This is a genomic window from Streptomyces sp. NPDC104309 (genome assembly GCF_055584025.1).
The window spans coordinates 1-53529 of the sequence record NZ_JBVJMV010000034.1 but is presented as its reverse complement, the minus strand read 5'-3'; the positions used below and the strand labels follow the sequence as shown (position 1 = coordinate 53529).

67 protein-coding genes (1 of these 67 only partly in view) are annotated in these 53529 nt (G+C 68.2%); 18 read left to right on the top strand and 49 right to left on the bottom strand.

Annotated features, from left to right (window positions below):
• The 4 genes from ACZ68L_RS34475 to ACZ68L_RS34460 form a co-directional block, all read right to left on the bottom strand.
• On the bottom strand, nucleotides 1-1883 hold the 5' portion of the coding sequence (locus ACZ68L_RS34475) for a Tn3 family transposase (RefSeq protein WP_469585198.1). Its footprint begins 1252 nt before the window's first position; 1883 of the gene's 3135 nt are visible here — the first part of the coding sequence; its start codon is at nucleotides 1881-1883; its stop codon lies beyond the left edge, outside the window.
• A gap of 96 nt (nucleotides 1884-1979) precedes the next feature.
• Complete coding sequence (locus ACZ68L_RS34470) at nucleotides 1980-2162, bottom strand: hypothetical protein (RefSeq protein WP_469585196.1); 183 nt, start codon at nucleotides 2160-2162, stop codon at nucleotides 1980-1982.
• 83 nt (nucleotides 2163-2245) lie between these two features.
• Complete coding sequence (locus ACZ68L_RS34465) at nucleotides 2246-2506, bottom strand: hypothetical protein (RefSeq protein WP_469585194.1); 261 nt, start codon at nucleotides 2504-2506, stop codon at nucleotides 2246-2248.
• A gap of 53 nt (nucleotides 2507-2559) precedes the next feature.
• Entirely contained in the window at nucleotides 2560-2787 is a 228-nt protein-coding gene (locus tag ACZ68L_RS34460) for a hypothetical protein (RefSeq protein WP_469585192.1), read from the bottom strand.
• A 217-nt stretch (nucleotides 2788-3004) separates the two neighbouring features.
• Between ACZ68L_RS34460 and ACZ68L_RS34455 the strand changes: the two genes are divergently transcribed.
• Both ACZ68L_RS34455 and ACZ68L_RS34450 read left to right on the top strand, forming a co-directional pair.
• Nucleotides 3005-3304 carry a hypothetical protein gene (locus tag ACZ68L_RS34455; RefSeq protein WP_469585190.1) on the top strand — a complete coding sequence of 100 codons (300 nt, stop codon included), beginning with the start codon at nucleotides 3005-3007 and terminating at the stop codon, nucleotides 3302-3304.
• 18 nt (nucleotides 3305-3322) lie between these two features.
• Nucleotides 3323-3781: a hypothetical protein gene (locus ACZ68L_RS34450; protein WP_469585187.1), complete on the top strand. Its 459-nt coding sequence runs from the start codon at nucleotides 3323-3325 to the stop codon at nucleotides 3779-3781.
• A gap of 59 nt (nucleotides 3782-3840) precedes the next feature.
• Here ACZ68L_RS34450 and ACZ68L_RS34445 read toward each other — a convergent pair whose 3' ends face one another.
• From ACZ68L_RS34445 to ACZ68L_RS34310, 28 genes are all read right to left on the bottom strand, one after another.
• Entirely contained in the window at nucleotides 3841-4065 is a 225-nt protein-coding gene (locus ACZ68L_RS34445; protein WP_469585185.1) for a DUF6207 family protein, read from the bottom strand.
• Nucleotides 4066-4220: 155 nt separating this feature from the next.
• On the bottom strand, nucleotides 4221-6392 hold the full coding sequence (locus ACZ68L_RS34440; protein WP_469585183.1) for a glycerophosphodiester phosphodiesterase: 2172 nt from the start codon (nucleotides 6390-6392) through the stop codon (nucleotides 4221-4223).
• Nucleotides 6393-7053: 661 nt separating this feature from the next.
• Entirely contained in the window at nucleotides 7054-7371 is a 318-nt protein-coding gene (locus ACZ68L_RS34435) for a hypothetical protein (protein ID WP_469585180.1), read from the bottom strand.
• A 28-nt stretch (nucleotides 7372-7399) separates the two neighbouring features.
• A complete protein-coding gene (locus tag ACZ68L_RS34430; protein ID WP_469585177.1) occupies nucleotides 7400-7621 on the bottom strand; it encodes a holin in 222 nt (73 codons plus the stop codon).
• 28 nt (nucleotides 7622-7649) lie between these two features.
• Nucleotides 7650-8525 carry a peptidoglycan-binding protein gene (locus tag ACZ68L_RS34425; protein ID WP_469585319.1) on the bottom strand — a complete coding sequence of 292 codons (876 nt, stop codon included), beginning with the start codon at nucleotides 8523-8525 and terminating at the stop codon, nucleotides 7650-7652.
• A gap of 228 nt (nucleotides 8526-8753) precedes the next feature.
• A complete protein-coding gene (locus ACZ68L_RS34420) occupies nucleotides 8754-8930 on the bottom strand; it encodes a hypothetical protein (protein WP_469585174.1) in 177 nt (58 codons plus the stop codon).
• Nucleotides 8931-8932: 2 nt separating this feature from the next.
• Nucleotides 8933-11017: a hypothetical protein gene (locus ACZ68L_RS34415; protein ID WP_469585171.1), complete on the bottom strand. Its 2085-nt coding sequence runs from the start codon at nucleotides 11015-11017 to the stop codon at nucleotides 8933-8935.
• Entirely contained in the window at nucleotides 11014-12120 is a 1107-nt protein-coding gene (locus ACZ68L_RS34410; protein ID WP_469585168.1) for a hypothetical protein, read from the bottom strand. The genes ACZ68L_RS34415 and ACZ68L_RS34410 overlap by 4 nt, the downstream gene beginning before the upstream one ends.
• Nucleotides 12117-13052 (bottom strand): hypothetical protein, encoded by a 936-nt coding sequence (locus tag ACZ68L_RS34405; RefSeq protein WP_469585165.1) that lies wholly within the window; start codon nucleotides 13050-13052, stop codon nucleotides 12117-12119. Before ACZ68L_RS34405 ends, ACZ68L_RS34410 begins: the two co-directional genes overlap by 4 nt.
• Nucleotides 13053-13064: 12 nt before the next feature.
• Nucleotides 13065-13964, bottom strand: coding sequence for a phage tail family protein (locus tag ACZ68L_RS34400; RefSeq protein ID WP_469585161.1), 900 nt, complete (start codon nucleotides 13962-13964; stop codon nucleotides 13065-13067).
• Nucleotides 13951-19347 (bottom strand): phage tail tape measure protein, encoded by a 5397-nt coding sequence (locus tag ACZ68L_RS34395; protein WP_469585159.1) that lies wholly within the window; start codon nucleotides 19345-19347, stop codon nucleotides 13951-13953. The genes ACZ68L_RS34400 and ACZ68L_RS34395 overlap by 14 nt, the downstream gene beginning before the upstream one ends.
• A 28-nt stretch (nucleotides 19348-19375) precedes the next feature.
• Entirely contained in the window at nucleotides 19376-19819 is a 444-nt protein-coding gene (locus ACZ68L_RS34390) for a hypothetical protein (RefSeq protein WP_469585156.1), read from the bottom strand.
• Nucleotides 19774-20340, bottom strand: a complete 567-nt coding sequence (locus ACZ68L_RS34385) for a hypothetical protein (protein ID WP_469585154.1) — start codon at nucleotides 20338-20340, stop codon at nucleotides 19774-19776. The genes ACZ68L_RS34390 and ACZ68L_RS34385 overlap by 46 nt, the downstream gene beginning before the upstream one ends.
• 103 nt (nucleotides 20341-20443) lie before the next feature.
• Nucleotides 20444-20914 carry a phage tail tube protein gene (locus ACZ68L_RS34380; RefSeq protein WP_469585153.1) on the bottom strand — a complete coding sequence of 157 codons (471 nt, stop codon included), beginning with the start codon at nucleotides 20912-20914 and terminating at the stop codon, nucleotides 20444-20446.
• A 104-nt stretch (nucleotides 20915-21018) separates the two neighbouring features.
• Entirely contained in the window at nucleotides 21019-21465 is a 447-nt protein-coding gene (locus tag ACZ68L_RS34375) for a hypothetical protein (protein ID WP_469585150.1), read from the bottom strand.
• Nucleotides 21462-21851, bottom strand: a complete 390-nt coding sequence (locus tag ACZ68L_RS34370; RefSeq protein WP_469585148.1) for an HK97 gp10 family phage protein — start codon at nucleotides 21849-21851, stop codon at nucleotides 21462-21464. Before ACZ68L_RS34370 ends, ACZ68L_RS34375 begins: the two co-directional genes overlap by 4 nt.
• Nucleotides 21848-22294, bottom strand: a complete 447-nt coding sequence (locus ACZ68L_RS34365) for a DUF6093 family protein (protein ID WP_469585145.1) — start codon at nucleotides 22292-22294, stop codon at nucleotides 21848-21850. Before ACZ68L_RS34365 ends, ACZ68L_RS34370 begins: the two co-directional genes overlap by 4 nt.
• Entirely contained in the window at nucleotides 22294-22656 is a 363-nt protein-coding gene (locus ACZ68L_RS34360; RefSeq protein WP_469585143.1) for a hypothetical protein, read from the bottom strand. Before ACZ68L_RS34360 ends, ACZ68L_RS34365 begins: the two co-directional genes overlap by 1 nt.
• A gap of 11 nt (nucleotides 22657-22667) precedes the next feature.
• Nucleotides 22668-23216: a hypothetical protein gene (locus ACZ68L_RS34355; protein WP_469585141.1), complete on the bottom strand. Its 549-nt coding sequence runs from the start codon at nucleotides 23214-23216 to the stop codon at nucleotides 22668-22670.
• Entirely contained in the window at nucleotides 23213-24067 is an 855-nt protein-coding gene (locus ACZ68L_RS34350) for a hypothetical protein (protein WP_469585138.1), read from the bottom strand. The genes ACZ68L_RS34355 and ACZ68L_RS34350 overlap by 4 nt, the downstream gene beginning before the upstream one ends.
• Nucleotides 24064-24393 (bottom strand): hypothetical protein, encoded by a 330-nt coding sequence (locus tag ACZ68L_RS34345; RefSeq protein WP_469585135.1) that lies wholly within the window; start codon nucleotides 24391-24393, stop codon nucleotides 24064-24066. Before ACZ68L_RS34345 ends, ACZ68L_RS34350 begins: the two co-directional genes overlap by 4 nt.
• 126 nt (nucleotides 24394-24519) lie before the next feature.
• The gene (locus ACZ68L_RS34340) at nucleotides 24520-24783 is read right to left on the bottom strand and encodes a hypothetical protein (RefSeq protein ID WP_469585132.1); all 264 of its coding nucleotides are present in this window, start codon (nucleotides 24781-24783) and stop codon (nucleotides 24520-24522) included.
• Complete coding sequence (locus tag ACZ68L_RS34335) at nucleotides 24783-25832, bottom strand: major capsid protein (RefSeq protein WP_469585129.1); 1050 nt, start codon at nucleotides 25830-25832, stop codon at nucleotides 24783-24785. Before ACZ68L_RS34335 ends, ACZ68L_RS34340 begins: the two co-directional genes overlap by 1 nt.
• Before the next feature lie 14 nt (nucleotides 25833-25846).
• Complete coding sequence (locus ACZ68L_RS34330) at nucleotides 25847-26242, bottom strand: head decoration protein (protein ID WP_469585126.1); 396 nt, start codon at nucleotides 26240-26242, stop codon at nucleotides 25847-25849.
• 124 nt (nucleotides 26243-26366) lie between these two features.
• Nucleotides 26367-27107, bottom strand: a complete 741-nt coding sequence (locus tag ACZ68L_RS34325; RefSeq protein WP_469585123.1) for a hypothetical protein — start codon at nucleotides 27105-27107, stop codon at nucleotides 26367-26369.
• Between the two features lie 65 nt (nucleotides 27108-27172).
• A complete protein-coding gene (locus ACZ68L_RS34320) occupies nucleotides 27173-29044 on the bottom strand; it encodes a hypothetical protein (protein WP_469585120.1) in 1872 nt (623 codons plus the stop codon).
• A gap of 72 nt (nucleotides 29045-29116) precedes the next feature.
• Complete coding sequence (locus ACZ68L_RS34315; protein WP_469585117.1) at nucleotides 29117-30649, bottom strand: terminase large subunit domain-containing protein; 1533 nt, start codon at nucleotides 30647-30649, stop codon at nucleotides 29117-29119.
• Nucleotides 30646-31197, bottom strand: a complete 552-nt coding sequence (locus ACZ68L_RS34310; protein ID WP_469585113.1) for a hypothetical protein — start codon at nucleotides 31195-31197, stop codon at nucleotides 30646-30648. Before ACZ68L_RS34310 ends, ACZ68L_RS34315 begins: the two co-directional genes overlap by 4 nt.
• A gap of 112 nt (nucleotides 31198-31309) precedes the next feature.
• Here ACZ68L_RS34310 and ACZ68L_RS34305 point away from each other — a divergent pair, with 112 nt between their 5' ends.
• Entirely contained in the window at nucleotides 31310-31735 is a 426-nt protein-coding gene (locus ACZ68L_RS34305) for a hypothetical protein (protein ID WP_469585110.1), read from the top strand.
• Nucleotides 31736-31999: 264 nt separating this feature from the next.
• Here ACZ68L_RS34305 and ACZ68L_RS34300 read toward each other — a convergent pair whose 3' ends face one another.
• The 16 genes from ACZ68L_RS34300 to ACZ68L_RS34225 form a co-directional block, all read right to left on the bottom strand.
• The gene (locus ACZ68L_RS34300) at nucleotides 32000-32446 is read right to left on the bottom strand and encodes a RapZ C-terminal domain-containing protein (protein ID WP_469585107.1); all 447 of its coding nucleotides are present in this window, start codon (nucleotides 32444-32446) and stop codon (nucleotides 32000-32002) included.
• Nucleotides 32447-32793: 347 nt separating this feature from the next.
• Entirely contained in the window at nucleotides 32794-33279 is a 486-nt protein-coding gene (locus ACZ68L_RS34295) for a hypothetical protein (protein ID WP_469585104.1), read from the bottom strand.
• 193 nt (nucleotides 33280-33472) lie between these two features.
• Nucleotides 33473-35650 (bottom strand): hypothetical protein, encoded by a 2178-nt coding sequence (locus ACZ68L_RS34290; RefSeq protein WP_469585102.1) that lies wholly within the window; start codon nucleotides 35648-35650, stop codon nucleotides 33473-33475.
• Nucleotides 35651-35669: 19 nt separating this feature from the next.
• Nucleotides 35670-37625, bottom strand: a complete 1956-nt coding sequence (locus tag ACZ68L_RS34285; protein WP_469585099.1) for a hypothetical protein — start codon at nucleotides 37623-37625, stop codon at nucleotides 35670-35672.
• A gap of 233 nt (nucleotides 37626-37858) precedes the next feature.
• On the bottom strand, nucleotides 37859-38113 hold the full coding sequence (locus tag ACZ68L_RS34280) for a hypothetical protein (protein ID WP_469585097.1): 255 nt from the start codon (nucleotides 38111-38113) through the stop codon (nucleotides 37859-37861).
• Between the two features lie 40 nt (nucleotides 38114-38153).
• Nucleotides 38154-39182 (bottom strand): hypothetical protein, encoded by a 1029-nt coding sequence (locus ACZ68L_RS34275; RefSeq protein ID WP_469585094.1) that lies wholly within the window; start codon nucleotides 39180-39182, stop codon nucleotides 38154-38156.
• Nucleotides 39179-39493 (bottom strand): hypothetical protein, encoded by a 315-nt coding sequence (locus ACZ68L_RS34270; protein ID WP_469585092.1) that lies wholly within the window; start codon nucleotides 39491-39493, stop codon nucleotides 39179-39181. Before ACZ68L_RS34270 ends, ACZ68L_RS34275 begins: the two co-directional genes overlap by 4 nt.
• Nucleotides 39490-39621 carry a hypothetical protein gene (locus ACZ68L_RS34265; RefSeq protein WP_469585089.1) on the bottom strand — a complete coding sequence of 44 codons (132 nt, stop codon included), beginning with the start codon at nucleotides 39619-39621 and terminating at the stop codon, nucleotides 39490-39492. Before ACZ68L_RS34265 ends, ACZ68L_RS34270 begins: the two co-directional genes overlap by 4 nt.
• Nucleotides 39621-39908 (bottom strand): hypothetical protein, encoded by a 288-nt coding sequence (locus ACZ68L_RS34260; RefSeq protein WP_469585086.1) that lies wholly within the window; start codon nucleotides 39906-39908, stop codon nucleotides 39621-39623. Before ACZ68L_RS34260 ends, ACZ68L_RS34265 begins: the two co-directional genes overlap by 1 nt.
• A gap of 41 nt (nucleotides 39909-39949) precedes the next feature.
• Nucleotides 39950-40309 (bottom strand): hypothetical protein, encoded by a 360-nt coding sequence (locus ACZ68L_RS34255; RefSeq protein WP_469585083.1) that lies wholly within the window; start codon nucleotides 40307-40309, stop codon nucleotides 39950-39952.
• Nucleotides 40310-40405: 96 nt separating this feature from the next.
• Nucleotides 40406-40588, bottom strand: a complete 183-nt coding sequence (locus ACZ68L_RS34250) for a hypothetical protein (RefSeq protein ID WP_469585081.1) — start codon at nucleotides 40586-40588, stop codon at nucleotides 40406-40408.
• A gap of 86 nt (nucleotides 40589-40674) precedes the next feature.
• Nucleotides 40675-40914 (bottom strand): hypothetical protein, encoded by a 240-nt coding sequence (locus ACZ68L_RS34245; protein WP_469585079.1) that lies wholly within the window; start codon nucleotides 40912-40914, stop codon nucleotides 40675-40677.
• 17 nt (nucleotides 40915-40931) lie between these two features.
• Complete coding sequence (locus ACZ68L_RS34240) at nucleotides 40932-41315, bottom strand: hypothetical protein (RefSeq protein WP_469585076.1); 384 nt, start codon at nucleotides 41313-41315, stop codon at nucleotides 40932-40934.
• Nucleotides 41312-41449, bottom strand: coding sequence for a hypothetical protein (locus tag ACZ68L_RS34235; protein WP_469585073.1), 138 nt, complete (start codon nucleotides 41447-41449; stop codon nucleotides 41312-41314). Before ACZ68L_RS34235 ends, ACZ68L_RS34240 begins: the two co-directional genes overlap by 4 nt.
• Entirely contained in the window at nucleotides 41449-41862 is a 414-nt protein-coding gene (locus ACZ68L_RS34230) for a hypothetical protein (RefSeq protein ID WP_469585071.1), read from the bottom strand. Before ACZ68L_RS34230 ends, ACZ68L_RS34235 begins: the two co-directional genes overlap by 1 nt.
• Nucleotides 41862-42113 (bottom strand): hypothetical protein, encoded by a 252-nt coding sequence (locus ACZ68L_RS34225; RefSeq protein WP_469585068.1) that lies wholly within the window; start codon nucleotides 42111-42113, stop codon nucleotides 41862-41864. Before ACZ68L_RS34225 ends, ACZ68L_RS34230 begins: the two co-directional genes overlap by 1 nt.
• 253 nt (nucleotides 42114-42366) lie before the next feature.
• Between ACZ68L_RS34225 and ACZ68L_RS34220 the strand changes: the two genes are divergently transcribed.
• From ACZ68L_RS34220 to ACZ68L_RS34155, 14 genes are all read left to right on the top strand, one after another.
• Nucleotides 42367-43113, top strand: a complete 747-nt coding sequence (locus ACZ68L_RS34220) for a GntR family transcriptional regulator (RefSeq protein WP_469585065.1) — start codon at nucleotides 42367-42369, stop codon at nucleotides 43111-43113.
• Nucleotides 43114-43300: 187 nt separating this feature from the next.
• Complete coding sequence (locus tag ACZ68L_RS34215) at nucleotides 43301-43600, top strand: hypothetical protein (RefSeq protein ID WP_469585062.1); 300 nt, start codon at nucleotides 43301-43303, stop codon at nucleotides 43598-43600.
• A 222-nt stretch (nucleotides 43601-43822) separates the two neighbouring features.
• Nucleotides 43823-45085, top strand: coding sequence for a hypothetical protein (locus ACZ68L_RS34210; protein WP_469585059.1), 1263 nt, complete (start codon nucleotides 43823-43825; stop codon nucleotides 45083-45085).
• Complete coding sequence (locus tag ACZ68L_RS34205; RefSeq protein ID WP_469585056.1) at nucleotides 45082-46038, top strand: DnaB-like helicase C-terminal domain-containing protein; 957 nt, start codon at nucleotides 45082-45084, stop codon at nucleotides 46036-46038. The genes ACZ68L_RS34210 and ACZ68L_RS34205 overlap by 4 nt, the downstream gene beginning before the upstream one ends.
• Nucleotides 46035-46391, top strand: coding sequence for a ribonuclease E inhibitor RraB (locus ACZ68L_RS34200; protein WP_469585052.1), 357 nt, complete (start codon nucleotides 46035-46037; stop codon nucleotides 46389-46391). Before ACZ68L_RS34205 ends, ACZ68L_RS34200 begins: the two co-directional genes overlap by 4 nt.
• 143 nt (nucleotides 46392-46534) lie before the next feature.
• Nucleotides 46535-46810 (top strand): hypothetical protein, encoded by a 276-nt coding sequence (locus tag ACZ68L_RS34195; RefSeq protein ID WP_469585048.1) that lies wholly within the window; start codon nucleotides 46535-46537, stop codon nucleotides 46808-46810.
• Nucleotides 46811-46863: 53 nt separating this feature from the next.
• Nucleotides 46864-47148, top strand: a complete 285-nt coding sequence (locus tag ACZ68L_RS34190) for a hypothetical protein (protein ID WP_469585045.1) — start codon at nucleotides 46864-46866, stop codon at nucleotides 47146-47148.
• A 313-nt stretch (nucleotides 47149-47461) separates the two neighbouring features.
• Entirely contained in the window at nucleotides 47462-47704 is a 243-nt protein-coding gene (locus tag ACZ68L_RS34185; protein WP_469585042.1) for a hypothetical protein, read from the top strand.
• Entirely contained in the window at nucleotides 47701-47865 is a 165-nt protein-coding gene (locus ACZ68L_RS34180; protein WP_469585039.1) for a hypothetical protein, read from the top strand. The genes ACZ68L_RS34185 and ACZ68L_RS34180 overlap by 4 nt, the downstream gene beginning before the upstream one ends.
• On the top strand, nucleotides 47862-48440 hold the full coding sequence (locus ACZ68L_RS34175; protein WP_469585036.1) for a hypothetical protein: 579 nt from the start codon (nucleotides 47862-47864) through the stop codon (nucleotides 48438-48440). Before ACZ68L_RS34180 ends, ACZ68L_RS34175 begins: the two co-directional genes overlap by 4 nt.
• On the top strand, nucleotides 48437-48742 hold the full coding sequence (locus ACZ68L_RS34170) for a hypothetical protein (protein ID WP_469585033.1): 306 nt from the start codon (nucleotides 48437-48439) through the stop codon (nucleotides 48740-48742). Before ACZ68L_RS34175 ends, ACZ68L_RS34170 begins: the two co-directional genes overlap by 4 nt.
• Nucleotides 48739-49227, top strand: coding sequence for a DUF4326 domain-containing protein (locus ACZ68L_RS34165; RefSeq protein ID WP_469585027.1), 489 nt, complete (start codon nucleotides 48739-48741; stop codon nucleotides 49225-49227). The genes ACZ68L_RS34170 and ACZ68L_RS34165 overlap by 4 nt, the downstream gene beginning before the upstream one ends.
• 334 nt (nucleotides 49228-49561) lie before the next feature.
• A complete protein-coding gene (locus ACZ68L_RS34160; protein WP_469585317.1) occupies nucleotides 49562-49813 on the top strand; it encodes a DUF6083 domain-containing protein in 252 nt (83 codons plus the stop codon).
• A 163-nt stretch (nucleotides 49814-49976) separates the two neighbouring features.
• Nucleotides 49977-50249: a DUF6225 family protein gene (locus ACZ68L_RS34155; RefSeq protein WP_469585024.1), complete on the top strand. Its 273-nt coding sequence runs from the start codon at nucleotides 49977-49979 to the stop codon at nucleotides 50247-50249.
• A gap of 36 nt (nucleotides 50250-50285) precedes the next feature.
• Here the strand turns inward: ACZ68L_RS34155 and ACZ68L_RS34150 are convergent, their stop codons facing one another.
• Complete coding sequence (locus ACZ68L_RS34150) at nucleotides 50286-51212, bottom strand: hypothetical protein (RefSeq protein WP_469585022.1); 927 nt, start codon at nucleotides 51210-51212, stop codon at nucleotides 50286-50288.
• 603 nt (nucleotides 51213-51815) lie between these two features.
• Here ACZ68L_RS34150 and ACZ68L_RS34145 point away from each other — a divergent pair.
• Nucleotides 51816-52988 (top strand): hypothetical protein, encoded by a 1173-nt coding sequence (locus tag ACZ68L_RS34145; protein ID WP_469585020.1) that lies wholly within the window; start codon nucleotides 51816-51818, stop codon nucleotides 52986-52988.
• Nucleotides 52989-53529: the final 541 nt, after the last annotated feature.

Below are 53529 nucleotides of genomic sequence, written 5' to 3'. Positions count from 1 at the left end.
AACCCGGTCCAGGCGTTCACCTCGAACAGCAGGTCCGGCAAGTCGATCTTCGGGAGCATCTTCTCGACCCGCTTGCGCAGCCACGTCAGGGACTTGGGCTCGCCGAGCGCGCCGAGCTTGTCGACATGCAGCTTCACCCGCCCGTCGTCCTGCACCTCGACGGAGACCTTCGCCGCCGGCCCCGCCTCCTCAAGACGCTCGGCGAGCTGCTTCCACCCGGCGTCCAGGCCCCGCACCAGCTCCGCCAGGTGCTCCTCGACGGGCATGTCCAGGCTCAGGGCCGCCAGGACGTCCTCACACACCGCGTCCCACTCGGGGCCCTCCAGCAGGCGGGCCCGCGGGTTGGACCAGCGGTGCGAGGGCGAGGCGAACACGTCGCGGTTGTTCAGGGCGCGATGCAGCTGCTCCAGCACGCACACCACGTACGCGTCCCGGTCCACCGCACCCTGCGGCAGGTCGGGGCTGGCGTAGACCGCCTTGCGCCACGCGGGCGGAACGAGCTTGTCGTCCACCTCGCGCGGCAGCAGCGGCTTGACGCCCGTCTTCCGCCGGGCCAGGGACGGGAGGCTGCGGACCCCGGCCAGGACCCGCTTTCCGGCACTCGCAGCGTCCAGCGCCCTCGACTCACCCAGCAACGACAGGAACGGGCGCACCGTGGCGTACCGGGTCGCGAGCGCGGCCCGCATCGCGACCTCGGCCGAGCCCTCGTCCTCGGGCACCAGCGCGACCACCGTGGCCGCCGCGGTCATCACGGCGGCGCGCGAGGCGACTTCCTCCAACGCCGCCCACAGCGCGGCCACGTCCACATCCGTGCCGTGCTCCTCGACCAGCTCCAGCTCCTCGAACAGCACCTTCGCCGCCCGCGCGAGGGTGCGTGACGCCTTCTCCAGCTGCGGCAGCGTCGACAGGCGTTCCTTCTCCGTCTTCCGCTTCGCCGTGCTCAGCAGCCGGGTGGCCATGAGGACCTGGAACAGATCCAGCGCCTCGTCGATCGCCTTCGCCTCCAGGTGCCGCATCACCGCGGTGAGCATCGCCGTACGCTTCGGCTCCGCCGCCCGCTCCAGCAGCGCCGCCTTCGATCCCAGCGCGTACCGGGCCAAAGCGGCCATCCGATTCGGCGGGATCTGCGACAGCTTCAACCTGCCGAGCTGGAACGCGCCGATCTCGTCCACCCGCTCCAGAGCGCGGGCGAACGCCGTGCCCGTCGTCCGCGTCGGCGGCCGGCGCAGCCGCTCCAGCTCCGAGAACCGCGAGCCCTCCGGCGTCGTCAGCGTCGCCACCAAGTCCCCGGGCAACGCCGCATCCGCACGGCGAGCAGCCCCCGCGACGGTGGCGTGCAGCCGCTGGTCCGCGACCTTGCGGACCTCCGACACCTGCCGGGCCAGCACGCTCACCCCGGGCAGCAGCACGCGGTTACGGCGCAACCAGCCCACCGCGTGGTCGAACAGCGCCTTCGGCCCCTCGGCGTGCGTCCACGCCCGCCCGTGCAGGAACGTACGGAACCGCCGCGACCACTGCGGGTCCTCGTACTCGTGGTACTCGTAGGCGTCCCGGATCTCCCACGCGTGCTCGTACGCCGTCTTTGGCCGCTCGGTGTACCGCTTCACCACCGACGCGTCCTCGATGCCGAGCTGCGCGGCCAGATGCTCGACCACCGGCCAGGGGGCGTCGAGCGGATCGTCCGGGAGAAACCGGCCGATGTAGCGCACCGTGCACATCTGGAGTGCGAAGCCGAGTTGGTGGTGCGTCGAGCGCCGCAGCGCGATCAGATCCCGGTCGACGTCGTCCAGGAAGAAGAACCGCTCCAGCTCAGGGCGCGTCGGCTCCTCGGCGAACTCGCCGTACGCCTCGGCCTGCTCATCAGTCAGAAATTCCACCGGCACGAAGCGGACCGTAGCCAGCCCCGGCACCCGCCCGGCGATCTTTCCGTGAACCCCAGCGGTGCCCCCAGCCGGTGTGCTAGCCGACCATGATCGTTCTCAGCGCCAACGGCTGTACCGATGTTCCCCGAGGCCGAAGTCCATGCACTCCTCCTCGGTGGCGAACCAGATCTGCATCGCCCCGATCGACGAAGGCAGCTGCAAGCACGGCTGCCACGCCCAGCGCGGGTCTGACTCTTTGTCCCAGCAAGCGAACCAACCGGTCTTCACTTCGGATGCCATGCCTCGACCGTAGATGCCGCCGGGCCCGTCGTTCCCCTGGCTCTTGCGCGCACCCTGGGCCAACCCCCGGGAAACTAACCTGATCAGGCGGATTCGGCGGCATGCTCCCGACACGGCCGCATCAGTTCCCGCCACTCTCCACGCAGACCGATGGTGGCCACCGTGATGTAGCCGCAGTCCTTGCACGTCTTCCACGCCGGCAGACTTTGGTCGCACGCCGTGCAGATAGAGGCGACCAGGCGGCCGTCGACGTCGTGAACGGGTGCCACGTCCTCGGTGATGTGACGGCAGCGGTGCGGGTCGGGTTCGGGCACCGGCGGGGCGCTGCGGCGCAGGAATCTCATACGAGAAAGGTACCGTGCGCGCGCTGCGGCACGGCATGTGAGCTTATCCCCCATCAGAGGAAGCGGAGCCCGGCAGGTTCCATGCTCGGGTCGCCGTCCGCGTTGTCCAACCAGCTGTCCAGATCCTCCTGGCAGAGCATCGTCGTGCCGCCGTGGTGGTGCGTGACCTGGGCGACCGGAACGTTCGGACAATCCTGCTGGCGCTGGCCGTTGATGTCGAAGATGGTGATGCCGTCGTAGATCTGGCACCAGCCGAGCACTGCGGACTGCTGAAGGCTCATGAGTTCAGCGTGGCACGGGAGTAGCGGGGCGTTGCCCCTGCCGCCCAGTCATGTTGGCCGTACCGGGGAGGAGTTCCCCGGTTCTTCGCCAGAAGCGATCCTGAGCAACGAGGCGTTTCCCCGCCCGAGCCCTCTGCGCCCCGATCGGAAGCGAGCAGTATCGGTCAATCTTAGTAATCCTCTATGGAGACTGACCAAAAAGCCCTATCTTAAAGGGATGACGAACGAGAACCTCCCTCGCCTCATCCCTACTGGCAAGTGCTTCTGCGGCTGCGGAGCCATCGTCGGTCTCGGCTCGTTCTTCGCTCGTGGCCACGACAAAACCGCCGAAGCGGCGCTCCTCGCCGTCCGTTACGAGAGTTCCGTGGCGCGCCTACTGGAACAGCACGAGTTCGGACCGGAGAACTCTGTCCTCGACGCCGCAGTCGCTGACGGCGGATGGGTGATCTGTCCCGACTGCCTGTACGCCGGAGCGCCGGCGAGTGTTCGAAACCATCAGAAGAAGACTGGCCACTGAGCAGTGAGGACCACGACCATGAGCGACCTGGACATCTACAAGCACGAGACCGAGGCGTTCACCCCCGGTGAGACGCGCGCCATCTTTGACTACGAAGCCGCCATCCACGGCAGCGGCCTGTATGACTGCTTCGATGTCTTCGACATTGAGCACGTCCGCTGGCATGAGACCGAGTTCGGCCAGGACCAGACCCGCGACATGCTTCGCGAGCACGCTGGGATGCTGAACACCTGGTACCTGTCGATCGACGCCCTCCTCGGCGACATCCTCACCTGCACCACCGAGTTCACCCGGTACAGCACTGCGGCCAGCCGGTACATCGAGGCCGCAGCCGAGAAGTACCACCGCACCCGACAGAACTTCGAGCACGTCACGACCATCTGGTCACTCGCTCTCCTCGCAGGAGGCGCCGACGCAGACTACCCGCCCCTCACCAGGGACGTGAACTACCCGATGCAGATCCTGACCGTCGAGTAGCAGCCTGTACAGCACGGCGCCCCGGCCAGGTTCAGTGGCCGGGGCACCGTCGTGTCAGCCTACGGCAGCCCCTCATCGGAGGGCGCGGGGGTGCGGGTGTTCGCGTGCGTCCGTACCCGTACCCCTGGTTCCCCCGGCACCCGCCATGGTGCGGACGGGCCCGACGTCGCCCACCGCTTCCCCAGCTCCTCGACCGCGGCCAGGGCAGTCTCCTCGTCGCCGGCCACCACCTCCACGACAACCAGGCCCGGCTCGGACACATGCACTTCGCTGATCGGCTTCACGCAGGTACCGAGGCTGCACAAGGGAGGGCCGGTTCCGTAGCTGCGGGTTCTTCACTCGGACGTGCAGGTAAGAACGATGAAGTGCCCAAGGAGGAGCGTTCACGCGAGCAAGATCACCTTATTTCAGGTGCATTTCTATAGGACACAATCGCAGGTCAGAGCTGCGTGACCACGAAGTTCCTCCAATACGGCCGGGTGTTCACATCAGTGATCGACCCGTTCGACAGGCCCAAGTACCCGCCCCGGTACGTCATGTCAGCGATCGGACCAGTCGTCCAGCCCGTGCCGTCGGTACGGCGCAGCTCCACTGTCGTTGGTGTCACGTCGAGCTGGAACGACATGGCCGTTTCCGCGACCGCAGCGGTGGTGTTCTGGGCGGTCCCGATGACGGTTCCGCTGGTAACCCCGGCGGTGTGTCGGTTGAGCTGCATCTGCCCGCTTGCTCGCATCACCACGTGATAGCCGCCCGACACGTTCGCCGTTCCGAACCGGTACGCGTCATCGCTGGCCTTGCCCAGGTAGATGCCGCCGTGCTGCGTCAAGTCCGTTGTCGGGAGCGTCTTGTACTTCATGTCCCAGGACACCCTGTATCCGCCCGTCCCCGGCACGACCGGGCAGAGGTTGCCCAGTCCGTACGACTGCATCGGCACCGCGGCGATGCTCACCCACCCGGCGTCCGCACCTGTGCCGTACTGCAGCGCATACGTTGAGTCGTAGTCCAGGGTCGGCGTACCGCCCGGGTCTTTGATGCCGAGGTCCCAGCGGGTCAATGTCTGGGCCGCGGTGCTTGTGGACACGTAGCGGGGGTCGGACGACATGAGGCCGACGACCCCGAGCCCGAGGATCCGGTCGCGCTGGGAGCGGCGGTAGACGGGCCAGCAGAAGACGGGCTTGCCCCGTGCCACCACCTGCTGGATCCGGGTGTCGGTGAACGTCGTCTGCACACCCCAGTAGTCCGTGTTCGCGTCGAGGGCGTTCAGCGTTGCGTCGGTGGTGGCCGCGTCGAGGTACACCCACGTGCGGTACCCGGCCGCCTTGGCCCATGGCAGCGTCGTCGTGTTCACCGGCGCTTTCCAGACCACGGAGCGCGGGGCGTGCGGGTAGTACGTGGTCAGGAAGGTCTGGAGCGGCACGACCGAGTCGCCGCCCTTGGCCTCCAGGAAGATGATGACCTTTCCGAGGAATTCGTCGAGCACCGTCCGAAGCGACACGAGGGGCTGCTCCGTCCACCCGGTACCGAGCATCGGTTTCGCATTCGTCGTGACCAAGTTGGTGATCTGCTCGGTGGTGTACGTATTGATTGCCCCGGTCCGGTTCGTCGTCCGATCCAGGGTGGTGTCGTGCAGGCACCACAGCTGCCCCGACGCGTCCACGTTGACTGACAGTTCCAGGGGGTATCCCTGCCCGGCGGCGGCCCGGTAGGCGGCCATCGTGTGCTCCGGCCTGACCATTCCTCCGCCGCGGTGTGCGAAGTACCGCAGCGAGGAAGTGCTGGCGCCGGCGAGGTAGCCGTCGACCGTCAGGATGGCGCTCGGCAGGGCACCGACGTCGGCTGCGGTCAGGACGTCGCTTCCGCCAGCGCGGTGACTGGCGGCGTGAGCGGTCGGGGTGCGGGCGTTCGTGGTCGTCGGATCGGTCGACTTCAGAGCGATGGCATCGCCTGCGCCAGCCGACCCGAGCGGAGGCTGCGGCCCGGTAAGGCCGACCGGCCCTTGAGCGCCCTGTGGGCCGGTGGCTCCGGTCGCGCCCCGCGGTCCGGGATCGCCAGTCAGTCCGCGGGGGCCGATGGGGCCGACGGGTCCTTGCTCGCCTTGCACCCCAGCTTCCCCGGCGGGCCCAGCGGGGCCTTGCAGCCCTGCTTCGCCAGCAATGCCTGCCGGGCCTTGGACGCCGGGAGGACCGGTCAGCCCCGGCGCGCCATCCCGGCCGTCTTGTCCTGCGGCACCCGCAGGGCCGGGAACATACACGATGGTGCTCCCGCCGGTCGGGGAGTCACCGAGGTCGACCCGCAGGTCGCCGATCCAGTACGGGCCACCAGACTCCGGCACCAGCACATGGGTGAGGACCGGGGAGCCGTCCAGGGACCGGCCCTCCATCACCGCCCACACCGTATCCCCGGCAGCAGCGTCGACCAGAGCGTTCGGCTGCAGATCGGCTGACCAAGTCCCGTCCTGCTCCGGCCGGACGGCCAGCGGGCGGACGATCTCGCCCCCGATATCGGCGACATAGCCCACCGCCCTTGCACCGGTTACGTCGACCAGGGCCAGCGACACCTCTGTCCGTCGCGGATCCGCCGGGCCGATGAGTTTGCCCTTGACGATGGTCATGACGGTCTCCTGGTTGCGGCGACGGCCGAGGCATGGGCGGATGAGCGCGCCGACGGGTCACTCGTCGGCGAAGGGGCCGGGGTGCTGGTAGGGGTGCAGCGGTACCGAGGGGCCTTCGGATCGAAGTCTTCGACGGGGTTGCACCGGTAGGTGACGCCGACGGGGTCGGTGTATGTCCACTCCGAGGGAGGCGATCCGTCCCTGCCGTCGGAGCCGTCCTTGCCGTTACTCCCAGGCGCACCAGTGGCATCCTGCCCTGCAGGCCCAGACGGTCCCGGCATGGTGGAGTCCTTTCCCGCCGGACCTGGGGGCCCCTGCACGCCGGTCGGGCCGGGGCTGGGGGTGATGGTGGGTGCGGGCTTCCCTGATGCTCCGGTTTCTCCCCGAGGTCCAGCAGGCCCGGGTGGACCGGTCTGCCCGACAATGGAGTCGCCGGCCTTTCCACGCGATCCTGGCGGCCCGGCGACGGGCTTCTCTCCCAGCCCCTGAACCTGACGGGCGAGAGCGTCACGGGCCTGATTCGCGGCATCGAGATCATTGGAGAGCACGACGAACGCGGTGACGACGACGCCAAGGACGAGCGCCGCGAACAGGGCAGCGACGGCCGCCACATAGTCGCCGCGCTTGCGGTGCTTCCGGGCCTCCACCCGGGTCAGGGGCCTCACCCCTTGCCTCCCGCGAGGAAGAACACGATCGGGATGATGAGCCCCAACACCGGTATGACGACCGACGCGAAAAGCCACCGCCGGGTCTGAGTGACCCGCTCGGCATCCGCGGTCCGCTGCGCCTGCACCTGCTCCACGTCCTTCTTTACATCAGCGATCTCCCGCTCCAGTGCCGCCTTCTCCACCCCGTACACGTCGGTGGACACCATGCGGTCCAAGCGGCTATTGATCTGCGCCATGTCGTCGCGGATGTCGCCACGCATGAGCTGGATGAGCCGCCCCAGCTCTCCCAGAGAGAACGGCTCATCGGCCATGTCGAGCTCCGTGCTTCAGGAAGGATGGTCAGGCAGCCGAGTTGCGGGGAGAGTGCTTCGCCACCCACCCGCCGACGAACGTGATCGCCGTCGGCACCAGCGCCAGAACGAACGGGGCGACGGCATCCGGCATCCAGCCGACCAGGCGGGCATTGTCCTGAACTGCGGCAAGGCTCGCGAGCAGCCCAGTCGACGCCAGGTACGCCCCTGCCGATGCGGCGGTGACCTTCTTCTCTACGGGTGCAGCCATGATCGATACTTCCTTTGGGTGTGATGGGTCAGGACTTCGGGACGTGGAGCTTCGCCCAGGACGCCGCGCCGGGGATCCCGTCAGCCGCCGGGCCCTTGTAGCCCAGTTTCCGTTGGTAGGCGGCGTAGGAATTCCGGTCGGCGTTGGTCCAGTTCGGGCCGGGCCCGGACTGGTATTGGCCACAGCCTTCGGCGACGAGGCGCCTTCCCATGGCCGTTATCACCGGCGAGTGCCGGCCGCCGTGGAAGAACCCGGCGCCGGGGTACGGCTCCAACGGCTGGACGGCAGGCTTGCCGGGCACCATGAGCTTCTGGCCGACGGACAGCTTGTCCGGGTCCTTGAGGCTGTTCAGCGAGACGAGCTTGGCGACGGTCGTCTTGAGTGCGGTGGCGATCGACGACAGGGTGTCGTCCTTCTTCACCGTGTACGTCGTGGTGCTTGCCGGGGGTGCAGGCGGGGCTGTGGTGCCGCCGCCGGGACGGGGGGCACCCTCTTGCACCCACGCATATAGCGCCCCTCCGGGGCAGGCAGTCGCGTACCCGTCCCTGTGGCCCTTGATCTCGCTTCCGGCACCGTTCTTGCGAAGCAGCTCGATGCCGTCGCGTATCGCGTCGAGCATGGCGTCCGTCGGCTCGGTCACCCCGGAGTCACCGACGAGGCCGACGATCGCGTAATGCGCCTGGTTCAGCGCTTGGTTGCCGTTCGCGCCGGTGCGCTTGTGCAGGCCACGGCCTTCCAGCAGGTAGCCGTGCGGGCAGGCCGCGTAGTTGTAGGCGACGTCGCTGTAGTTCTCGGTCTTGTTCGCAAGGTGAGACTTGCGGATGTTCTTCCACTCGGCGAGGCAGGCGTCGTGGTCGGTGAGCAGCTTCGTGCTCACGGGCGTGCCCTCGTAATGAACCTTCACGCCCTTGGCGGTGGACTGCGACGGAGCGGCCGATGCAGGCCAGCCGAGGTCGGACCGGGTGATGAGTTTCATGGGCATGAGTCCTTTCGCGCCCCGGTGAATGGTTGGCTGCACGAATGCAGTCCCTCGGGGGGCGGACACGAACTCACGTGCCCTGGGCGGAGGGTCGCCCACGATCAGCGTACGGCGGTGCAGGCTAGGGGTTGCCCCTGATGCGCTTGGGCTTGGTCAGGTGCTGGTCACGGGGACGAGGTCGGTGACGGGCTCGCCGCACTGCGCGCACACGGCGCGGTACGTCGGCGGCACCACGTTGGGGAACATGGGGCACGTGATCGCCCGGTCCTCAGCCACGCATCCCGGTGTGCGGCACGTGGCCACCATCATCACGGGGTCTGTCTCTTCCACGGTCATGCTCCCATCACGATGTAGTCCACACCGGTGCCTGTGGCGGTGCCGGTGCGGGTGATCCAAACGATCATTGAGTCTGCGGTGACCGACGTGCAGCCGACGCCGGTCACGGTGGTGCCGGGGACAGTGGTACTCGGTGTGGCCACGGCTCGGTGGCCCGTGCCCACCAGTCCGAGCCCGGTGACCGTGGCCGACGTTGGCACACCGCCGCCGGCCGTGATCGTGATCCGGCCCGACGTGAAGTTGCCCGCTTTGAAAGGGCCGGTGACCTCTGTGTCGCCCACCACCAGGAGGTGGCCGACGAGCGATGTGTACGCTCCGGTGGCCCCCTCCAGCAAGGCGAGCGGGCCCACTCTGTAGTTCTGCTCACCGGACGGGCCCACCGTCAGCACAATTTCGGGTGGGGTGGGTCCATGTGTCGGCGGTTTGATCGCAAGGTAGCCGAGCTGCATTCCGCTGCCGTCGCCAGTGATGCCTGATTCAAAGCTGCCTGGCGTCTCGCCATCGGCGCGGCCGGAGTACAGGAGCATCGATCCGTTGGGCATGAGGACGATGCGCTTTCCGGTGATGGCGGTTTGAATGGTGGAGCCGGTGATGGTGCCGCCGGTAATGGTCTTGCCGGTGATGGCGTCGGCGGCGATAGACGCGGCAGTGACGGCCCCGTTCGCGATGTTGACGGAGTTGACGACGCCGGTCGGTACGGTCTCGACCGTCACCTGATCGATTTGCATGGTGCCACCTGTCGCGCCCGTGAGCAGGCGTATCGAGGGGCGGACGTAGCGGGTGCTGGAGTGCATTCTGCCGGGGGCGGTCGGTAGCGGGCAGGCTGTCGTGGTGCCGGTTGCGGCAGTGCCCTGCGCGTAGCCGGTGAACGTCGTCCATGAGGTGCCGGCGTTGATGGTGACGCCGTTGGCGGCGATGTAGTGCTGTCCTGTGACCGTGTTGTTCGCCCCGGTGGAGTTGACGCGGGTGACGCCGTCTGCTGCCACCCCGACGAGACCGATCGATACGACGGGCGTGCCGGATGTGGGCGCGGCCGTGGTGCGGACGCGGGCGGTGACCCGGTACAGGGTGTCCGGGTCGTATGGGGTGTTGTCGATGTGCTCGATGGTGACGGGGCCCTGGCCCTGAATGACGGTGCCGCCTGCTGCGGCGTCCGTGATGCCGGACAGGACGGTCCAGGTGCCGGTGCCGATCGTGGTCGCCCACAGGGTGGCGTCGCCCATCGAGTCCGTGACCTTTGTCGCGATGGACTGGGCGATACCGACGGTCAGGGCGTTGGTTGTGACGGCCCCTGCGGCGATCTTTCCCGTGGTGATGGCGTTCGCTGCGACCTTGTCGGCGGTCACGGCGAGGGCGTCGAGTTTCGCGGTGGTGACGGCCCCTGCGGCGATCTTTGACGCGTTGACGGCGTCGGTGTCGATCTGCGCGGCCTGGATGGCGGCGGCCACGATTTTCGGGGTCGTGATCGCGTTGTCGGTGATCTTTGTCGTGCCGATTGCGCCGGTCGCGACCTTCGCCGCGGTGACGGCGTCGTCGGCCAGCTTCACCGTGGTGACGATCCCGTCGAGGACGTCCGACGCCACCACAGGTGTCGGGCCGAACGGGCCGGCAGTCGCCGAAGCCGGGGACGGGGTGCCGGAGGTGCTGCGGGCCAGGAGCCGCACATACACGGGGTCGGCGGACGAGACGACGACGGTGGCACCCTGTGCAGTTTCGATCGTCGACTGCAGTGTCGCCGCAGTCGGTTCGTACACAGCGAGGGTGGAGGCGTGGACCTCTATCCGGGCCCAGTCCAGCGGCATGACCGTACCGTCAGCGAAGGTGCCGTCCCAGGACACGGTGACCCCGCCTAGAACGGACGCGACGATCGGGGCGGACGGCCGCGGCGGCGGTGGCCCGTTCACGATGAGCGCCGCGGTGGTGCCGTCTCCCTGCTGCCCCACAAGGCCACGAAGCGATCCGCTGTCGTCGCGGACCTCGAGAGCCGTGTTGTCCAGGGAGGCGGAGGAGAGCCGGGAGGACCGCTCGATGGCCTCAACCCTCTTGAGGAGCTGTACGTACATGCTGGCAAGGTCGGTCATGAGACTCCCCCGTATTTGTAGGCGTCGGCGGGCTTGAGGTCGATGACGGCCTGGGGGCCGCCGGGGGCGTCGGGCTTGATGGTCCAGCCGGTGATGCGGCGCCATCCGACGTAGTCGACCCACGGGTTGTGGACGCGGGTGTACACGTCGTCGCCGACCTGCCAGGCCCCGAACCGGGCGGCCGAGGTGTCGCGGATGGTGATCTGGTCGACGGATCCGAGCACCTCGCGCCGACCGCGTTCGGCGGCGGTCAGGGACGCGAGGACGTCGTTGCCCTTGACCTCGGGGAAGTCCGCGACGTGCTCCAGGCGGAGGCGGCCGTTGCGTACGGCGGAGATCTGGCGCCGCTTCGCCGACCCGTCCCCGGCGCCCATGCCGATGACGACCTGCGCGTAGTCGTCGCCGGAGAACGGGACCTCCGGGTCTTCGATGATGTTCACGCCGCTGGAGAAGGTGATGTCGGTGCGGCGGGCGCCAAGGCGTGGCCAGCCGAGCCGGATCCGCCGTACTGGGGCGGTCTTGGCCGTGTTCCAGGCGACGGTGCAGGTGTAGTCGGGGCTGGCCTCGGCCGAGACCATGTCGTCGACGATGTCGCCGAGCGCGCGGGAGTCCCACCAGTTCGAGTCGTAGCGTTCGGCCGGTGTGCCGACGGTGGAGGTCGAGGTGGTGGAGTCGACGACGACACCGAGGCTGCCGTCCGTGACGGACTGCGCGTAGGCCCACACGTCGCGGATGACCTTGCACCGGTCGGTGTAGGTGTACGGGCCGCGGGCGCCGAGCTGCCCGTCCATGTCGTACCGGTGCATCAGGTACGACGACCAGCCAGCGGCCTCGATCTGGAGGGTGTCGCCCTGGGGGCGGACGTCCCAGACGATGCCGCCCCATCGGAGCTGGCCGGCGGATTCGACGTAAATGAGCGTGGTGCCCGGGTCGAGGAGTGAGGGGTTCTGGGAGACGAGGCGGGGCGACAGGGTGCCGGTAAGGGAGCCAGGCCCGTTGAGCTCGTCCCCGTACTCCAGGCCTCCCACTGGCAGCGCCAGCGACAGCCACGCCCCGGTCAGGGCGTGCTGGGTGAGCACTCGGTCCGGGACGGTCGCGGTCATCGGGGTGCCTCCACGAACTCGACGTCGTACACAAACGTGGTGAAGGTGGACACGTTGATGCGGCCGGTGTTCCCGGAGGCCCCGTTGGCCTGGGCGCGCAGCAGCTGGGTGGTGCCCCGGTAGGCGGCGGGGATGGTGAGGGTGTCCGCCACGATTGCAGGCAGCTTGCGGACGCCGGTGCCCTGGTTGTCATCCAGGGAGATCGGCTGGAGGGTGAGGCTGGACCCCAACGTGGCCTGCAGGGCGCCGGTGTAGTTGGCGACGGAGTAGCGGATCGGGCTGACATCGACGCGCGCCCGAACCTGGGTGGCCCAGTCGGGCACGTAGAAGTTCATGCCGGGTTCGGTGGAGAAGTAGCTGTAGGCGGTGGAGGCGCCGATCAGGGCGCTGTCGGTAGTTGGGGAGTGGGTTTGCATCTGCCGGTCGCGCCGCGGGGTGGCCAGGAACCGCAGGTCCTTGATCATGGCGGTGGTGATCGTGGACGTGGACGCGGGGATATCGATCCGGGCGAGCGGAATCCCGGTACGGCCGTCGGGGATCGCCGTCGCGGACGACGACACGTTGCTGATGACCTGGAAATAGTTGATCTGATCCACGGCCGGGTTGAGGGTGCCCTCGTACTCGGGGTCCTCGACGCGGAGGATCACCATGTCGGAACGTGCGGAGCCGCCAGTGGCGGCGATCGGGACGGTGGCGGCGCCGATGTTGCACACCGAGTACGTGCCCTGGAACGGGTTGACGCGACCGCGGACCACTCCGGACCCGTCGCCGACCTGGACGCTGGCGCCGGGGGTGCTGAGCTGGGTGACCTTGAGATCAGTTCCCTGGGTGATGCCCTCAGCGCCGGACACGAGGTCGCGGACCATCATGCGGAACTGCTGGGCGGAGTGCGTGGCGCCGTTCGTGAGGATCGGCACGGGGAATAGGGCCATGGTGTGCGCTCCTCAGAGGGCGGTGTAGGCGTCGCGCCAGGTCAGGCGCATGCGGGCGGAGTTCGTGCTGTCGAAGCCGGTCCAGCGCATCTCGGACTGGCCGGGCGGCAGGGAGAACAGGTCGATGCGGGAGGCCGGGGACAGCGGGGTGGAGGCGTTGCCGCCGTTCTCCCGGGTGACGGTGCGGCGGCCGGGACGGGTGTCGATCTGCACCCATTGGCTGCTCGACGTCAGATTCAGGGTGGGCAGGGACAGCTGTCGGCCGGACGCGACGTGCGTGATGGTGACCGTGGCGACCGGGCCGGTGATCCGGATGATCGGCCACGCGTTCCCGGTCCCCTGGTTGGTGACCCAGCCGGGCCGATCCGCGGCCGTCGTCCCAGACTGCACAAAGATCGGCGCCTTCACCGGTGCCGCGAAGCCGCCGCCGGTCAGCCACCCGAGGGGAATCTCCGTGGTCGTCTGCACGTCGGCATAGAAAGTTGGGTCGGTTGCGATGAACTCAAGGTCCAACGGGACGTAGCCGTGGATGACCTGCTTGTACTCCGGGTCGGCCTTCCGCAGACGGCCGTTCAGGCGCTTCACCGGGCGACCGGGACGCTTCATGCGCAGCGGCATCGTCACCCCACCAGCAAGGCGCACCGCCGGATCGTCGGCGTTGGCCTGCAGGGCGGCGACCACGTCGTGGCAGGCAGCCGGGTCCCCGGGGATCCGGACCGCGGCATCGAACTGGACCTGCCGGGCCGCGTAGTAGTCAGGCCCGGCAAATACCCCGTCCGCGCTGGGCTGGTCGGCGTCGTTGTCCCGGATCGGCGCCCGGCCCAGGCCGGTCGTCTCAATGACCTGGACCGGTGTTCCGGCGCCCATCAGGACGCCACCGAGTTCGTACTGCCAGTCCTCAAGCGGCGGCACGGGCGTTCACCCCTCCCCTACGGGCCCGACGCACGCTGCGCCCGACCTGCGATCCGATGTCCGACGCGGACGCCCCGGTGCGAACCGCGGTGACGGTGACGTGGGTATCGCCGCCCTCGCGGACGATGACGACCGGGCGGGTCGCGGACATGTCGGTCAGCCCGACCCCGAACCGGGAGGCGACGTCCTTGAGGACGTTCGTGGCGGCGCGCCGCTTGTTCGCCCCGAGCGGGATGTACGCCTCCCCGCCGGTGGACGGCTCCGCGAACGTCACGGCGCCGGCGCGGGTGGCGTAGATGCCCTCCCGGATCCCGCCGTTCGCGTAGCTGAGCCCCTTGTTCGCGCGTGCCAGGTCGGCGAGGAACTGGGTGGCCCGCGACCCAAGCGACGACTTGATCTGGGCGTTGGCCTTGTTGGCGATGGTGATGATCTCGTCCTCGCCGATCCCTGTCGTGTCCGCGACGGCGTGCAGTCCGGTCTTGCTGGTCTTCACCGCGGCGATGATCTGCACGAGCTGCGCAAGCTCGTCGCTGGACAGGGTCTTGGCCGATGTCTTCGCCGCGGTGTTCGCGGAGGCCGCCTTGCCCTTGTTCTTCACAGCCTCGGCGGCAAGCTTTTGCGCCGCTTCGTCGCCTTGCCCGGCCAGCTGGGTTGCGAGGTCGCCGTACCCCATGGAGGCGAGCTTGGCGAGGTCCGTCTGGAAGGTGGTGGACGTCTTGTTGGAGGCGTTGAGCTGCTTGGTGTAGTCGGCGAGGGACGCCTTGGCGAGCGGCCCGAGTCGCCGCAGGTTCGCGACGATGTCGTTGAACTGCTTCTTCGACGCCTTCGCGAGCGCGGCGACCATCGCGGCGCCCTCTTCGCCGAGGTCACGGAGCTGGGCAATGACATCCGCCCCGCCCCGTGAGGCGATCTTTTCCAGGTTCTTCTCGTACGACGCGTTCGCCGACACCGCCGACTTAAGAGTCTTCTGCCAGTCGGAGAGGCTGAACTGCTTCTTGTACCGGGCTTCTGCCTTGCGGGCTGCGTCTGTGGCAGTGGCGACCGCGCGGCGGGCCTTCGACACGCGAGTCTCAGCGGCTACAAGCTGGGCGTGCGTGTGCCTGCCCCTGCGGACCTGCTTGAGTCGTGCCTCGGCGGCCTTGAGGTTGTCGACGGCGTTCTTCTGGGCGCGGACCTTCTTGAGGTAGGCGTCCTTATCTATCGGCTGGTGAGAGTCGGAGTAGGCGGACTGCACGTACGACGTGTCGCGACGCATGCCGGTCGGGGTGTAAGAGAAGCCGCCGGAGTCGAACGCGACGACCGCACCGTCCGCGTGCCACTGCACGGACTTCGGGTCGCCTCCGAGCCGGCGGATCGTCTCCTCCGTGATGGCGCGGGACCGGCCGCGCTTGGACGCGGCGAGCGGGATGTACGCCTCCCCGCCGGTCTCTTCCTCGGCCCAGACGCGCCAGGCGCCGGCGGGGGCGATCTGTGCGGTGTGGTTCTCGCGGATGCCTCGGCGGTTCGTGCCGCCGTTGGCGTAGAAGGAGAGGACACTGCCGCGGGCCTGCGGGGCCTGGACCATGTCAGGGACGCCGTTGGCGTCTTTGTCGTAGCCGGTCTTCTTGTAGTTGAGGTAGATGCTGACGGACTTGCCGCGGATGTTGTCGATGGCGGCCTGGATGATCGCGGCGTTGCGGGTGGCGTCCCCGGTCGGGACGGTGATCGTGACGGTCTTGCCCTTGGTGCCCTTGATCTTGAACCCGAGGGCTTCGAGGTTCTGGCGGGCTTCCTGGGTCGGCGCCTTGATGGAGAGCGTCTTGCCCTTGGTGGCGCGGACCTTGTCCTGGATGGTCTGGAGGTCGGCCTTGGCCTTCGCGGACGGGGCCTTGATGTCGAGGGTCTTGCCGTTGGTCTGACCGAGCTTCGCAATGAGCAGGTCGAGCTCTGTGCGGGCGGCCTGCGTCGGGGCGGTAATTTTGTACTCGCGGGTGCCGGGGATCAGCTCGATCTGGTACCCGATGTCCTCAAGTTCCTTCTTGGCCTCAGCGCCCAAAGCGTCGACCTTGATGGTCTTCTTGTCCGGGAACTGCTCAAACGTCGCCTTCACCGCAAGTAGATCGGCCAGCGTCGAATCCACTCCCTGCGCCGACAGCAGGATTGACACCTGACCGGGAATCAGGCCCATCGAGTCCGCGACCTTTTCCATCTCCTTCCTGTTGAGCCCGTAGTCCTTCCTGGTCGCGATCAGCGCATCACGCGACTTCTGGATCTCGTCACGCGCGGCCTTCAACGATTCCGGCAGGGTCTTGCCCTGCGACTGCGCAAAGTCGTATGCCTTGATCGCAGCACCGCCTGCCGCGTCCGCAAGGTCGGTGAACTGGTCGGAAAGCCTCTGCCCGTTCTTCGTAGTGGTGTCGAGCGTGCCGTTCGACTTGATGAGCTGCTTGCCCCAGCCCTCCGACTTGTCGATCCCAGCCGTAATCGAGTCGTTCACAGCGGTGATCGCCTTGTTCAGTCGGGTCTCCGCCGCCTGGAACGACACGCTGCCGCCCGACAGCAGATCCAGCGCATCCCGCAGCGCCCGGGTTCGGGAGTCAGCGTCTCCGGTCTTTGCGGCGAGGGCTCCGACCGCGTCTTTGAGGCGACCGTAGGCGGTGACGCCCCGTCCGGTTTCAGCGTTGTCCAGTTCTTTCGCGTTCTTGGCGGCGGTCTTCGCGTCTCCGGACATGCCCCGCAGGGCCTTCGCGGCAAGCACGTACTCGGAGGCACGCTTCAATGCGCCACTGCCGCCTCGATCTATCTCCTTCTTGGCGAGGGAGTCCATCTCGGTGGCAAGGTTCTTGATGCTGCCGCGCTGCCCAAGGTAGGCGTCGGTGACGGTCTCAAGGGTGTGGCCCTTCTTCTCGAGGACCTTCATCAGAGACGTGTTGACGCCCAAGTTTTCCTGCGTCAGCTTCGTGTCTGCGAGCGTCTGCGCCGCCTGTGCCCGGACATTGGACGTGATCGCCCCATTGGACTCCCGGAGTGCCGTCGTCAGCCCGTCGACGGATGCCTTGTGCCGGGACGCGGCCTCGGCGGCATCCTGCTGCATCCCCATGTACGTGCCGAGGACCATGGTCGCGCCCATGATGGCCAACCCCCATGGTCCGCCGAGCGCCCCGGTTAGGCCGCTCATTGCCCGCTGCAACCCGGTACCGGCCGCTGCGGTCACCCCTCGCAGCGTGCCGACGAAACCGGCCCCCTGCGCGGACGCCGACCGGAACGCGGAACCCATCTGCCCGATCAACGGCACCCGGGCTTGAAGGACGGCCATCGCGGCCCCGTACCGGGTGAGGGACTGGCCAGCGGATGCGGCAAGAGACCGCTGAACGGTCATCTGCTGGCCCAGGCTGCGAAACGCCCCGACTGTACGTCCGCTGACGGTAGTAGCGAGCTGCGCCATCATCGGCTGGACCCGACGGAACAGCAGCATCGCGAACACGGCTGTCTGGACGGGGCCGGGAAGGGCCCCGAACATGGAGACCAGGCCGCCGACCATGTGCCCGATCGGGCCGAGGACTCCGGACAGGACGGATACGGCCTTGGCGGCGGCGTCCAGGGCGAAGACGACGATGTCGAGCGTGCTGGCCACACCGTTCCCGGAGCCCGCCACGTCTCCCAACGCGGACACCACCGGCTCGGCCCCGGCAGCCAGGTTCTTCAGGACATCGACGACCATCTGTCCGGCAGACAGCAGTACGTGGAGGGCAGATGCGACGGCGTTACCGCCGAGCTCCTTGAAGGGGGCGATCATGCCCTTGGCGGCGTCGCCGATGGCGCCGAACTGCCGACGGGCGGCTGCTGCCACATCCGGGCCGAGCAGTGTCGCCGCGCTGTTGACGTAGTCGAAGAACGCGGTAATGCGAGGGGTGGCCTTGGAGATCCCTGACGTGATCCCGCGGATCAAGAACTCCAGCCCCGGCGCCATTCCGGTGTACAGGGCAAGACCGGCCTGCTCGCTCTTGGCCTTGAGCTGGACCATTGCACCGGCAAGGCCCTTGCCCTTCGCGGCAGCGATGTCGGATGCGGCGCCGGTCCGGTTCACCGCCTGCATCAGCGCGTCGAAAGAATCGGTTCCTTGGTGGGCCAATGCGATAGCGCCGGACATCGCCGGCTTGCCCATGCTCTTCTTGACGGCGGCGGCGAAGTCCTGCTGCGACATGCTGTGCTGGGCCTTGGACAGGCCGTCGATGACGTGGCGCAGCCCGAGGAATCGTCCCTGCGCGTCCCACGCCTCGATGCCCATGTCGGCGAGGCCCTGTTTCATTTGCTTCGTGGGGGCGGCAAGGTTCGCGAGCATGCCGCGCAGGGTTGTACCGGCGGTCTGCCCGAGGATGCCTGCCTTGCCGAGCATGCCGACCGCGCTAGCGGCTTCCTCCATGTTCACGCCGAGGCCGTGAGCGACGGGCCCGGCGTACTTCATGGCGTAGTAGATGTCGATGATGTTGCCGGACGCGCTGTTCGAGGTGGCGGCGAGAATGTCGGCGGCTCTCCCGGCCTGGTCGGCGCCCATCCCGAATTGGTCCATCATGTCGCCGAGGTACCGCGCAGAGTCCGCAGCTTTGACGTTGGCGGCGGATGCCAGTGTCAGGGACGCGCGGGTGGAGTTGATCGCCTGGTCGGTGCGGAAACCGGCCTTCGCGAGCTCCACCATGGACTCGGCGGCGTCAGCGGCCGTCACTGCGGGAAGAGTCAAGTCCCCGCCGAGCTGGTTGGCGGTCGCCGCAGCCCGCTGCATCTGCATCCGAGTCGCGCTGGTTACGGCCCCGAACGTGTTCATCGACTGCTGGTATTCGTTGCCGTGCTTGATGAGGCCCCCGACGCCCATGACGAGCGCCCCGCCGGACAGCAGTGCGGCCACGCCGGTCAGCTGGTGGCGGAGCCGCCCGGACTCGTTCGTCATCTGGCGCAGGCCCCGGGTTCCGCCGGCGCCGACGGTCCGCATGTGGGTGGAGGCCCGTTGCGCGGCCCGGGCGAGGCGGAGGAGGTCGCGGACGGCGGTGTCGATCTGCCCGGACATGCGGGCGAGCTGGCGTCCAGTGGTGCGGGAGTTGTCGCCGAGGCTGTTGACGTGCCGGTTCGCGGTGCGGGCGGCATCCCCGTACCGACCCAGGTGTCGGCCGGCGGTGCGGGCGTCGCTCCCGAGGCTGTTGAGGCGCCGGGTGGTGGTGCGGGCGGTCGTGCCGAGGGTGCGGATGTGTCGGGTGGCGGTCTGAGAGGCATGCCCGAGTTCCCGCACCTCCTTCTTCGCCGTGCGGGCGGCAGTCCCCAGGGTGCGGGCGTGCTTCGCCGCGGACTTGAGGGACTGGGCGAGGTCGTTGCCGTGGCCTCGCAGGTCCACTGACAGGTTCCAGTTCGCCATCCGGCCCGCCCTCCCCTCTCCGTGGTCTTCAGTCGTCGTCGGTGGTGCGTCGCCTGTGAGAGGCGAGGCTGCGCTGCGCTTCGATCGCGGCGGCGGTCGCGGCCGGGATCAGTGCGACCTTGATGCCGTTGTTGTCGGCGTCCTTGTCTCCTGCGAGCTCGGCCTGCTTGTCGGCGAGGACCTGGCAGCCGACGCACCGCTGGACGGTGACGGCGTAGGCGTCCTCTTCGCCGGGGCCGCCGTGGTCCCAGTCGTCGTAGCGGGTGTTGCACTGCGGGCACACGGTCCGCTGGTAGTCCAGGTAGGCGAGTGCTTTGGCCCGGTCGCGCGGGGTCCAGGTGCCGTCGCCGATTCCGCGGAACTGGCTGTGGGGGATGCCCCACCGGTCGCAGAGTTCGAGTTCGCCCCGGAGTCGCTCATCTGCGATCAGCCTTTTCCCAAGTCCATGCGGGTCGTCTGCTGCACGTTCCATGCCGCGTTGAAGAGTTCGGCCGCTTCGGCTTCGGACCAGGTGTCGAGGTACTCGCGGGCCGCTTCCACGGGCATGCCGTCCACGGACGCGGCGGAGATCAGCTCCGGTCCGAACGATTCGACGTCCAGGTCGTGGCCGTCCTCGGCCTGCTCCTCCGTCGCCGGGTGAGCCTCCTTCAGCGCCTCGAACTCCTTCCTCGGAAGGGCCTGGAACGTGAGGACGGTCGACGCCTCATCGAACGCGGCCTGCGCGACGTCGACGTCAGCCTGCGCCTTGGCGACGGCGTCCTTCACCGCCTGGTCGTCCGGCCGGTCAGCGGCCTCGCTCTCGATACGGCGCAGCGCGTACCGGGCGACCTCGAGCGCCTGGCGGGCGTCGAGGTCGTCGCAGATCGTCAGCGTGGCCGTGGGCCGGATCCGGTTGCGCAGGCGCTCCTGGGTGGCAGCCCAGTGGGCATCGGCAGCCACAGCAGCAGCGGGCGGAGTGGCATTCGCAGCAGCAGTCTTGGCGGCGGTAGACATGGGGTGGTCCTCCATCAGAGGGGAAGGGGACCCGGCCGGGCGCCGACAGGCGCCCCTTCCCGAACACGCGTCGGGCCCGACCGGGAGCAGTGGGGAGGTCGGGTCAGGTCGCCGGGATCGTCGCGTTGAGCAGCGGACGGTCCGTGATGGAGAACTTGACCATGAGCTTCGCGCCCTCGTTGTCCGCAGTCACCGCGGACGAGTTCGACGCGACACGCACGGGGTAGATGTCGAGCCCCTTGGAGCTGGCCGCCTTGCCCTTGCGGGCGATCAGGATGAACCCGGTGGTGCCCTTGGCCAGGTCGGTCTCGATGGTGTCGGTGACGTCGTCCTCCCAGAACGTCAGAGAGGAGTCAGCTGCGCTGTCGTCGCCAGGGATCTTCGACACAAACGTGGAGTCCATGTCGGGGGTCTCGATCTCCTGGTTCTCGATGGAGAACCCGTCGACTGCGGCGATCTGCTTCGTGTAGTCGGTCGCACCGGTGATTTCGACGAGCGTCGGCATGTAGCTCGTGGACGCGATCGTGTCGGCGAACAGAATCCTTGTTACGCCCTTGCGGCTGAACCTGGCCATGCTGGGGCCCCTTTGAATGCTCACGCGTGTGTGGGAGTCGGCCACCTATGGGTGGCGCGTCCGCGCTGGGGCCGCCGCGGTGCGGTAAATCGCCTGGCCAGGGGTCAGGCTGGGGTCAGGGCGAGCCTGAACCTCTGCACATAACTGATGATCCCATCCGTGGGGTCATTCGTTCCCCCCGGTTCGAGATCGAGCTCCCGGCCCATGACCTTCACGCCAGGGATTGTCAGGGGATGGAGCCACTGCCCCGACACCGGGTCGCGGCCGAGGATTGCTGCGCGCGCTTTGTCCGCGAGGAGCTCGGCCTGGTCGAGGGTGCCCATCGAGGACGGCCGGGACGGGTCAGGGCCCGACACGGACGTCACCTGGTAGACGACCACCAGGTCGTCCAGGGTGTCGACGAACGGCGGCCCATCGAGTCCGGTGTCGAGGGAGTAGAGCAGGTAGTAGGGCGGCTTGGACTGCGGCATCCGCCCCTGTCCGACAGGAAGCCCTGTGGCGGAGGTGAGGAGTGCGGCCACCGCGGCGGTGACGGAGCGTCTGGGAATCACCGGAGTACCTCCGCAACCGCGAGCCGCATCTCCGCCATCAGCGTCGCCCCGATGTAGTCGATGGCTGGGCCGACGTGCGGGAATGGCGGCTGGTGGTAGGTACGGCCAAGGCTGTCGGTCATGCCCATGAACCCGAACTCCAAGCGCCGACCTTGGGGCGCGTTCGTGCCGATGGTGCACAGCGCCCCGTGCGGCAGACGCTGGTTCGCGGTCTCCCAGGAATTCCGGTAGGCGCCGGTGATGACGTTCGGGCCGGGCCGTCCGGAGGCGTTACCCCGGATGCGGGCGCGGCCGAGCTCGCCGGTGTGCCGTACGGCGCGCTGGATCGCGGGCCCGACCCGGGTAACTGCCGCGTCGAGGCGGTCCGCGAGCTGTTCGGGCGTCATGAGGTCACCTCGGCCAGCATCTGGTCGAGGGGGGTGATGCGTACGACTTCGACGGTGCCGGCGCGTCCGGGGTCGGTGCAGATCCACGACCGGCCGAGGAGTCCGGTTCGGGCCGGGGCGTGGACTGCGACGACGGTGACGACTGCGTCCTTCGGGGGGATCGGGGCGGGCAGGGGGGTGAGGAGCCGGTACCGGGAGGTTGTCTCCTGCACCCAGGGGAGGTTGTGGTTCGGCGTGGCGACAATCTCCGCTTGGGCGGATGATCCCTGCACACCGCCGGGCCCCTCGTACAGCACCTCACCATCGGGGTACTCAAGCTGGCCGGTGTCCTCGTTGAGTACGGGTTCACCGACGGCGGGCAGGGTGATCCGCACGGTGTCGATAAGGAGGTTCTCCCCGATCCACGACACGACCCCTGCGAGCGCTGCATCGAGTCCGGCCATCAGGTCCTCCCCTGCGCCCAGTCGGACAGCTGGGCGAGCATGGCCCGGGTCAGGTCGTGCCGGTCGCTGCCGAGGTCGTCCCGTTGGAGGGCGGCCCGCTCAAGCGCTCCGGGGTCGATGTTCGTGAGGAACGCGGCCATCTGCTCTCTGGGGTCCTGGTCCTGGGCAACGGCGACGTGAGCGATGCCGTCAAGGACGGCGCCGCCAGTCGCGTTGGCGTAGAGGACGAGGAGCGGGGTCTGGCCCATGCGCTGCTCGAGGTTGAAGCCCTGCAGCCCGACACTGACGTCGGTATCGCCGATGCGGACCTCTGCACCGGCTGGGTCGGCGACGATCCGGACCGGGCGGGGGCGGTCGGCCATGCTCGGATGCATCATTTCCCGGCCCGCTCCCGCCTCAGAGACAAGAGCGCTTCAGTCTTCTCCCTCTCTTCTGCCGCTTCCTGCGGCCACAGCCAGCCGCCCTCCCCATGGTCCACGCTGCACGCCGGGTAGGGGCCCAGCGCGGACAGCACATGGAGATGCACATGCAGCTCGTCCCGAAGCGTCGGGAGCGCGGTCTGGGCTTGGAATGGGCGGCTGTAGTGGTGGGCGGAGTCGCGAGTCATGGTGACGATGGCTGGCCACCCCTCGTAGATGACCGTCTGCCCGACCTCAGGGACCGCGATGGTACGTGAGTAGGTGCGTAGCCCGAGCCGTTCAGCGACTCGCGGTCCTGCAGCGTAGGCCGCCCGCATCTGGTTGACCTCGTCTTCCTGCTCGGCAGGATGGAGGTCGTCCCAGTCGGGGATGGCGTCGCTGCGTCCGGCGTCGATGAGGCGCTGGCGACGCTGCTGATACCGCTGCTGGGCAGCAGTGAGGAAGTCTCCCTCGCCGGGCACAGCGGCTGTCTTCGTAGCTCGGGGCTCTTGTCGGGTAGTCATGCTGGGTCTCCTGAGATGAGGCCGGGGCGGTCGTTGAGGTCGGGGCGCGGGATCCAAGATCGGATACAGCCGTGGTGGGCGGCCGGGTACATGTCGGCGTCGTCGATGCTGCGGATGGTGCCGTCGGCGTGATCGGTGTCGCCGTGATTCGTGAACCCGCACTCCGGTCCGTCGACGCACTGCATCCACTGGGCGTCGAGTTCCCACCGGGCGGTGTTCACCGCACCCATGTTCGCGGCCACGACCCCCTGCCACAGCAGGGCGGAGCGGGCCCACGCTTCGACGGGGTGCCGGGACTGGTCGGCGTAGATGACCGTGGTGAGCGGGTGGTCGGCGGCGAGGCGGGGGCTGTCGATGCCTTCGTGCTGCCGTCCGGCGGCCACCTCGCGGGCGGCGTCCTGCGCGGCGCGGGCGAACGCTTGGGCGCGGCGTACGGTCTCCTGCACTCGGCGGATCAGGTCGACGTAGAACGTGGCGGTGAGGGGGGTGAGGGCGGCTTGGTGGTCGGTTGTCCACCGGAACATAGCGACGTCACGCTGGGCCCGTCGCAGGGCTTGCAGGGCGCCGTCCCGGTAGGCGGTCGGCAGGTCTGTGCCCGCCCACTTTTCTACGAGAGCGCGAACCTCACGGTCGAAGCGGGCGACCTGCTGGTTGTACTCGCGGACCGCCGCCCGGATGCGGGGTGTGGCGCCCATGCCTGGCCGGATCCGCTCCAGGGTGCGGAGCAGGGTGTCTTGTGCGGTGGTGAGTGTCTTCCACGTGCGGACGAGACGGGTCAGGAGGAGCGCGATCAGGCCGAGGAGTTCCTCGTGCTGGTCGGTCTGCTCCTGGGCGGGTGCGGGGGTGGTCATCGGCGGGGCCGTTCGACGAGCCGAATGATGCCGAGCCCGTCGCTGCCTGCGCCGTCGTCCGGGTCGTCGGGCGCCGGTGGCTGGCCGTCCTCGAGGAGCGCGATCTGCCGTTCGTACGCCTTGATGTTCTCCGTGTACGACACGGCGACCACGCTGCTGACGTTGACCGTGGATGGTTGGGCACGCAGTGCTGCGACTCGTTCGCGGAGGACTTCGAGGGCGACAGCGCGGGCGGTGCCGAGCCGGGTGTACCGCACCTCAAGGTCGGCGAGGTTGGTGGTCGTGCCGAGCTGTGAGGTGAGCCAGGCGCTTACTTGGGCGTCCATAGGTCGTCCTCCGGGTGTGGGTGGGAAGGGGGACGGGACGCGGGCCCGCTGGCGCCCCCACCGTGGGGGCCCGCATCCTGTTCGGCCGCCGGTGCCCTCAGCGGCGGCCGTCCGGCCCCGAGCCGGTCAACTGGCCGCGGGCTTGGCGGCGGCCGGCTTGCGGGCCGCCGTCTTCTTCGCGGCCTGCTTGGTGTCCGCGTCCTCGCCCGCAGGATCGGCGGTGGCGGCGGACTTGTTTGCCGCGGTGGGAAGGTTGCCGTCTTCCCACGCTGCGGGGTTCGTGACGAGGGCGGCGAGCCGCGTCTCGGGCTCGCTTCCCTCGTCCAGGCGCACGGTCTGGTGCGTGTCCGGGTCCGTGACGTACACGGTCGCTGCCAGCCGGGCGCCCATCAGAACACCTTGGCGGTGATGTGGATGTCCGGCACGTACAGCACCGGCATGGCGACGGCGGCACCCTTCGTCCACACCTGGACCGGGTCGTCGGTGGAGCCGTGGGTGACGACGATGCCAGGCGCCTCTTCCCGCAGGATGGCGGGGTTGCCGCCGGAGGAGAGGACGAGGGACTCGGCGGTGACGCCGTACTGGGTTTCGCCCCATGTCTGCGGGTTCGGCGGGAGCATCAGCCACCGGTCCTCGGGGATCGGGCGGACCATGGTGCCGTCGTCCTTGGGGATCTGCACGTCGTACACGGTGATCGGCGGCAGTCCGTAGCGGGCGCGGACGACGTCGACCTCGTTCGGTGCGAGCGTCGCCGTCGGCGTGGTCGACGGGGAGACACTGCCGTAGAACGCGGCCCGGTAGGCGTTGTTTGCAGCGAGGAGGGCGCGCGCCTTGTAGGAGGTGACGACGCGGGACGGGAGCGGCGCACCGGAGGCGCGGAGCGTCTCGATCCACGCCATCTCGTCCTTGAGTGCGTCTGCGGTCGGGTCGGTCCACGCCTTCGCGGCGGTCGGCATGTTCGCCGAGGGGACGCCGGCGTCGTACTCGACGGTCAGACCGTTCTCTCCGGTCAGGGTGAACTTCCCGTCGGTGAGGAGGTCTCCGACGGCGAGTTCGAGACGGGACTTGATGGACTGCGAGTGTGCGGCGACGTCCTGGTAGAGGAGTTCGACGAGCTCGGAGGAGTCGGCGCCGCGGCTGGTGTCGAGGAGGATCTGTTCCAGTTCGCCGACCAGGTACTTCTGGCCGAGCGGCGGAAGCATGCCCTCGGTGACAATGCGCTTCGCCTCGCGGGTCGCGACCTTGGTCTGTGCGTCCCACGCCCGGTAATTCGCCGCGTTCACGCGGCGGGACGTGGACTTGATCCGGAACTTCACCGAGTTGATCGTCTTCTCCGGCATGACGGAGAGGGTCAGTGCGTAGTCGGCGGGTGTCTGTACGGCCCGGACGAAAGCGTTGATCTCGGTGGCGTCGATGTCCCTGAGCAGGGTCTCAAGCATGACTCAGGCCCCTATCAGGCGAAGTGGATGAGGTCGGTGCGGCTGGCCGCGTCGGGCACGGTCAGTGCGACGGGCAGCTTCGCGGTGTCGACGTCGCCGTGGACGAGGAGCGCCCCGCCGACCTTGGTGGAGGCCGGGTTGAAGTGCGTGTCGGTGGCGAGGAGCCCGGTGAGGATCTGCGTGCCGTCCGTGGCGTCGGACTTGTACGGGGCGTACAGCCCCGAGGCGGTGACCTTGCCGAGGGGCAGGCCCGACTTGAACACGGCCTGCGGGGTCTTGGCCGTGGCGGGCAGGTAGTGGGTTCCCGACGTGAACTTCGAGACGTCGAGGGTGATCGTGGCGTTCATGCCCGAGCCGTGCAAGTTACGCAGCCACCGCCGGTCGGCGGTCACGGTCTCAGTGGTAGTCATCGGCTGGATGTCCACGCCGATCTCCTCCCGTGGAATGGGGATGGCACTGGGGTGCGGGCAACCAGTGGTGGTGCCGTCCACGGGGGTGGTGCGGAGAGGGCGTGGTCCCTCAGCTCTGGGTGGGTCAGGCGGCGTCTGGGCGCCTGAAGCCCATCTGTTCGGCGCGCTTACGGGCGCGCGCCTGGATGTCGTCCTTCGTCGGGGCCTGTCGGGGCGGCCCGCCGGCGGGTGCTCCGCCCGGGGCGGGCGGCAGCGCGGACGGGGTCTGCGGCGCGGCCGTGACCCCGAACAGTTCGGGTCGGCGCTCCTTTAGCTTCTGGGCCGCTTCCTGCACGGTCTGCTCGTCGGCGGTCTCGTCGACGCGGAGGAGGGCGGCCGCGTCCTCGAGGTCGTCGCCGGTGGCGCCGAGCCCGACGAGGACTGTGCGGCGGGTGGCGGCGCGCTCGCGGGCTTCGGCGGCCTTCTCGCGGGCATCGGCCTTCGCCTCCCGGTCCGCGAGCTCGCGCTCACGCTTCTGCTGCTCGGTCAGGGCGTCGTCCTGCGCCTTGCGGGCCGCCGCGATGAACTGCTTGGCGTCATCGACGTTGCTGAAGCCGTGCTCGGCGGCGAACTCCTCGAGCGCCGTCCGGGCCCCGGCACGCTGCCCCTGCGCCTTCTCCTTCGCGGCGAGCGCCTCGACCTCGGCCTGCGTGAACGTGCGCTGGGCGGGCGGGGAGGGCTTCGGCGGGTCAGCCTGGGGGGTACCGCCCTCGGGCGGGTCGCCGCCGTCGTTGTAAAACACGGCGAGACCGGACAGGCCGGTGTACGGGTGCGCCCACGCCGTGCTGGCGGCGGGGGTGCTGTAGTGCTGCGCGGGGCGACGCATGAGGGCAAGTCCTCCCAAGGACATTCCAGGCCCCGCGCCTTGATCCAAGGAAAGCACGGCTCGGCTCATTTGCTGCCCCTGCTCCCCTGCTGCCCCTGGTCGGCGGTATTTCCGACTGCTGGGGGTGCGGGTACGGCAGGGAGCTGAACTGCGGGTGCGGGCTGCTGGTCCGGTGCCTGACGTCCTAGGAAGGCGGCGACCTCGTCGGGGTTACCGAGGGCATCGGCCAGCATCCGAGCCTGCTCGAAGGACCGGGCCTGGATCTGCTCGATCTCCTTCTCCGCGTCGCTGATCGGCCACCCTGCCTCGGCCAGCATCCGCACACACGTCTCGAGACTGATGACCTGCGCCTTGTATGCGGTGGCGACCTGCTCGAGGACGGCGGCCTTGTCCGTGGGGGTGTACGGGCCGCGAACGATTCGAGCGGGGAGCGGGGTGGCCCCTGCCCAGTCCGGGTGCTGGCCGGCGAGGAAGAGGCGCTGCACGAAGCGGAGGAGGAGCCGGTCCTTGTGGTCGCGGGCGAGGCGCATCCCGGCGATGAGGGAGTCGAGGGGGCCGAGGGAGAGCTGCAGAGCGTACCCGGAGGGGACCTTGGAGGGATCCATGGTGCCGAGGGACACGGCCGGGAGGCGGACGATGCTGGAGGCACGGTCGGCGAGGTCGTGACCGTGCAGACGCAGCTCGGCAAGCTGCGGGGCCGTGTTCAAGGTGTCCATGCGGCCGGACTCCCCGAGCTGGAACACCATGCCGGGGGCAACGGCAAGGTGCGTCTGGTTCGTGGACTGCTTGCCGGACAGGCCGATGATCGGGGAACCGGTGGTCGCGGAGGCCCGGCTGCTGTCGGTGTCCGTGCCCTGGAGTTCGTCGAAGACCTGCAGAGCCTTCGCGAGGCTGCTCTGCCCCCAGTGCTCCTCGGCCGGCGGGACGCTGTTCGGGACGTGGATGACCGGTACGAAGTCGATGTACAGGTCGAGGTGGTCGAGGACTTCGCCGGTTCCGCTGGTCGCGAAGCTCGCCTTGTCCATGGGTAGGTCATCGACGTCGATGTTGCCCTTGAGGTCGCCCATCTCCCATGTGGCGTCGGTGAGGTAGCAGGTCCGGTAGGCGGGCTGGTCGTTCCACGGGTACATGCGGGAGATGGCCCCGCTGCTGTCGACCTGGTCGCCGCGACCGAGGACCGGCGCGGTGGGGGTGTCGTCGGTGGGGACGGACAGGACGGGGGCGCGGACGGGCCTGCCTGCACGGTCGACTCCGGACGCGGTGGTGGGGCGGATCCAGTCCAGCTCGTACGTGATGCGCCGCAGCCGCGGCTTGAGTCCGCGCTTGGCGTCCTCGGGGAGCTCCCATGCGATGTGGACGCGCTCCGGGTAGTCGGCACCGTCTCCGTCCTCGGGAAGCACGGGGAAGTAGAAGCCGGGGTCGTACGTTTTGAGGCGGGGCCGGTTCTTCGCCGGGTCCCAGTACAGGAGGTACACCCCGTCACCGAGCCCGACGGCCTTCCTCTCGCACTGAAGCATCCGCATGGGCAGCAGTTCGTCCTCTGCCCACTCGCGCAGCAGGGCCTGAACGCGTTCGGCTGCGGCGGCTGCGGTCTGGTCACCGGTGTCGGTCTGCTCCGCGCCGGGGACAGTGATGTGCTGCTCCCGACCCATGACATGCGCGACAAGCGTGTCGATGAACATGGAGGGGTCACCGAACTCGCGCCGCTCCCGTGCGCTGTCGTCGTCGCGGATCTGGGCGAGCTCGCCAGCCTGGTTGTTGTCGTACGCGGCGAGGAGCTTGTACGCGGCAAGGCGGCGTTCGTCAGCGGCCGGCACCCAGGACGCGTGGGCCTCAGGAAACGCGCGCCGGTTGGGCATGCCGAGCGACGGGTCGGCAAAAATTGGCTTGTAATTCAGCCACGACCACGCGTCGATGACCAGGCTCTTGAGGCCCACAGAGTTCCCTCCGCACCAGGCCCCGCGCCATGTGATCAGAGTACGGGCGCGGGCGCCTGGGGTTGCCCCTGCTCAGCGGCGGCCGGTCAGACGCTGGTCGCGGTACGCGGTGGTGGCGACGGCTGCTGCTGCGGGGTCGGCGAGCTCGGTGAGACCGTGCACCGCGGCGTCGAGTCTGTCTGGAGAGTCCATGCCCGGGATCCAGGACACGTACTGAACTTCCAGGCCGGGGAACTCGCCTACGTGGTGGACGTGCCCGTTCTCGTAGAGCTGCGCCACAGGCTCGGCGCGCAATCGCTTCCCGACCTTCGCTGTGACCTCGATGATCCGCGGCATGAGCAAGCCGCCGGTCAGCCTCTCGCGTTCGAGTTCAGCCCAGGCTTGCCTGAGAATCTGCGCGGCCATGTCGCCGCCAAAGTTCGCCTCCACGACGAACGCGTCGGCCTCGAGTTCGATGGCCAGGAGTCCAGCGGTCCGTCCCCACTGGGCGGCGCCCATCTTCGCGGACCGGTCGGCGAGGACGTACATCTCACCGGCTGCGTCTCGACCGGCTCCGATGAGGCCGACTTCGTCGCTGTCGTCGCGCCCACCTGCGGTGTCGATGGCGACGATGGTCCGGGTGAGGTCGACGCCTCGGAACGCTTGGGGGGTGATCCGGTTGTCGGTGATCCACGGCCATTTCCACACGCCGCCTTCGATGGGGCGAGGCTGCTGCTGGTAGAGCGCCCACCAGCCTCGTTCGCCGACGTCTTTCTTGAACCGGTCGAGGTGCTTGCGGCGGAAGCGTTCGGGCCACAGCGGTTCGCCGACCTCCCGGCCGAGGGGGTCGTTGTCGGTGAGGGCGATGGCGGGCAGGTCGAGGACGGTCCATCCTTCGGCGCCGTCTTGAAGGATGCGTCCGGCGAGGTCGTTCTCCGACCAGCGCGTCTGAATGACCACGATGGAGCCGTTCGGCTCCATGCGGGTGTTGAGGACTTGCTGCCACCAGTCCCACAGGTTCGCGAGTTTGACGGGGCTGTCGGCCTCTTTGGCGTCCTTCAGAGGGTCGTCGACAATTGCGACGTTTGCGCCCATGCCGGTCAAGGAGCCTCCGACGCCTGCGGTGACCAGCCCACCGGGGGTGCCTGCAAGGTCGAAGCGGTTCGCCGCCATGGACCCGTATCGCAGCTCGACGCCGATCTGAGGGCCCATTTCCTTGATGGAGTCCCTGATCCACCGGCCATGGCCCTCAGCGAGCTTCGCCGCGTAGGAGGCGATCATCACCCGGTGGTCGGGGTGCCGGGCCAGGTACCAGAGAGGCGCCCAGCGGGCTGCCCTGGCCGATTTGCCGTGCCGAGGCGGCATGTTCAGGAGGATGCGCATGCGCTCGCCGTTCGCGATCCGCACGAACGCCTTGTCGATGAGGTCGAGGTGGCGCGCCTGCCATTCGCGACCACTGGTCAGCACGGCCGCCATGGAGCCTGGGGACCGCTGGATCGCCATCTGCTTCTCAGCCCACGCGAGGACCTTCCGCAGTTCGGGGTCGGCCCCGCGAGCCACGGCGGTGCGCTGGGCTGCGGGAAGGGCACGGTAGCGGGCCAGTTGCTCCTCGATACGGCTGCTCACGGCCCAGTCGGCCCGTCGTCATCTTCGTCGGGGGTGGATGTCGCGGTGTTGTCGGGGGCGTCCTGGTTGAGGCGATCGGTTGCGGCGATGAGCGCGGCAAGATCATCGGGGCTGGCGCTGCTGAGTGCGAGGGGGCCGCCGTCGGCTCCGGTGACTTCGTTGCGCACGGGCATGTCGAGGCCGTTGAGCTTGGCCCGGCGGTCCATGAGCTTCAGGACGGTGTCGACGGCCTTCAGGTCGATGGACTGTCCGATCTCGTCGCCTTCCTTGTTGAAGACGGGGCGGAGTTCGGTGGCCATGGGCCAGGCGGCTGCGAGGAGGTCGTCGAGGCGCTCGTTCTCTTCTTGCCGGTAGGCGGAGGCTTCGGCGGCTTGTTCGTCGCGGCGTTCGCAGATGGCCCGGTAGAAGTCTTTGGTCGCGGCGCCGCGGGTGGTGTAGCCGAGGGCGAGGATCCGGGGGTCTTCGAAGTTGACGCCGGCGCGGCGCAGTTTGATGAGCTTGGCGCGGCGTTCGGCGACTTCGGCCATTTTCGCTTTTGAGTGGGGCATGGCGGTCGGGGCTCCCGCTGTGTGTGGTTGTCAGGCCCCGCGCCTGTCTTGATGATCCCTGATGTTCGGGTTTCGGTTCCCCCTGCCTGGCGTGGGTGGGATCCTGCGCGGCATGAGACGTGTGCGTGTAGTGGGGTGGGCAGCCGGAGTCGCGCTGTGTGCGGTGGTGACCGGATGCGGTTCGGGTGATGGTGAGGCGAAGGGCGGCGGGAAGCCGGCTGCATCGCAGAGTGCGTCCGTGATGGGGGTGGACGAGGCCCTGGACGCGTACACGGCAGCTGCTGCTCAGGGGTGCGAGACGGCGGACGAGTGTCAGGACCTGGTGACGGCGAAGCTGGGCGCGGCGAAGGACGTACGGGCGGCCATGAAGGCGAAGGACCCCACGAAGTTCGAGGAGCCGATCGGGTTCGTGGATTTGGCGGAGAAGCGGGCGGAGCATTACGGGCTGGACAACCTGGGCGCGAAGGGCAACAGTTTCGCGGTGTCGCAGCCGCTGCAGCAGATGGTGGCGTGGTTCCGGGAGCACCCAGCGTCCTGAGACGCACGTTGGCCCCCACCAGTTGGGGTGCTGGTGGGGGCCGGGTTGAGCCGCTGTGCGGTGGGGGTTGCCGCGAGTCGGGCTCGGGTGCGGTGGTTTGTGGCACGGCCCGTTGTGCGTCATCCGGGCGCGGGGACACCGTAAGACTCGGCAGTCCGGGCCGTGCAGTACCAGCGTGAGGTACGGAGGGCCGCTTGTCCGGGCTGGTATCCCCCCGCTCACTCCGAACTGCCGAGGTGGCCCAGGTCGCGCGGGTGGCGCTGTTCAGCGGGTGACGACGGCCTTGTCGAGGTCGCGATGCGTCAGGGCGACGGTGAGACCACGGCCGACGAACTGGGCGGCAAGGCCCTTGATGCCGAGTTCGTCGGCCATGGCGAGGTTGCCAGTGAGAACTGCTTCAAGGGCGATGGAGAAGGCGCCTGCCCTGTGGCGTCCGCCTGCGCATCCTCCGGCCACGGTGAGACCGGTGCCGGAAGGGCCGGCCAAGAATCCGTCGATCGTGGTGACGGTTCCGGTGAGGAGCTGCCGGATCCCGGGGGTGTTCATGACCGTGGCACGAACCGGTGCGTCGTTCGCGGTCATGTATCGGAGTTCGGGACTGACGTGCGGGTCGCGGAAGTGGTGGCGGAGATCGACTGTCAGGTGCGCCTCGGGGGCAGTTCCGTGGAGGTAGCCGAAGGAGATCAGCTTGATGGCGGGGGCGGTGGTCATGGATGGCCTTCCGGACTAGGCGGTTTGGCTGCATCCAAAGTACTCATATCCCATTGCTCGCGCAATAGTTTATAGGTTACTGGTTGGGATGGGGTGTCCGACGGATCGCGGTGTCGGTGGAGTCGTAGCCGAGGCGGTGGGCGGCGAGCATTCCGCCGCAGATGCAGCGGGCACTGCAGCTGTTGACTGGTCCCTTCTCGCTGCGAGGGGAAGGTCGATGCGGTTGGCGCGAAGCGCCCGGCGGAGGGGGCTTTGGTGGTCGGGTGTGTCGGGGTCGAGGTGGGCAACGAGGTGCCGTCCGCCGGGAAGACTGACGGTCACCACGGTGGCGCGGGGCACGGTCTCGGTCACTTGGGCAGCTGGTTCCGTGTGTGGGCGATGACGCCGCGGGTCTGGGCGTTGATGCTGCGCTGGTCGACGGTGACGCTGCCGTTGTAGTGGTGGTGGACGGGCGCGGGCGCCGCTTCGACTACGGCCTTGGCTTTGCCGACAAGGCGGGCGATGGCGAGGACGAGCACGGTGGGAGTTCCGAAGGCGATGGCGCACACTGCGGGGTCGGCGTACCCGGAGGCGAGCATGACGAGGGAGGCGCTTCCGCCGACCATGAGGCTGGCGGCTCCCCCTGTGAGCATGAGGGTGCTGGCGTCGGTTGCGCGCTGGCTCATGGGCGGCCGTCCGGGCTGGGGAACGGGCGGGGCTGTGCCGACTGTGGGGAGTGTGGTGCGGTCGCGGAAGGCGGTGGGCTGCTGGTCGGCGAGAGCTTCCTCAACGGCGTTGATGAGTTGCTGGGCCTGGTCGTTGGTCTGCTTCGGGGCGGGCAGGTAGGCGTTCATGGGGTTCCTTACGGGGCGGCGGGTGGTGAGGGCAGATACAGAAAGCCCCCGGGTTCGACCCGGGGGCTTTCCTGGTCGCGTGCTGGGTCAGTCGTCGTCCTGGGTGTTCTGTGACATCTCGTTGAAGTAGATGGCAGCGAAACGGACGGCTGCTGGTTCGCTGAGTCCGGCCTTCTTCAGGCCGCTGATCAGCTCAGCCATGTGGAGCATCGCTTCGTCCATCGGTGTCATCTTCAGATCCGGGAACTCTTCCGACTGCATGGGGAACCTCACCGCTCTCAGGGGCCGCGTAGGTTCCATCATCGCCCTTGACGAGCTTGTTCTGCAGGCCAAGTTTGGCGCACAGGTCACGGAAGGTTCGGTCGGACTTGTCGTAGCCGGCCCTGACCATGAGCGGGTACACCTCGGACGGTTTGGCCGGTCGGCCCTGGGCCGAGAACAGCTCGACGGCGAGGTCGTCGTTCGACTTCGGGCGCGGTGACGACTTCGCGAGTTCGATCGCGGCCTCTTGCTGTGCGGCCCGCTCGAGCTCGTCTTCGTCGATGAGGGCCGCGGTCAGGCGCGGAATGTCGGCGCTCTTCCCGGAGGAGGGCGGGGCAAGCGTGTAGCCCTCGTCATCGGTGGCACGGCCAAGCAGAAGGTCGTACGACGCCGGTGTCTCCCAGGAGCTGTACAGCTCCCACACCGACTCGTGCATCCGGTCGGGGGTGACGTTGCCGTATGCGTCGCCGCGCAGGTTCGGGATGATCCGGGCCCAGCGCTGCGACCAGGCGAGACCCATCGCCTTCGCCGTGATCGGGTCCATGTCCGGCCTGATGTCGGAGAGCTGCCGCGCCGCGTCCATGAACAGGGACTGCATCCGGGCATAGTCATCGCTGCCCTCGTCGAACGCTTCGGCCATAGTGGCGTAGGCCTTCGCCGGTGTCGGCTGGAAGGGGCCCTTCGTCGTCGACATGTACGCCACGGTGCCCGGGTCGGTGAAGATGGCCATGTCGGGGGCGCCGGTGTCCGGGAACAGCATCTGGAGCTCGCTGGCGTTGTTCGTGCGGAGCCCGATACGGCCCGGGGTGAGCTCGTCCATGGTGCCGGTGATGTAGTCGCGGGTGGCGCGCAGTCCGGTGTTACTGACGCGGACGTTGACGCTGCGCCCCTCTTCGATGATGAAGTCGATGCCCCCGAGGACGTCGTCCGGCATGGACTTCGTCTCGTCGACCCGGATGTGAATCACGGGGATGTCCGGGCGGGCGGGCAGGTTGTCGACATCTTCGTCCTCGAGGAGGTCGGCGTACTCGGTCTTGCGGGCTGCGATTGCATCCTTGGCTGCCTGGATGACGAGGCGGCACTCGTCCTCGGTGGTGGCCGGCCAGTCGATCAGGGGGCGGCCGATACCGTGCCGCAGGTACGGGTTCACGAAGACCGCGGACATCTTCGCCGAGGTGTCGAGGTCGATGACGATCGCGTCGACGCAGCGAACGAGTCCGAGGCCGAGCGTTTTCATCAGGGCAGTCTTGCCCGAGCCCTGGGCACCGATCGCGATGAACCCTTCGTCCTTGAGGTTCAGGCCTGCTTCGGCCCCGTTGCCGACGACGCCGAACCCGACCGGCTTGTTGATCGTGGTCGGGGTCAGGCGCGGGTACGGGATCGCCCCGGACATCATGTTCTTCCGGGTGAGCGCGATGAAGACGACGTGCCGGGGGACGTCCGGGCCACCGGTGTTGAAGGACACTCCGCCGCCCTTGGGGAGGTGGAGGGCGCCGGCGAGGGCGGCTTCGTACCCGCGGAGGGCGTCGATGTTCATGTGCGCAGGCAGCGTGATCTTCACAGTCTCGCCTGCGCCGCTGGGCCACTTGTCGACGATCGGATCGGCGACGGCGCCTTCGATGCCGCACACGTCTTCGAGGAGGCGGGCCCACGAGTCCTGCGCGCCCTTGATCTTCTCGCCGTGCTCGAGGCGGCGGTCGAGCTCCTTCTCGGCTTCACGGGTTCCTTCGCCCCACCGGTCCATGCCGATGTTGACGGCCGCGCCGGTCGCCCAGATAGCGCCGCCGAACGCCATCTTCAGCAGGGTCGGGCCCTCGGCGAGCGTGTACGACAGCCATCCGGTCATGGACAGCCACGTGGCGGCTCGGGCGACCGTGACGCGCCGCCACGATCCGCGGGCCTTCTCGTACATGACCGCTGCGCCTGTGCAGATGACCCCGGCACCGGCGCCGGCTTCCCACGGGATGTCGGCGAGCGGGGCGACGAGTGCGGACGCGACAGCAAGTTCGCTGCCCCATGCGACGAGCCGCCCGGGGGTGACGGCGTCCGTTGAGAAGTCCCATCGCTTCGGTTTGTCGGTGAACGTCACCGGCAGTTCTGCACTGGACACGACTTGTCTCCCTTCCTGGTTACTCGGACGACCCGCGTCGGCCGACGACGTCCCACTTACGTTCGGCTCGCGCTCCCTTGCCGGCGCGGCCCTTCGCGTTCAGGCGGAGCTCGCGCTGATGCACCTTCTGTGCCGCCTTGATCGCCTTCTTCAGCTCGTCCGAGACGCGGCGTACCTGCCCGGCGGTCCGGGCAACGGTCTCGTCGACGACGCCCTCGGTCGGCCACGTCTTCTGCATGCGCCGGTAGAGCTTGTTGATCGAGTCGGCAACGGCATCGACACCGGCGGCCGAGCCTGCGACCTCGGACAGGACAACGACCATGTGACCGCGGGTGAAGCCCTTCATGAGGTCGATGAGCTTTTTCGTGCTGCCGTCCGAGGCGGGTACGAGCTTGCTGCCGCCCTGCCCGCTGCCCGACAAACTGCCAGCGGGCAGGGCGAGGCGTGCGGAGTGCGCCGAGGCGATCGCGGCGCGCAGCTTCGCGGCGTCGAGCGTCCCGGACGCGTTGCGGATGTTCCACCGTTCCTCGCCGACGCGCGGGTCGAGGACGCGGATGATGTCCTCTCGGTGCGCCTGCACAAAGACGACCATGATGTTTTCCGCCATCACGCCGGCGGTGCGTGCGGCAACGGCGGCGTTGTTCAGGTGCTTGATCACGGACGGGTGGAGGGGTGCCGTACGTGTGAGGGCGCGTCCGGCTTCCTGCACGGCGGTCGACAGGTTCTTGCACATGTTCGGAATGCCGGTCAGTTCGACGATGTGGTCGGCCATGTCGGCGTCATCGTCGCTGTGCAGGCCGTGGGCGAGCTGTTCCGCCATGGCGCGCAGGATCGCGTAGGCCGTGGTGCCTCGGAAGTCGATCTGTCGCGCGATGGCGACGCCGCCCGTTCGGGTGCCGGTCGGTGCGACCTGGATCGCGGGGTAGTTCACGGGGGTGCTCCTCGGTTTCTCTGCTGCCTCGGTCAGGGCGAGCAGCTGCTCTTCGTTGTGCAGTTCGAGGTCGATCCGGCGGTTCTCCTCCCGGATCACTTCGACCTTCACCTTGCTCGGGTCGCCCATGTCGCCGTCTCGTGCGGCCTTCTCGGCCGCTTTCTTCCCGGTGGCGATTGCCTTGCGGCGCCGCTTCTTCTCGCGCTTCGTACGGACGAGGGCGATGCGGTCCTCGTCGATCACCTCGGCGTCGATGACCTCGCTGGGCGGTCCGGCGGGCTTCGGCGGCAGACCGTCATCGACAATCTCGGCGTCGATGAACTCGTCGTTGTCGGCACCGCCGCCGCCCTTCGGGCCCTTCGGGTCGAGGCCGTCGCGAGCGGTCGACGACGAGACGTCGCCGTCGCTGCCCTTTTTCCGGTCCTTCTTCGGCTTGTCGCCGCGGCCGTCCCACGGCTTCGGGCTGTCGGGTTGCGGGCCCCGGTTCTTCAGCCACTTGCGCCCCTTGCTGTCCTTCGGGGTCTTCGGGTCTTTCCGGCTGCTGGTCTTTGGATCGGTGCCGGCGCTCTTCCTTGAGCAGCTGTCAGAGCCGTTGTGCTTGCCGTTCTTGGGCGCCTTGTCGGTTTTGACCCGGTTCTTGAGTTTGTCGCCGAGGCCCTTCCCGAGTTTGCTGAGCTTGTCTGCGACCGGGTCCTTCACCTTGGGCTTCCGGCGATTCCCTGCCCCGCCTGCCCCGGCCCCCGTTCCGGTCCCGGTCGCGATCCCGCGGCCGTTTGGCGAGCGGTGACGGCCGTCGCCCGAGTGGTTGTTCCTGCCTGTGCCGCCGCCGTTCCGGCCGCCACTTCTGCGCCCGCTCCCAAATGGGGCGCGTCCCGAGTTCGTGGCGCCAGCGGCGTTGCGGTTGGCGTTCTCGTTGTGCTCGCGGCGCCTGCTGCGCCACATCGCGGCGGCGGCGAGGGCCGGGCCGGCGACGCCGCCGACGATGGCGCCGACCGGGCCGCCGACGAGGAAGCCGACCCCGATTGCTGCCGTCTCGCCGCTCACGCTGTGTGAGATCGCGGCGTATCCGTTTCGCAGCGAGTTATCCCTATTGCCCTGGGATTGACGCGGGGCGGGGCGGGGCGGGGCGGCGTTGCGGGGCTGCTGAACAACCACGAGGGGGCCCTGTGACCCGTTGTCGCTTCCGCCCCGCCCCGCCCCGCCGCCGATATGGTCACTCTGCGTACTGATCGAGAATGTCGCCGAACTGGGCTCGATCGGGGCAATCGTCTCCGCGCTCACCTCCTGCACTTCCTCTCGTCGAGTCCCGGATTGACGTCCTGAAGGGAGTTACTGACGCCCCCAGAGGCCTCGTACGGGTACTGGTGGCGCAGGTTCTCGATGTGCTGCAGGGCCACGAACAGCTCGTCGCGGATCTCGTCCATGTCCAGGTCCGGGGTGCGGGGCCCGGTCGTCTCGATGGCGTCGGTTCCGGTGGGGCAAATGTCGGGGCTCGTGAACGAGGACGAAGACGGGGCCAGGGTGGTGGGCATCGGAGCTCCCTAAGGGTCGGGTCGGGCAGGGGTGATGCGGTTAGAGGTAGCCGCCGTCGGTGGTGGCACGCTGCTTGTTGATGCGGGACAGGACGGTGCGCACGTATGCGGCGTCCGCATCAATGCCGTGATGCGCGAGGCGCTGCACGATCTGCGGCGCTGATGCGGCGGGGTCCGCATCACGCATCACCCGGACTGCGGCGGCCTTGCTCATGCCGTCAAGGCGCGGCGCTGCATCGTCGGTGTGGGGCGCCGCAGCACGCGCCTGTGCGGTCCGCGTCAGGGGCGCATCACTGGTCTCATCAGCGGCTTCACCAACCGCAGCAGTACGGTTCGCGGCCGCAGAGAGCATGGCGCGCTGCGCCGACGATGCGGTGAATGCGGCGGGTGCGTCAGTGATGCGGTGGATCTGCTGCGCCTCACTGATGCGGTGCGCGTCATCGGCCGTATCACTGGGCGCATCACCGGCGGTCAGTTCGAGGGGGCGGCGGCGCGTCAGTTCACGGGTCTTGTCCTGCCGCATCAGTTCGATGTCGAAGTCGACGGACACTTCGGCGATCTGCCGCTCGGCGTCCATCTCGCGGCGCCGCATCTCGATGCGGTGCTGCGCCTCTTCGAACGCCATGCCGCGCTCCATGGCGGCGAGGGTGTGGAGTTCGTCGTCGGTGAGGGCGGCGGGGTCGCGCATGTCGGCCAGGGCGAGAACCCAGACGACCTTCGCGCCGAGGGGCAGGAACGGGCCGACGGCGGCCATGGCCGTGTTGTTGCTGTCAATGCCGTGCCAGACGAGGAACGCGGCGACGGCGAGGAGAGCGGCCCAGCCGAAGGCGGCGACGGGCCACCGAGTACCGCCGATCCGGATGCCGCGGTACTCGGCGTAGATGACCGCGCCCCAGACGACGTCAGCTCCGGCCGCGACGGTGAAGCCGGCCGGTCCGGCGCCGAGGAGGTCGACGAGGCTCCATGTCGTCCAGACCAGGGAGGCCAGGGACAGGATCGACGCCAGGTAGGTGAGCGACGATGACTTCCGCTTGTTGGTGGTCGGCTGCGTAGCCGGGGTGGTGGTCACGGGGATCGGTGTCCTTCCTGGGCGTGGTTCGGGGGGCAGGCGGCGATATGGGCGAGGCAGCGAGCGGCGGCATGCTGGCCGGTACTGCGGGCGTGGTCCCGGAGGGACGCCCGGAGTTCGGGATTGAGGTTGCTGACTGCCTGGAGCCACAGGCGGTCGTCGCTCGTGTGGTCGGCGCGTTCCTTCTGCCAGATCTGGTTGAGCTGCTGAAGGAGTTCGGGGTGGGTTTCCGGGGTGGTGGTGATGGCGTGGGTGAGGGCGTGGGCTGCGATCTCGTGGTGTCGTGTCAGCACGGCGGCTAGGGCGGTCATCGGCTTCGGTTTCCTTTCCAGGTGAGTGCGGTGAGTGCTGCGCAGACGAGAGCGGGGACGGGCTGGTTGGTGTAGGCGGCGAGGAGGGTCAGGGTGAGGAACGCGTAGGTGGCGAAGTGGCTGCGCATCAGGCGGTGGTCTTCGGTGTGCGTCGGGTGGGGAGCCAGAGGCGGCGCTTCGGCTCGGGCTCGACAACCTGGGGGGCGGGCGCAAGCTGCGTGGCTGCGGCGGCCAGCACAGCGAGGCTCTCGGCGATGCTGGCGAGGTACTGGTTCGTTTCCTTCTGCTGGACGGCGAGGGCGACGAGGGCGTGTGCGGTGGCTGCCTGCGAGCCGTCCTTGATCGGGAAGTCGCCTGTCGGGTGACGCCCGTCGAGTGCCTGCTTGGCCCTGCGGATCATGTCGGTGGTGTTCATGGCGGTCGGTGTCCTTCCTGGTCGTGGTGCGGGGCGGGTGGTCAGGCGGCGGTCTGGGTGCGGTGGTTGTGGCGGCAGATCGGGCAGGCCTTCTCGTTGCCGTCGACACCCCAGGCGAGGGACAGGTAGAGGCCGACTCCTACGAGGGCGGCGGTAGCCACGGACGGGCCGGTGAGCGAGCCCACCGCCACGAGGGCGACGCCGAGGATGGTCGCCACGATGTTGGTGCTGATGTGGTGGATGGCCTGGAGTGCCTGGTAGGCGGGGTAGGTGAGGCGGCGCATCCGGAAGGCGAGGCGGGATTCGTGGCTGGTCTCGGCGATGACTTGGTAGCTGTCGATGTCGCTGTCGGTCCAGGTGGCGGGGTTGCCGTGCTGGTTGCGGAACTGGGCGGGGGTCATGGCTGGTCCTTCCTGGCGGATGGTTGGGGTGGTGCGGGGAGTGCCCTGGGCCGGAGTCGATCCGGCAGCCTCGCGCCGTGTTCCAGGGCGGTGGGGTCAGCGCTGCGGGTGTCGGCTCGACGCGTGGTTGTTGATCCAGATCCGGGCGTTGTCGGGGTTGACCATCCAGGGGCTGGACTTTCCGCAGTCGCAGCGGCCCGTGTGGCCGAAGCCTCCCGTGTCTGCTTCCACCCGCGTTCCGGGGGCGGACGAGCCGGTACTGGTCTTCTTGCCGAGCATGTGGTGCTCCTTCGAGTCGGGGTCCAGCTGGTCCGGCCTCTCTGCCGCCACCAGCCGCGGGGCTGGGGACGACAGGGCGGGCCGGGTCAGGCGGTCTTGGTGCGGCGGAGGGAGAGCCAGAAGCGGCGCTTCGGGGCAGGCTGCACGTTGGCCGCCATAGCGATCGCGGCGAACGCCTGGGAGACCGTGGCGAAAGCGGCGGCGCGACCGTGCCGTTCTTGGTAGATGTCGCTGATGATGATTCGGTCGGCTTCCTGGGCGTAGGCAATGGCTTGGGCGTAGGCCTCGGGGCCGGTCATCGTCGTGGTCTGAATCTGCGTGGTCATGGCGGGTCCTTTCCTGGTCAGTTGCCGTCGATGGCGGCGGAGGCTTCGGATGCGGGCTGGTGCAGGTCGGGGTCGGTGAGGTTGAACACGGCCTTCTGGCCGTGCTTGCGGGCCTGTTCCTGCTGGTCGATCGGCAGGGTGCGGAGGGCGGGGTTGGTGTCGGCGTCGGACAGCCGGCCAACCAGGTAGGCGAGGGCGGTGAGAACGTCAGCACCGTCGGAACCGGCGAGCGTGGCGAGGAGAGTCTGGGTGGTGTCGGTGGACAGTTGGCCCGCCTCGGCGGCCGCGGCGGTTTCCCGAATCCCGGCAAGGATGTTGCCGATGCCGGGGATCCAGGAGAATCCGGCGAGGTCGTCGAGGGTCTCGGCGAGCTCGCTGTCAGGGTTCGTCTTGGTCGTCACTGCTGGCCCTTGGTGAGTTCGGCAAGACGGGCGGCGGCTTCCTGCGCGGCCGCGAGGTCGGCGGCGGCCTGGGCACGGGCGGCTTCCATGGCTGCGGTGGCTGCGGCGTGCGCCTGCTGCTCTTCAGCGGTCATCACAGGTCCCCGTCCCACTCGCCAGTGACGAGCTGCTCGTACGCGGCGAGGGAGGCTTCGGCGTCCTGCGAGTCGAAAACGTCTGCGAGGTAGGAGTCGGGGTCGATGTCCGCGAAGTGGTCCTCAATCTGGGCGATGAGGAGCGGGTCGAGGTCGGGGGCCGTTTCGGGGGTGCGGCCGGCCTGGTAGTCGGCGGGCACGGCCAGCGCGTACTCGGTGACCGCACTGACCGCGTTCGCCGTCTCCTGGACGGCACGGGCTCCGAGGATCGCTTCGCCGATGTACTCGCCGGTGATGGTGCGGAGGGTGACCCTCACGGTGGGGGCCTGGTCGGGGTTGTTGAGGGTGTCGGCACCGTTGAGGTGCTGCAGCTCGGCGAGGAGGCGGAGGACGGCTTTCGTGTTGTCGTCCATCACGCCACCTGCTGGATGACGAGCCGGCCGGCGCCGCGCTTCACACCGGCCGCGATCAGGCGGCGGGGGGCGACGGTCGGGGTGGTGGCGCTGTGCGGCCCGTTGTGGCCCTTACTGAGGGCGCAGTAGAGGTAGGTGAGCCCGGCGCCAGCCGAGTGCGACCTTGCCTGGGGACCGCATTTGGGGGCTGCGGCGGTGGTGGAGTCGGTGGTGGGTGCGGTGTGTCCGGTGATGCGGTTACGCTGATTCACGCGGATCAACCTCCTGTTACGGCAGGTGGGACACGGTTCGTCGGATCCTTTGGGGTCCCCGAGAGGCCTGGGTGTATGCGCACCTGGGCCTCTTGGCGTTTCTGGACCGCCGCCGTTTCCGACAACCTCAATGTAGACCCATCGCGACCCTCAGCGCTACTAGTAGCGCTAGTTGTTTTCTTGGACTACCCTCAGGGGGACACCGCTGCACACAAAGAAGTGAGCAGTCCACGACAGAGAAAGGAGGCAGAACATGTCCGAGACCCCCGGGTATGCGGAGATCGCTGCGCACTTTCGTCAGCAGATCCAGGACGGAACGCTTCGGCCCGGCGACACGATGCCGAGTTTCAAGGAGTCCGGCGCCCGGTTCGGGGTGGCTCATACGACCGTGAACCGCGCATACCGGGTCCTCAAGATGGAGGGGCTAACCCTCACCAAGCCGGGCGTCGGGACGATCGTGGCGGCGCCGGCTAGCACTGGCATCGGCACTCGGGTTGCCCTGCATGCTGCTACAGGTAGCGCCCTGGATGGCGGTGAGTCGTCGCGGATCCTCGAAGTGGGCACCGTTGGTGCTGACGCACTGGTCGCACCCCGACTGGAAGTCCCCCCGGGTACGCCTGTGCAGGTGCGGCGCCGGGTCGTGAGCAGGGGTGGCATGCCCGTACACCTGAGCAGCAGCTACTACCCCGCCTACGTAATAGCGGTGACGCCCGAGCTTCAGGAACCGGTCTCAACCGGGGCTTCGCGGGAGCTGGCTGCGTCACGGCTGGGCGTTGCTCAGGATCAAGTCCTTGAGGAGGTAACCAGCCGGCTTGCCACGACAGGTGAGAAGGAAATGCTGGGGCTGACTGCCACTGAGGTGGTGGTCACTCAGATCGTCCGTACCGTCACGCTGGAGGACGGCCGTGTCGTCGAGGTGGCCGTCAAGGTCGCTGAGGGCTCGACCATCCTCCGCTGGACCACGTCACTCCGACCGCAAGAAGGGAACGGTGACGCCTGACCTCTGACGCGTCCCAGCTGCCAGCCTGGACGCACGAGCGGCCGACCGGTCATCACCCGGCCGACCGCCCCATAGCCGCCGACCTGCGAAGACAAGCGGCTACGTGAACCGATCCGCGAAGAAGGGTTCGTCATGAGTCTATGGGCTTTTGCGAGACTCCGAAAAGGTCACGGGGGGTGTGCACCTCATGGTCACCACTCCCACCCCTGACAACCTCCCGCCGTACGTGACCTTCGAGGTAGCCGCCAAGCTCCTCGTCGAGCTCGGGCTCCTCCCGCACGCCACCGGCGACACCATCCGCTACCTCGCCCGCACGCGGGACGACTGGCCATTCGGTGAGGGGCAGCGACTTCCGTACATCCGTATCGGCAACGCCAGGACGATGGAGACCGGGATATTCCTGGAGTACTTCCGGAAGCGTCCGGCGCAGCCGGATGTCAGAGGACCGGACAAGAAGCCGCGGGCTCGGCGTCCGCGCCGATCATGAGCCGGTTACGTCCCGGCATAGCCGCGGCTCGCGGTAGTCCTGGGCACGCAAGAAGGCCGGGGAGTTCGCAGCTCCACCCGGCCTTCAAAGCGCAACAGCGGATCGCAGCCCGCTGCAACAGACACTCACCCTTGAAAGAGGTGTCCCCGTGAGGGTACCTGTAGCAGTCCACGTCACCGCAAGGCCACACAGCGTGATCGTCCGTACGACGGGGGTGACCGCATGAGCGACGAGGCGTCCGACTTCGACGAAAACTCCGACGAGGGCATCCCCGAGGAGTGGCCCACCTTCTACACGCCCGTACCTGTGTGGGTGCTCTTGTGCGGGTGCAGTGCGCAGGCCTACCGGATGTACGCGTTCCTGGCCGAGCACATCAACAACCGGACCCCTGGCAAGCGCATCGCGTTCCCGTCCCAGAAGGCCATCGCGAGAGCGATGGTCCTGAAGGACTACCGAGACGTTGCAAAGTACCGAGATGAGCTCGCCGAGCTCGGGGCGATCCGGTTCGAAGAGTTCCGGTACGCCGGCGGGATGCGGCGCCGGTACCGGTACTGGGTTCGATTCAACCCTCCGGAGGGCTATCAGGGTGTGCTGTCGCTGGCGCAGTTCTATGACGCGAACCCTGACGTCAAGGCCAAGCGTTCCCAGTCACTGAAGGCTACTGCTGAGAATGATTCCGCAGGTCAGGCCGGAGGTGGGGAAAAACCCACGTCCGAAGGTGGGCGATTTCCCACGTCGCAGGGTGGGGAATCGCCCACTGCCCAACAACCAGACCCAGAGCAACCAGACCCACTTGAACTAGACGGTGATGCCCCTTCGGGGCGTAGCCCCGCTGATGCCCGGAGGGCTACTGCAGGAGGTAAGGGCTTGAGCTCGAGCGGCTCCGCCGCGTCCGGCAAGAAGCAGCCCTTTCGACTCACCCCGACACAGCGGCGAACGGTCCAGGCGGTGCGGGATCTGCTGCCAGCCGATCTGAGGGCCGTATTGCCGCCACGGACGCCCCCGAACGTCGCCGACGGCATCCTGGCCGCCCTGGCTGCTGGGACGCCGCGAGAAAGGACACCGCAGCAGCTGGTGGAGCACCGGGTGGCGGTCCGCTGGAACGGGTACTGGGCGACGAAGTTCTACGCCGGCGAGCTCGGCAAGGAGCCGTTCGGTCCGCTGCTTGCCATGGTTGAGGACAAGCAGGAGTGCGGCAGCGGATCCTGCGAGGACCGGGCGGACATTTACACCGGGGGCGGGTGCCAGGCCTGCGAGATGCGGGTCGCGGACAAGCGGGCCGACCGGGAAGCCGCGCGCGAGTATCCGGCGGCCCCGGCCCCAACCGCGGCTCCTTCCAACCCGCCGGCGACGCCTACACCCGAACCCCTCCCCTCCCTGCCACCGCTGGGTAGCGGGGACAGACCGAACGAGACCTACAAGCAGATGCGCGCCCTGACCGCTGGTCAGCGCACCACACCTCGAATCCGACAAGGAGCTCAATGAGCAACACGGAGCAGACGCAGACCAAGCTGGAGAAGTCGGCCCAGGACGACGGCGACGCACCCGCCGTGGAGGAGTCGCCCTACCTTCTCGGTGCCCTCATGGAGGGCGTTCTGGATGACGTTGAAGCGCTCGGAACACTCAAGCGCACCGAGACGGTCAACAGCCTCCGCGGCCTGCAGACAGGGTTCACTGACTTCGACGCCCTGACAGGTGGGCTGACGGGCGGGAGCCTCACCGTGATCACGTCCCGTCCCTCAATGGGGCGCACCACGCTGCTGAGCGACATCTGCCGCAACACCGCCATCAAGAACGACGTGCCCACCATCGTCTTCTCCCTTCAGGAAGACCAGAAGCGGTTCATCACGCGTATCCAGGCTGCAGAGTGCCGAATCGCGCGGCACCACATTCACTCCGGGACGATGACCGAGGAAGACTGGATCAGGATGGCCCGCCGGATGCCTGACATTGCCAAGGCGCCCATGTACATCCGAAGCTCAGCAAAGACGAGCATTGCGACTCTCGCTCTGGACGCGGCCGAACACGTCGCTTCCGACGATGTGCAGTTGATCGCGATCGACGGCCTGCAGAGCATCATTCCCGCCGTGCATCACAAGTCGCGCGCCCGGGAAATCAGCGACGTGGTTAACAGCCTGAAGGAACTGGCCATGGATCTGAACGTTCCGGTGGTGGTCACCTCGGAGATCTACCGCCGACCGAACGCCCCTCTGGGGCAAATCCCGCACCTCGACGACCTGAACGAGTCGGAAGCAATCGCGTTCACGGCGGACATGGTGATCCTCCTGCATCGCGACGACGCTTACGACCGGCACTCGCCGCGCCAGGGCGAGGCAGATCTACTCCTGGCCAAACACCGGCAGGGGCCCACGGCAACACTGACGGTTGCGTTCCAGGGGCACTACGGACGGTTCGTCGATATGGCTCAGACTCGATGACCAACGCTGAAGCACCAAAGAGGAGCGGCAAGGCGATGACCGACAAGATCCCCTACACGCACTGGGCGTACTTTCCGGACAAGACCAGCGCGGAACGCTGCCGTCAGGAGCTGGGCAACTACGTGACCCGGATCAAGGCGCCACGGCAGGAGGTCCCGGAGTGGCTGCTGCTGGCCGGCCGTGATGTGTCGATCGACGACCTGGTGGAGCGGCACGAGGAGGTCGCGGCGATCGTTGAGCTTCACGGCGGTATGTACGACGGCGGTGAGGCCACGTATCTCGACGGGAGGCCCGTGGTGGATCCGATGCTTGTCCAGCGCGGTGATGGCCTCGGCACGGGCGCGATGCCGTAGCTGCTGTCCCTGTGGAGCAGTGCCACCTCGAGACCGCGGCGCACCCGCCCCGTTCTGACGCCCTGTCCGGGCCGGCTTTCGGTGTCGGCCCGGACAGCGCCTGACACCGTGACATTCGAAAACCCGAAATGGACGATTACCTCATGACGAAGCCCCGCCTCTCCATCGAGGAACACCGCGAGCTTGGAATGCGCCTGGCCGCAATCCGCGACGAGCTCCTGCACCTGAACATCCAACTTCAGCACGCCTACCCTCGGTCCGGGCCTGAATCCGAGCCCGCACGCCGCCTGGACAAGGCGCGCCAGGCCGTTGGCGAGGCGCGCTGCGAACTCGACCACGCCTACTTCCGCGAGCATCCCCGTCAGATGGACACGACCACTTACTACCCGCGCTCCGAGGACCGGGTCTACCGGGCATGATTTGTTGTGCGGATGCGCGACCAAGCGTCTCGCGATCATGGGGAGGGTTTCATATGGAGGAGAGTCCCGGCGTCTACCGGTGGCCGACGTACTTTCACGAAGCGAACTCGTCAGACGTCCTGTACATGCAGGAGGAAGGCGTGCTGACTCTGCCTGTCGGGACAGGGGTCTTGCTTGGCAGCGGTGATCGCTTCCGGGTGGTGGACTCCTGGTTCAGCTACGACCACCACGGGGTCTTCGCTGACGGCCAGCACGTCTTCCTCGTACCGGCCACTGGGGGAGACGACCGCCTTCGGCAGCTCGCCCCCGACTACTTCCGGGAAGACCCCGACGACTGAGCGCAGCGACACGCCGCCCCCAGCCCGCACCGGGTTGGGGGCGTTGTCGTCCGACTCTTCAGGTGACAGCCCGGCATGGGGCCCCACCACGAGCGCACTGTCCCCCCTGCGCCCCGGACCGACGTACTGGTCTGGGGCGCAGGCGTGTGGACCGAACCCTGTAAACCATTGCTCGCGCCATAGGTTATGAGCTAGTGTGGGATCGCCCAACCCGCCCGAGCCCACCAGCCTCGCCAGGCAGACCAGCAGGCAGGGGCAACAGTCCGGGCCAGCCAAACGATCCTGAGAACACCCGCCCCAAGAACGGACCCACATGATTCGGACCACGTACAAGGGCCGCGAACTGAAGGTCCTCAAGTCCCGGGCGCCCGGCTGCGTCAAGCAAGTCGTCGGCGGCCGCGTGAAGAACGACCGGTGGGAGGGCACCGAGCAGGACGCCCTCGACAACCTGAAGCTCATCATCGACCAGCTCGACGAAAACGGGCCCCGGTGGGCCGGCGAAGAGGCCCCGCACTGGTGGCCGGCCGGAACCAACACCACGACGGGGCGCCGGTGAAGGCCCCGAACGGCTGCCAGCACTGCGGCATCGAGCAGCGCACCCACGCCCGCCAGTGGACCGCCGAGGCCGGCTGGCACGCCTGGACCCGGCCCACGCAGGATCAGATCAAGTCCCGTATGCACGCTCGCCGTCTTACCGCCACCGAGGAGACTCCGTGAGTACCGAGACTCTCACCCGGTTCCGCTGCGATGCCCCCGGCTGCCAGACCAACGGCATCGGGCACAACAACATCACCCCGCCCGACGGATGGACCATCCTCAAGTCCATCGCGCACATCCCCGTCGTCAAAACCAGACCGCCAGTGGGGCGCCGGCGCCGGTCCAGCGTCCTGTCGTACAGCGAGCGCTGCTACGGCGGGTTCTCCCTCCACCTGTGCCCCGAGCACCCGGACGCGTTCAACGCCCACCAGCCGATCACAAACGGGTACGGTTACAACGCGAACGTGTCGGTGTCCTGCTCCTGTGGGGCGACCCTCGGGATGACACCGCCAGCCACGATGGTCGGCCGCTACCCGTCGAGCGCACCCGAGCACGCCTGGTTCAACCACCTGCCTGCGGACCTCCGCTGGTACCTGTGGCGCGGCGAACGCCAGTGGGCCGTCCGGGCCGACTACCCGAACGCCCGGATGGAACAGCAGCGGACCGAGGACGACGCCCGCCAGTTCATGGCGAAGTACGGGGGGACCGTCTTCTTCCGTGACGCCGAGGGCGACGGATGGGTGAAGGCATCATGAGCGCCGGCAAGGATCTTCTCGCCTGGCTAGAGCGCGCTATCAGCCAGCGCGAGGATGCAGCCTTGCGAGGACAGAATCCCTCCAAGTGGCTGTGGGCCCTGGCTCATAACCCGGAGATGATACTGCGCCACTGCGCCGCGGAGCGGAGGACCTTCGAGCTCCACGGCGGCCGCGGGCACTCATGCCCCGCCTTCGACTACGACGGTGACCTGGACGAGCACGCCCGGTTCTCCGACCACGAGACGTGCCCCGTCATTCGGAACATGGCCGAGGCCTACGGCTGGAAGGATGACGCACGATGAGCGCCTCCCCGATCACCAATCTGTCCCACACATCGCACACCGGAGGACGAATGCCGTCACGAATCCAGTGCCACCGCACGAAGGGCTGGCGTACCCCGGAGAACATGGTCGTCGTGCGCCGGCCGTCCAGATTCGGGAACCCGTTCACGCTCAGCATTGCCGAGGAGTTGGGCTACGAGGCCCCTCGGGCTGCGGCAGTTGAGTTCTTCACCGAGTGGCTGCGCGGCAACCGGGACACATGGCTGTCCGACGAAGCCGACCGCAAGCGCGAACGGGTCCTCGCCGACCTGCACCTGCTCCGCGGTAAGGATCTCGCCTGCACCTGCCCGCCCGATGTGCAGTGCCACGCCGACGTACTCCTTGAGTGGGCGAACCTGCCCGAGACTGAGCTGGCCGAGCGCATCGCCCGTACTCGTGCCCGGGTCGACCGCAACCGGGTCTTCCACGGCGACGAACCGCTTGCCGAACTCCTGGCAGCGGCCTGAACCGCACGCCCCCGCACTCGAACCGGCCACCACCCCGTGTGGTGGCCGTCGTCGCTGTACGCCCCGTGTGGCGCCGTACAACCACCTCAGCACCCCAGGAAACTCCCGTACCGGCCGGATCGCGCCCTACCGCACTTGACAGCCCGTCCGGACCCTGAACCGTATGGGGGACACCAAAGCGCCACTCACCGCCACGGAATGGGCCGCACTCCAACAAACCGAAGACCACGCGCAAGGCATACGCGACGGCGCCATCCCCGGCCCCCGGCCGGCACCCGCATGCCCCGACTGTGGACTTACCGGAGACATCCACCCCACCTACTACGGGTAGTGGATCCGGCTCGAGCCCGAAGACCCCGAACCGCTCCTCGCCCACACCGTCCCACCCCGGCAACGCTGGCACATCGACACCAGCGGAACCGCGTGGAACGCCCAGGACGACGAACCGCCGGCCGGAGGGGACTGCCGGATCAGTCACCACATCGTCTGCCCACGAACCGAACGCCCCGATCTCACCCCATGGCTGACCGCCCGAACCGAAGCGAACCGACTACGGGTTGAACTGCTTGAGGCCCGCCCTGCCTAGGACGACACTGCCTGACCCCGGTACCGTGTCCACCGGCCGGGTTCGGTTCACCACCCGGTGATCAGTTCTTCACCCCGGCCCCCTGTACCCCGGATCAGCGCTCTGGCCCGGGGTACAGCCGTGCCTCCACCCACCACACGGCCCGGTCCGGCACCCTGTGCCCATGACCGACATCTTTGAGCACGCCCCGCAGGTCTGGAACGCGGCTCAACTGCGCGAAGCGCTCAAGGACCTCCCCGACGACGCACCCATCCACATCGGCGTAGCAGAAGACCCCGGCGACTTCGACGGATACCGCGACGGCGTCCTCGTCGACGCCCATCAGGTCGAGAACTGGTGGCCGGCCACCTCCACCCAACCGGAGCGCACCGAGACGGAGAAGGCGATCACCTTGTTCGCCGACTGGAAGCCCGACCGCTACCACCATCTCGACTGAACCGTCCGTGTCTGTCGTCTGGCCCAGACCGGATGTTCACCGCGGGGCCGACAGTTCGCCGTCGATGTCGCCGGGGCGTACCTGAATGTCGGTGCTGAGGGACGCGATGAGTCGACCGTCCAGTGCCCGGGGCACCAGGGCCACGGCCCAGTAGGCGACAGGCGGGCCGGACAGGTCCCACTCGGCCTCGACCACGCGGACGGGGCGGCCGTCGTGCAGGCGTACGTCGGTGCCTGAACTGTGGCCGCCATGGCGGGCGGTCAGGTGGAGGTCGATGGCCTCCTTGGTGCCCATCCAGAAGACGCCGTCCCGGTCTGGGTAGCCGTTGTAGTTGGTGTACTCCACCCAGGCCCGGTCCCATTGGCGGGCCAGTTGCTCGACCTTGCCCAGCCAGTCGGCCTCGATCATGTCGCGGGGGGATCCCCGGTCGTCCAGGGAAGCGAGGTAGGCGCTGATCCTGGGCTTGAGGTGCTTCCACCAGTGCTCGGGATGCTTGGACAGCCATCGGGCGGCGGCACGGTCCAGCGGTTCCAGTGCCGCATCGACTGCGGCCTGGTCGCCAGCCTCGACGGCGGCACGCAGCTCGGCCGGGCGCAGCAACTGGGGCTTGGAGTCGGCGAGCCACGCGTAGACGAGTGCCAGCAGTAGCACGTTGTCCTCGGAGCGGTGGCCGGTGGCGCACCCGGTTGTCTCGGCGATGTGGCGGGCGCGGCCCGACGGGAGTTCAGCGGCACGGCGGAGGTAGAAGTTCGCGTGCTTGGCATCCTGCGGGCGCCAGGCCCGGCACACGTACCCCGGGTGCGGGGAGCTGTCGCACCCGGTGGCACAGGCAACCGCAGGGAGCACGCGCCACTCGTGGTCCGGCTGCTGTTCGTCCAGGCGCCGGTGGGCAGCGGTGTAGGAGATGCCCTCGCGCGCGGCAAGGTTCCGGGTGGCGCGCTTGGCGTGCTTGTCGCTGGTCATGGCGGTTGTCGCTCTCTCGGCAGCAGGTCCCACGCTCCCGCCACCGGCGAGCTCGGCATGGCAGGAAGCACATCCACACGGAGGCGGGGCCCCTTGTCCTCAGTCGCCAGCCCCGGCGTGGGCGGGGAAGGCTCGGAGTCGGGCCGCGTGCGGCGGCCGGGCTCCACGGTACCGAGACACCTGTCACCGACACGCCGTCATTTTCCGTGAACATCCAGAGTTCGGACGGCTGACGAGCACTACTTGGGGGTTGTCGCCCACCGCATCCACTCCATCAAGCCATGAGCCGCGGCCTGTTCCCGGGTTGCCCACTTCTCCCGCGATCCGATCGGTCCCAGCGCCGCAAGATGGTACTTCCATCCGTCCCGGCCGCTACGCGACGCACCCCCGTACGACGGCGTCACGACGACCAGGACCGTGCCATCCTCAGCCGCCACATTCCATGCGCGAGTCGTCGACCAGTCGTCGATCTCATCTCAACCCATCCCAACTCATCTCAGTCATGAGTTGGCATGGGTTGAGATGAGATGAAACAGGGTTGCGGGTAGAAGCCGTGGTAAAACGGGCGCCGGGACTCCAACGGCGACCAGGAGAACGAAGCTCATGAGCGATGCCACCCCAGACGTTGCGGTTGAGGAAGACAACGCGGTGCTGACGTGCCTGTACTCCGGGTGTGGGAGTCCCCGGGAGCCCAAGAAAGACCCGTCGTCACCGGGCCCGGCACCGAAGTACTGCGAGCGCGAGGACCACAACGCGTCCACGGCCTGGCGGGCCAAGCGGCGAGCGGCGTCCGGAGGGGGTGAGGCCGGCCGCGCGGCAGAGCAGCCCGAGACCGACAAGCCGGTCACCGACTCTGCGGCCGACGCTGTCAACGTCCGGGAAGAGGTGATTCTCAAGGTCGACGGCCTGCGAGCCGACCTCGAGAACTACGTCACGCTCCTGCAGACCGTCACCGACCCCGAAGCGGCCGAAGCTCAGGTGCTGGCCGTGGAGAGCGCAGCGAACGCCCGGGTCGCTACCGCAGAGGGGCGTGCGGACTCGGAACGGACCCAGCGGATCGCCGCCCAGGCGGCGAAGAAGGCGGCGGAGGAGGAGACGGAGGAGGCCAACGCAGCGGCCGAGGCGATGGAGCGGGAGCTCAAGGCCGCCCGCGCCGAGTTCAACGCCGAGATCGAGCGCATCAAGGCCGAATCGGCGCGCGACGTCCAGGAGGCCCACGACCTCCAGGAGGAGAAGCGACAGGAAGCCGAGGCCTCGATCGCGGAGGCCCGCCGGAAGGGCGAGGAGCACGCCAACGCCGCTCGCCAAGGCGCGGCCAACGAAATTGCCGAGATCAAGCGGCGTACCGCCGAAGAGGTCAAGGCGGCGGGCGACAAGGCCGGGAAGAAGGAGGTCGCCGCCGAGGAGAAGGTCGAGGGGATGACCCGGACGCTCGAGGAAGAGCGGGCTGCCGCGGCGAAGCGGGTCGAGGAGGCCGACGAGAAGACCGCAGCCGCGGTGAAGCGTGCCGACGAGGCGCAGGAGACCGCGCGGCAGGCCCGGCGGGACGCTGAGGCCCAGGTGAAGGCAGCGAAGGAAGCAGCCGGCACCGTCCAGGCTGGCCTGGAGAACGAGCTCCTCCGCACGACAAAGCGCTTGGATGACCAGGAGAAGCGGGTCGACGCGTTGCGCGACCCGCTCGACGACGCGAAGGAAAAGCTGCGTGCGGCCGATGAGCGGACGCGTGCGGCGGTCGCCGAAGCGCTGCGCGAGAGGGACGAAGCAGGTACGGAGTAGTTCCTCCGCGGCGACTCGTCTTGCCGCTACGGTTACAGAAGGGCCCGGTATCGCACCCCCGTCGATGCCGGGCCCTTCCGGCTGTCCTGCTCGTCCAGCCACCACGTGATGAGCCTGATCCCGGAGCGGAGCGGCGGCCCTGTACGGGTGTCTGGCCGCTGGGCCGGTAGGAACACGCCAGCGGCGAGAGCGCCCCGCGGGCCGAGCGAATCCGTGAGGTCCGGGTGCGGGCCCGGTGTCGAAGCTCCGGGCCCGCAGGGGCAGGCACGGGGATCAACGACGGTGTAGGCCAAGGGACACCCTCAATCCTCATATTCCATTGCGAACGCCATGGAATATGAGGTAATGTGAGCCCTCTCCCCAGCACCGCCAACCCGACCAGGGGCAACACCTCGCCGGTTCGGCGCCAGGCTGGAAGAACCCCTTCCCGAGGAGCCGCCGCATGCCTGACAACTGGCCGTTCGGCACCGACGCAGACCGCAACGACCCGCTGACCGCGCTGCGCGTACCGGCCGTCGACAGCTTCAACCCGATGTGGCGT

Coding starts and splice junctions, on each gene's coding strand:
- ACZ68L_RS34470 (WP_469585196.1), bottom strand. CDS start 2,162: ATGGCATCCGAAGTGAAGACCGGTTGGTTCGCTTGCTGGGACAAAGAG.
- ACZ68L_RS34465 (WP_469585194.1), bottom strand. CDS start 2,506: ATGAGATTCCTGCGCCGCAGCGCCCCGCCGGTGCCCGAACCCGACCCG.
- ACZ68L_RS34460 (WP_469585192.1), bottom strand. CDS start 2,787: ATGAGCCTTCAGCAGTCCGCAGTGCTCGGCTGGTGCCAGATCTACGAC.
- ACZ68L_RS34455 (WP_469585190.1), top strand. CDS start 3,005: ATGACGAACGAGAACCTCCCTCGCCTCATCCCTACTGGCAAGTGCTTC.
- ACZ68L_RS34450 (WP_469585187.1), top strand. CDS start 3,323: ATGAGCGACCTGGACATCTACAAGCACGAGACCGAGGCGTTCACCCCC.
- ACZ68L_RS34440 (WP_469585183.1), bottom strand. CDS start 6,392: ATGACCATCGTCAAGGGCAAACTCATCGGCCCGGCGGATCCGCGACGG.
- ACZ68L_RS34435 (WP_469585180.1), bottom strand. CDS start 7,371: ATGGCCGATGAGCCGTTCTCTCTGGGAGAGCTGGGGCGGCTCATCCAG.
- ACZ68L_RS34430 (WP_469585177.1), bottom strand. CDS start 7,621: ATGGCTGCACCCGTAGAGAAGAAGGTCACCGCCGCATCGGCAGGGGCG.
- ACZ68L_RS34415 (WP_469585171.1), bottom strand. CDS start 11,017: ATGACCGACCTTGCCAGCATGTACGTACAGCTCCTCAAGAGGGTTGAG.
- ACZ68L_RS34410 (WP_469585168.1), bottom strand. CDS start 12,120: ATGACCGCGACCGTCCCGGACCGAGTGCTCACCCAGCACGCCCTGACC.
- ACZ68L_RS34405 (WP_469585165.1), bottom strand. CDS start 13,052: ATGGCCCTATTCCCCGTGCCGATCCTCACGAACGGCGCCACGCACTCC.
- ACZ68L_RS34395 (WP_469585159.1), bottom strand. CDS start 19,347: ATGGCGAACTGGAACCTGTCAGTGGACCTGCGAGGCCACGGCAACGAC.
- ACZ68L_RS34390 (WP_469585156.1), bottom strand. CDS start 19,819: ATGGAACGTGCAGCAGACGACCCGCATGGACTTGGGAAAAGGCTGATC.
- ACZ68L_RS34385 (WP_469585154.1), bottom strand. CDS start 20,340: ATGTCTACCGCCGCCAAGACTGCTGCTGCGAATGCCACTCCGCCCGCT.
- ACZ68L_RS34380 (WP_469585153.1), bottom strand. CDS start 20,914: ATGGCCAGGTTCAGCCGCAAGGGCGTAACAAGGATTCTGTTCGCCGAC.
- ACZ68L_RS34370 (WP_469585148.1), bottom strand. CDS start 21,851: ATGACGCCCGAACAGCTCGCGGACCGCCTCGACGCGGCAGTTACCCGG.
- ACZ68L_RS34365 (WP_469585145.1), bottom strand. CDS start 22,294: ATGGCCGGACTCGATGCAGCGCTCGCAGGGGTCGTGTCGTGGATCGGG.
- ACZ68L_RS34360 (WP_469585143.1), bottom strand. CDS start 22,656: ATGGCCGACCGCCCCCGCCCGGTCCGGATCGTCGCCGACCCAGCCGGT.
- ACZ68L_RS34355 (WP_469585141.1), bottom strand. CDS start 23,216: ATGACTACCCGACAAGAGCCCCGAGCTACGAAGACAGCCGCTGTGCCC.
- ACZ68L_RS34350 (WP_469585138.1), bottom strand. CDS start 24,067: ATGACCACCCCCGCACCCGCCCAGGAGCAGACCGACCAGCACGAGGAA.
- ACZ68L_RS34345 (WP_469585135.1), bottom strand. CDS start 24,393: ATGGACGCCCAAGTAAGCGCCTGGCTCACCTCACAGCTCGGCACGACC.
- ACZ68L_RS34340 (WP_469585132.1), bottom strand. CDS start 24,783: ATGGGCGCCCGGCTGGCAGCGACCGTGTACGTCACGGACCCGGACACG.
- ACZ68L_RS34335 (WP_469585129.1), bottom strand. CDS start 25,832: ATGCTTGAGACCCTGCTCAGGGACATCGACGCCACCGAGATCAACGCT.
- ACZ68L_RS34330 (WP_469585126.1), bottom strand. CDS start 26,242: ATGACTACCACTGAGACCGTGACCGCCGACCGGCGGTGGCTGCGTAAC.
- ACZ68L_RS34325 (WP_469585123.1), bottom strand. CDS start 27,107: ATGCGTCGCCCCGCGCAGCACTACAGCACCCCCGCCGCCAGCACGGCG.
- ACZ68L_RS34310 (WP_469585113.1), bottom strand. CDS start 31,197: ATGCCCCACTCAAAAGCGAAAATGGCCGAAGTCGCCGAACGCCGCGCC.
- ACZ68L_RS34305 (WP_469585110.1), top strand. CDS start 31,310: ATGAGACGTGTGCGTGTAGTGGGGTGGGCAGCCGGAGTCGCGCTGTGT.
- ACZ68L_RS34300 (WP_469585107.1), bottom strand. CDS start 32,446: ATGACCACCGCCCCCGCCATCAAGCTGATCTCCTTCGGCTACCTCCAC.
- ACZ68L_RS34295 (WP_469585104.1), bottom strand. CDS start 33,279: ATGAACGCCTACCTGCCCGCCCCGAAGCAGACCAACGACCAGGCCCAG.
- ACZ68L_RS34280 (WP_469585097.1), bottom strand. CDS start 38,113: ATGCCCACCACCCTGGCCCCGTCTTCGTCCTCGTTCACGAGCCCCGAC.
- ACZ68L_RS34270 (WP_469585092.1), bottom strand. CDS start 39,493: ATGACCGCCCTAGCCGCCGTGCTGACACGACACCACGAGATCGCAGCC.
- ACZ68L_RS34265 (WP_469585089.1), bottom strand. CDS start 39,621: ATGCGCAGCCACTTCGCCACCTACGCGTTCCTCACCCTGACCCTCCTC.
- ACZ68L_RS34260 (WP_469585086.1), bottom strand. CDS start 39,908: ATGAACACCACCGACATGATCCGCAGGGCCAAGCAGGCACTCGACGGG.
- ACZ68L_RS34255 (WP_469585083.1), bottom strand. CDS start 40,309: ATGACCCCCGCCCAGTTCCGCAACCAGCACGGCAACCCCGCCACCTGG.
- ACZ68L_RS34250 (WP_469585081.1), bottom strand. CDS start 40,588: ATGCTCGGCAAGAAGACCAGTACCGGCTCGTCCGCCCCCGGAACGCGG.
- ACZ68L_RS34245 (WP_469585079.1), bottom strand. CDS start 40,914: ATGACCACGCAGATTCAGACCACGACGATGACCGGCCCCGAGGCCTAC.
- ACZ68L_RS34235 (WP_469585073.1), bottom strand. CDS start 41,449: ATGACCGCTGAAGAGCAGCAGGCGCACGCCGCAGCCACCGCAGCCATG.
- ACZ68L_RS34230 (WP_469585071.1), bottom strand. CDS start 41,862: ATGGACGACAACACGAAAGCCGTCCTCCGCCTCCTCGCCGAGCTGCAG.
- ACZ68L_RS34220 (WP_469585065.1), top strand. CDS start 42,367: ATGTCCGAGACCCCCGGGTATGCGGAGATCGCTGCGCACTTTCGTCAG.
- ACZ68L_RS34215 (WP_469585062.1), top strand. CDS start 43,301: ATGGTCACCACTCCCACCCCTGACAACCTCCCGCCGTACGTGACCTTC.
- ACZ68L_RS34210 (WP_469585059.1), top strand. CDS start 43,823: ATGAGCGACGAGGCGTCCGACTTCGACGAAAACTCCGACGAGGGCATC.
- ACZ68L_RS34205 (WP_469585056.1), top strand. CDS start 45,082: ATGAGCAACACGGAGCAGACGCAGACCAAGCTGGAGAAGTCGGCCCAG.
- ACZ68L_RS34200 (WP_469585052.1), top strand. CDS start 46,035: ATGACCAACGCTGAAGCACCAAAGAGGAGCGGCAAGGCGATGACCGAC.
- ACZ68L_RS34195 (WP_469585048.1), top strand. CDS start 46,535: ATGACGAAGCCCCGCCTCTCCATCGAGGAACACCGCGAGCTTGGAATG.
- ACZ68L_RS34190 (WP_469585045.1), top strand. CDS start 46,864: ATGGAGGAGAGTCCCGGCGTCTACCGGTGGCCGACGTACTTTCACGAA.
- ACZ68L_RS34185 (WP_469585042.1), top strand. CDS start 47,462: ATGATTCGGACCACGTACAAGGGCCGCGAACTGAAGGTCCTCAAGTCC.
- ACZ68L_RS34170 (WP_469585033.1), top strand. CDS start 48,437: ATGAGCGCCGGCAAGGATCTTCTCGCCTGGCTAGAGCGCGCTATCAGC.
- ACZ68L_RS34165 (WP_469585027.1), top strand. CDS start 48,739: ATGAGCGCCTCCCCGATCACCAATCTGTCCCACACATCGCACACCGGA.
- ACZ68L_RS34155 (WP_469585024.1), top strand. CDS start 49,977: ATGACCGACATCTTTGAGCACGCCCCGCAGGTCTGGAACGCGGCTCAA.
- ACZ68L_RS34150 (WP_469585022.1), bottom strand. CDS start 51,212: ATGACCAGCGACAAGCACGCCAAGCGCGCCACCCGGAACCTTGCCGCG.
- ACZ68L_RS34145 (WP_469585020.1), top strand. CDS start 51,816: ATGAGCGATGCCACCCCAGACGTTGCGGTTGAGGAAGACAACGCGGTG.